The sequence below is a fragment of the Gluconacetobacter entanii genome, assembly GCF_003206495.1.
GTDB lineage: Bacteria > Pseudomonadota > Alphaproteobacteria > Acetobacterales > Acetobacteraceae > Novacetimonas > Novacetimonas entanii.
In genome coordinates, this window is the sequence record NZ_NKUF01000019.1 from 1 (window position 1) to 57,671 (window position 57,671).

The following is a 57,671-nucleotide window of genomic DNA, read 5'->3' on the forward strand; positions in this document are numbered from 1 at the left end:
GCGAATGGTATGCTGTCAGATGCCAGCTCGCCATCATGTTCGATGATCGTTTCCCAATGGCCTGAAAAAGTGCCACCGCACAAAATTCTACACAGTCTCGTGACCGCCACAGACGCTCGATGAAGACATTGTCCAGCCACCGGCCTCGGCCGTCCATGCTGATGCGGATCTGATGTTACTCCAATACTTCGCAGACGCAGGGCGTCATGAATTGCGAACCTTGGTCGGTATTAAAAATATCCGGTGAACCGTAGCGTGTCAGTGCTTCCTTGGGCGCCTCGATGCAGAACCTAGCGTCCATCATATTCGACAGACGCTAGGCCAGAACCCTGCGCGTTGCCCAGTCCATGATCGCCACGACATAGAGAAAACCTCATCTCATGGGGATGTAGGTAATATCAGAACACCAGACCGGTTAAGCTCCAGTACCATGCGTAGCTGCGCCACCGAAAACCGGGGCCGTTTCAGGTCGGATTATAGCTTAATCATCTGTCCAAAAATCCGGGACCACCTCTCTTGTACTTGGTAAACTCCTCAGTGCTGATGTCGGCGCACTTCATGCTGCCGTTGTCAACCATCCGGCCACGGATGATTTCGTTCATGCGGAAAATCTTGTAGCCAACGCCGCCGTCGTTCATGGCTTCGCTCAGACCGTACTGAATGTGGATGGCGAGTTTGCCGATTTCTAAATGTGCAACTGAAGATACATAAATGTTGGCGACTTCCACATCAATGCGGGCCAAGGCATTCTCAAACGTGTCGCGTGAAGAGTTGACCTCATCGTCAATCGACCCGCACTCAGAAACAATGTTCTTCAGTGTGGTCGGGTCAGGCTGTGGAATCTGTAGGGCCTCAAGATCCTTTGGATAAACATGAGGCTGCGCCGCACCACTCGAAGCCGCCTGAATTTCGCCTTGCCGACTTTTTAACACATGGTAGAGATATTTCGTATGCTCATAATCTGCTCCACGCACCGTAGTGCAATCGGATGCGAAAATTGGTTCATTCCAGAAGGCTACATAGCCCGCGCTGGCACCTGAGGCACTGACGGTGATCGTGTTAGCTGGGCGATTGAAAGTATTATGCGTGTAAGCATGCGTCATACCCCCAGCAATGACTTTATAGCTTCCGGGGACAGCCTTTTTCTGGGTAATTGATGTGCCCTTTCGTATTTCAGCCAAGGTACTCAATGGAGAAATTGGCCACTTGGATACGACTTTTGCACCTCCCTTGATCGCCAAGTTAATCTGCTTTTCGAAGAGGGCTCGAGAGAAATCCAGCATCTCCACCAAAGGAGCCATTCGCGCCACGTCCTGTAAAGTCGCCGGGATGGCCGCCAGCGTGCCATTGAAATTCGCCGCAATACTGAAATTGAGCTTCCCGGTGTTGTCCCGGCTGGTTTCGTCATACAACGGCGTGAGATGCCGTCCGCAGGCATCCTTGATGAGCTTGATGCCCTCGTCGCCCTTGGCGGAACTCCATTCATAGCCAAGGAATTGCTTGATGGCCTTGGTCTTGGTCGGGCTGCGAATGATCAGCACAGGGTTCGGCTGATCGCAAGCCATCACGAAGTGGTAGAGCTTGTCGCGCTCGATAGCCTGAACGAAGGCCAGATAGCGTTTTTCGACCTCGGCGGCCTGCTCTTCCGACTTCAATGCCTTGAACCACTTGGCCTTGTAGAGATTGGTGACCTCGGTGCTGCTGTTGAATTTTTCGAAGTAGACCGCCTCCAGGTGTGCAGTCCATGCGCCGTTTGGGTCGCCCTTGAGCAGGGTCTTGTAATCCTCCATAGGCACATTGATGTGTTCGGCGTAGCGGGCAATCAAGTGCTCATCCTTATAGATGACCTGCTTGCGCTTGCTGGCATCGCAGCCCTTGAACCATTCTTCCACACGCTCGCGGTAGTGCGCAGCGGTGTCCGGCGCGGTTTTCTTGCGGCGCAGAAACAGGGTGACGGTGTTGGTGCCCGTTTTGCCGAAAGTGCCGCTGCCGAATTCGGCAATGGCGACGATGTCGAAATACTGGATCAGGATTTCGCGGGTGCGGATGTAGGCGCTGCCGCCGTTAGACAGAATGCTGGATGGCAGGATGATCGCGGCCACGCCGTCGGCGCGCAGTAGTTGCTTGGCGCGCTCGATGAAAAAGGTTTCGATGCTGTTGGAAGTTTCGAGATCGTTGATGGTCTCGGTCAGGGTGTAGGCCTTGCGTTCTTCCTCGGGCAGGGTTTCTAGAAAGCCGCGCACGCTGTAAGGCGGATTGGCGACCAGCAGGTCAAAACTTTCGTCCTTGATATGCGGAAATGCCTCGTGCTTCTTGATCAGGCCGTCGCCATAGCAGATATTGATCCCCTGCTGCCCGTACATGAATGCCGATACCTTGGCGACCTTGGAGAGGCGATACTCCTTCTCGATGCCATACAGAGCCCTGTGATACGCGGCGAGGTCTGCTTCGGGCTGATGCGTTTCCACCAAGGGTTTGAGCTGCAAGGCCAGCTCGGTGAGAAAGTGGCCTGCTCCACATGCGTAGTCGATGGCCTTGGGCGGTACGGCGCTGCGCTGGACGAGTGAGGCCAGCGGCAGGCTCATCACGATAAAGCGGCAGATCGGCATGGGAGTGAAAAACTGCCCCTCGCTCTGCTTGATGCCCTGGTCGAGAAAACCCTCGAACATATCGCCCAGAAACTGGTTGTGGCCGTGCGGGTCGGTCAGGCGAATGTCCTGCCACATTTGCAGAATCTTCAGCAGCACCTCGGCATTCTGGTAGAACAACTTTTCGTTGTGAACATCGATCAGCGAGAAATCATTATTGGTAAAAAACTTCTGTTGAATGAACAGATTCCACACCGCCCGCTGCGTGGAATCCGGGTTTTGCTTGATAAATCGAAGTGCGTTGTTGACGTCGCCTTGGTTGATGTAGGTGATGTCTTCGCCGAGAAACTTACCCATACCCGCTTGATACAACTGCTGCAGACGGTCCATCAGATCGAAATGAGTGTCGTAGGCCACACCCTTCCAGTAAAACTTCAGGTCGGATGGGTTTTCAATTTCATCCACCAGCTTGCACAGAAACAAATTGACCAGCTTATCGAAGGCATTTTCACGGCCCTATACGTTGTGCTGGCGCAGGATGGTGGCGAACTCGTGGTACTTCTTCTGCTGATCGCTGGCCGAGATGGTGTGCAAATCGACCAACGAATATTTGTCTTTGCCAATATGATACGGCTGAATGTTTTCTTCGAAAATGCCCTTGGTTGTGTAATCGAACTTGTAGGTGTCACGCCAGACGGCATACCGTTCTTTCACATCGGTGACTGACTTGAAGCTTTTGAACAGCGGATTGTCAGCCAGGTATTTTTCGTTGTCGCGGTGCGCGATGATGTGACTGGTGTAACTGACCGCATCTGCATCCAAGTCCGAGGTATACAGGCACAGGAACTGGGTTTCGCTGATTTGCTGCGCGTAGCTAAACAACTGATCGCCGTCCTGTAGAGTTTTGTTCCAAGCACGCTTGAACTCGGTCCCAGCTGTCTTGCATTCGATGATTAGTAGGGGCCGGCCATCGTTGTCCTTGATCAGGATGTCGGCGCGTCCGCCGCTGGCACTGCGGCCCAGTTTCCACTTGGGCTCAAGTTCGATGTGCCTAGGCTTGTAGCCCTTTTCCAGCAGACGGTGTACGCATTCGAGCACAACAAAATTTTCGTTGGCGTCGAAGTTGCACGTTTGCCGTTCATTAATAATCAGACCCGCAGCTTCTGGATAAGTGATTTCCTTCTTGGCGAAATTCACCTCGAGGATAGCGGAACCAAACTGTTTTCGATGCACCCCACCTTTCTCTTTGAAACCGAGGGTATTGAGAAGGTCAGCCAAATTGGCCTGCGTCAGCATTAGTTTCTAGTCCTGTTTTATTCGTGGCCGGCTTTCAAAAGGCGGATGTATGTACAATTGATCGTCGTCTCCTTGTTGCCGAAGACCTCAAGGAAGACATAGCCGATCCGTTGATTCATTGACAGTTACCGGACGTTGAAAAATTGATGGGTATTTTAACAGATTAAGGTGCTTCTGGCAGTTCATTAGCATGCAGCCCAGCGACGTCCAGAAAACCACCGTTTAATGGACAGTTGCTGTATGCGTTCTAACGTCTGTAGCGCGCCAACAGGTTTGGAACTGCGGGACACAAGGAATGCCCTCCACAGTGACCATCCATAACACGCAGCCTTCTGGACCTGTCCCGTATTATGTCTGACAGGCTCACCAGTGCCGCTCCAGATGCGTGTCCTCAACAGTCTGCATGGACATCGCCTCGTCCCGATCCACTGGTTCGACAGGCGGAGCAGGATAGGACGGCAACGGTTCAAACTGCCGTGGCGGCCGTCCTTCATTGGCATCCAGTTCATGGACCAGCAGCCGGGCAGCGATCGCCTGCGCATAGACTTCCTGAATCACATCATCCCGCGCCCATATGCGCGACAGTTTACGGAATCTGTCCGGATGCTCTACTCAGTGTTCGTGGCCTTCGTCAAACGGATTGGCTGAGACAGTCACGATCGAAAGCGATCTGACTTCCTCTGACGTAAGATTAATAAGATCCCTCAGGCGCTGGACAACATTGTCCTTCTTTATGCCAAGTTTCTTAGCGAAATCACCTTCATCTTCAAGATTTGCCACTTGGTTGAAACTACCGATAACGAATACCGTCCGTGGCAACAGGTTCGGATCGCGGAATAACCAGTTTAGTTCTTCCTTATGACTTTCCTTTATGGGGTTGGAAGGATTGAGCACATACAGAAGAAGATCGGCCTCACTGACATATTTGCGTGTCATTTCCCGATAGGCTTCAGCCTTGCCGCTTTCGATGCCCTTTTCCTTGAAACCGAACAGACCCGGTGTATCGACTAGGGCCTGTTAGGCCTTGAATGACAACCCGGGCTGCATAGCTGTTTATGATGAGCATGATGCAGTCTGTCTTTTCTGATCAGGCTTGGTCTGTCAGGGAGCCTTTGATCGAGGAAGTCCTTCCGAAGGGCAAGACCCCACCGAAGAACCTTCGGCGGACGATATCCGTGATTTTCTGGCGTCATCAGAACGGTGCGAAATGGCGTGCCTTGCCACCTGAGTTTAGCCATGATGGATTGCAGCGCAGTTGTTCATTCGATGGTCGAAGCTCGGTGTATGGCAATGCCTCTTTGACAAAGTCAAAGATGGGGATCAGGCCCTGGGCATGGTCTTTCTTGATGGCACGACAATCCGTGCCCATCACAAGGCGGCCGGGGCAGCTAAAAAAGGGGGCTCAGAGAACGCCGAAAGGATCGTGAAGCTCTTGGCCGCTCACGTGGAGGATTTGGCACCAAGGTCTGCGTAGCTGCGGACAGTCATGGCAGGGCACTGTCCTTCACGCTGTCACCTGGACAGGCGCACGAATTACCGTGTGCCTACGCCCAGCTTGACGGTCTGCCATACCCACCGATCTATGTCGTCTGCGATCGCGGGTATGCCTCTCACAAATTCCGTGAATATCTCTGGAACCACGGAGCCCGTCCCGTTATCCCGCCAAGGAAAAAATGATCCAGAAGTCGTCTGTCCAAAATGGACATACAGGCACCGGCATCTGGTCGAAAATCTGTGGGCAAGGCTCAAGGAATGGCGGGCTATCGCAACCTGATACGAGAAGACCGCCGCATCTTTCTTCTCCATCATCCTCATCGCTGCTACTGCAGACTATATCAAGGTCTAACAGGCCCTAGTTTTGAGCATCGAGACCCAGTCCATTGTCCTCGACAGTTGCTCAAACCCCCTCCTTTTTTCGGTTAGTCGAAATTGCGACCACGACGCAACCTTGCTTTTGCAACGGTGTTACGGAAGCGCGTTTGCTCCGCTTTTAATCTATCAATCAATGTGGCTCGTAATGTCTTATAATAGGCGTAAGCGGACATCACGAACTTGGTTTTACCCTTCTGACACAGTATTCAATGGAAATTCCGCGCCTTCACAATAATATTTTCGGCAAAAAACATCTGTTTACAAAGTATTATTGTAAAAAAAATACCGTCACAGGCCCATCTGCCCATGACGGTATTCACACAATTCCCGACTGACAGGCCTGACGAGGTCCGTCACGCATACCGTCAAAACCAACCTGTGCACATCGATAGTCTGCAATAGCAGACGACGACATTAACTTTCTATTTCAGCACGTTAGGACAAGTTCTGGGAGGGAATTCAGGACCCCTTGGGAATCATTCCCACTCGATCGTCCCCGGCGGCTTGGAGGTGATGTCGTAGGTCACGCGGTTGATGCCCCGGATCTCGTTGACGATGCGGCCTGCAACACGGTTGAGGAAGCCCATGTCGAACGGATAGACGTCGGCCGTCATGCCATCCGTGCTGGTAACGGCACGCAGCGCGCAGGCGTAGTCATATGTGCGCCCATCGCCCATGACGCCGACGGTCCGCACCGGCAGCAGCACGGCAAAGGCCTGCCAGATGGCGTCATACAGCCCTGCCGCGCGGATCTCCTCAAGGAAGACCGTATCGACACGACGCAGCAGCGCAAGCTTTTCGCGCGTGATCGCACCGGGGATACGGATGGCCAGCCCCGGTCCGGGGAACGGGTGGCGTCCGACGATCGCCTCGGGGATGTCGAGTTCCAGGCCCAGGGCACGGACCTCGTCCTTGAACAGTTCGCGAAGTGGCTCGACCAGCTTCATCTTCATCCGTTCAGGCAGGCCACCGACATTGTGGTGCGACTTGATGGTGACGGACGGTCCACCGGTGAAGCTGACGCTTTCGATCACGTCGGGATACAGCGTGCCCTGCGCCAGGAACTCCGCCCCGCCCAGCTTGGCGGCTTCTTCCTCGAACACTTCGATGAACAGGCGTCCGATGGTCTTGCGCTTGATTTCCGGATCGCTCACCCCCTCCAGCGCGGACAGGAACAGGTCCGACGCATCGCGATGGATCAGGCGGATGTTGAAGCTGTCGCGGAAGGTCTTGATGACCTCGTCCGCCTCACCCGCGCGCAGGATGCCCGGATCAACGAAAATGCAGGTCAACTGATCGCCGATCGCCTGATGGATCAGCACTGCCGCGACCGAGGAATCCACGCCGCCCGACAGGCCGCAGATCACCCGGCCCTTGCCGACCTGTTCGCGGATGCGCGCGATTTCCATGTCGCGGAAACCGGCCATGGTCCATGTGCCACGGCATCCCGCGACATCATGGGTGAAATTACGCAGCAGCGCCGCGCCATGGGACGTATGGACCACCTCCGGATGGAACTGCACGCCATACAGGCGCCGTCCCTCGTCCGCGATGATGGCATAGGGCGCGCCCTCGCTTACGGCGACGGCCTGGAAACCGGGCGGCAGCTTTGTGACGCGGTCGCCATGGCTCATCCACACCTGCTCACGGCTGCCACGTGCCCATGTGCCGCGGAACAGGGCGCAGTCCTTGACGATCTCGATATGGGCGCGGCCGAATTCGCGATGTTCGTGATGCTCCACCTTACCGCCAAGCTGCAGGCACATCGCCTGCTGGCCATAGCAGATCCCCAGCACGGGCACATTGAGGGCAAAGACGACATCCGGGATCCGGGGCGCGCCTTCGTCAAGCACGCTTGCCGGGCTGCCGGACAGGATGATCCCCTTCGGGGCAAAGGCGCGTATTTTCGCCTCGTCACTGGAAAAGGGCCAGATTTCGCAGTACACGCCGCTTTCACGGACGCGGCGCGCGATCAGCTGGGTCACCTGGCTGCCGAAATCAAGGATCAGGATCCGGTCTTCGTGCAGGGCCTCTTCCAGGACCTCTCCTGCGCTGTCGATCTGGGATGCTTTCACACTCTCGCTCATTCTCACTCTTTCGGTCGCGGCATGACGCATGCAACGGGCACGGCCCCTGCCGGGCTGGCGTTACTGCTGTCGGATATGCGTTGCCAGACGACGTAGCACAACATCATTATGCATGTCGGCTGAATAAGTGGGCTTGCGGGCATATTGGGCCATCTTCGCACCTTGATTTTTTTTCGCGCGAAATCACATGGTTGCAACATGAAAACCTTGCATGCCGGTCTGTTTTTCCTGATGGCGGCCACGGGCGCCGCAATATTTTCGCCCGCGCCGGTGTACGCCGCGGATGCACGGCACGACCCGCTCGGGCTGTGGACCGGCACGCTGGTGGCCGATCAGGGCACGTGCGAGGAAACGCGCGCGCCCTCCACCTTCCAGGTGGATGAGAAACGCACGACCTTCACCCCTGCCGACGGCTCGATCGCGCTGCGTGGCAAGCCCGACCCCCAGCACGAGCATTACCACCTGCAGGCCCTCCTGACCCCGCCCGGCAGCAAGCCGTTCCCGATGGTGTTCGAGGCCCATCCGGAGGGTGACACGATCGTGGGCACCTATGGTACGCCACGCTGCCGCGCCCATATCGTGCTGACCCGCCCGCATTAGGGATCGCACAACACCCTCACGCAATAGGCATCACCCATACCCTGCCCGCGCATGGTCTTTTGCCCGTGCCGGACGCTATAATCCCCGCATGTCTGGGATTTCGACAATTTCCGGTGCGGTGCTCGCAATCGTGACGCGTGGCGAACGCCTGCTGCTGGTGCAACGGCGCAATCCCCCGGATCAGGGGCTGTGGGGCTTTCCCGGCGGCCGCATCAATGTCGGGGAAAGCTTCATGCACGCCGCCGAGCGCGAACTGCAGGAGGAGACGGGCTTCGTCACAACGGCGCAGGGGCCGCTGACGGCCTTTGACCTCATCGACCGTGATGCAGGTGGCGTCCTGCGCTTCCACTACCTGATCGTGGCGGTGAAATGCCTTGATACAGGTGGCGATACCCTGCGAGCGGGGGACGATGCGTGCGATGTGGGATGGTTCGACATGTCACAAGTGCGTGACAATCCCCCCCTCTTCAGCAAGGGACTGCTGGAACTGGGGGAACTTGCGCTGTCGCCGCGCGGGGTCATCGCGTGGCCCCATGCGACGCAGCATCGTGGAGACAGTCGGGTTCCGGCGACCGGAGGAACAGACACATGACACAGCACAGCCGCCGCGTCCTTGTCGTTGAAGACGAGGAAATGATCGCGAACCTGCTCCTGACCGTCATCGAGGCGTCGGGCCTTCAGGTAACCTCATGCCCCAGCGTGGCCAGCGCGATGGACACGCTGTCCCACGCCACGTTCGATGCAGCACTGGTGGACCTGACGCTGCCTGATGGCGCGCCGGACGGGGTGATCGCGGCCCTGCGGGAGAAGGATGTGCCGGTCATCGTCATCAGTGGCGATCCGGACCGCCTGGGCCGTCATCCGGACCTTCCGGGGCTGAGCAAGCCGTTCCGCATGAAGGCGCTGATGGCGCAGCTTGAGTCCTGCCTTGCGGCCCGGATGCCTGCGTCACCGCCGTAAGGTCGCGCGACAGGATGGCGATGTCCGGCAGCAGGTCCGGCGGCACGGGATCGTTCATGCGCACACGATAGATATCCAGCCTTTCGGCATCGCGGATACGTCCGTGGCGGGTTATGCTGCCCACGGGTTCGACGGTGGCGAAATACCGCCGGTCGAACGTGCGCCGGGGATTGCACAGCATCAGCCCCTCCCCCCTTATCCCATGCGGCAGGTTGAACAGCGCCCATCGCGGCTCCATCCCCACCACGGCACGGCGCGGCAGGTACAGCGCCAGTTCGGATGCCGTGCCATAATCGCAAGCGGTCACGAAATCCCCCGGCATGGCGCGTCCTTCCACCTCGTCCGCCAGTCCGGGCCATCCCCCCACCTGCCGCAGCATGACATCCGTATGCGCGGACAGGGACAGGGGTTCGAACGCGGCCTGGATGAATACCAGCGCGCACAGGACACCCCCCAGCGCCACGGCGGGCTTCCACCCCTTCCATGTCAGTTGCGCCGCCGCGACCGCCAGCAGCGGATAGAGGATGACGGGCCAGTTCGCCTGCACCCGGTCGCCAAGCGCGTGTGTCACGAACACGGCCGTGGGCACCACGATCATCCACAGCAGCACGCCCTGCGCCGGCACGCGCCGGGCATTGCGCGCCACCAGCATCACCCCCGCCAGGAACAGCACGAAGATCCCCGGCGTCGCCAGCCCCACCTGACCACCGACCAGTTCACCAAGGAAGCCGAGCGCGCGTCCCGCGTGCCAGTCCCCCACCCGTCCCCCCTGCCGCAGCAGGCTGGCCCAGTGATGGGTCGCGTTCCACCAGATCACGGGCGAGATGACGGCCACGGCCACCAGCGCGCCCGCCCATGGCGCGGGACGACGCAGCCATGCGCGTCCCGCACGATGCAGCAGCAGCCACGCCACAATGCCCGCGCCGGGCAGGACGGCGGTATATTTGCTGTCGAATGCCAGTCCCAGCATCGCCCCGCATACCGGCCACCAGCGCGCATGGCCCGTCGCCATCAACCGCCCGACCGCCCACAGCATCAGTGTCGTGAAAAACAGCAGCGGCGTGTCGGGGGTCATGACCACCGCATTGACCCCCATCGCCAGCGTCGCCTGCAGAAGAGCGACGCCACGGATCACGCCTGCCCGCGCCGCACCCCCCACGGCTTCGGGGGATGGCGCATGAAAGTCGCGGATCGCCTGCGCCAGAAAGGGAATCGCGGCCATGGCGGCCATCGTCCCGATCCAGCGGATGCCCGCGCCCCCATCCCCGAACAGCGCGCATCCGGCACGGATCCACAGGGCGACCATGGGCGGATGGTCCAGATATCCCGTCGCGGGCGCATGGGCCCAGACCCAGTAATAGGCCTCGTCCGGGGAAACGGGCAGGTACCAGCCAAGGACCAGTCGCAGGACCAGAGTCACCCCCAGCAGCCAGCCCCATGAACGCAGCGACGTCACCGGATTTTCCATATGAGGGTGGAGGACACGGCATAGTTCCAGACTGCGGCAATCGCCGCCCCGGCCACGCTGGCGCTGGTCCAGTGGCGCGGCCCGCTGCTGAGGATCATCTGCGCCACGCCGACATTCGCCAGCGCGCCGATCGAACAGATCAGCACGAACAGGCACAGCCCCCGCACCAGCGCCGCCCCCTTCAGGCGGAAGTCACGATAGGTCAGCCTGTTGTTCAGCCAGAAATTGACGATCATCGACACATAGGTCCCGACCACCTGCCCCAGTGAAAAATCCGCCCCGCATTCCAGAAGGACCGACAGCACCACAAGGTTGACGCCAATCCCCAGCAGCCCGACAAAGCAGAAGCTGATGAACCGCACCGGGAGATAGCCCCGGCACAGCCGGTCGAGCATCATGGCGGCGAACTGTATCAGGACGACCGAATCCAGCTTGCTTTCGCCCGCAGCACGGCTGCGGAAGACAAACGGGATCTCCGCCACGCGCATGGGCACCGGCGCCGACATGACGATATCGATCAGGATCTTGAACCCCGTCCCCGACAGGTGGGGCGCGGTCGCGGTGAACAGGGTGCGGCGGATCGCGAAAAAGCCGCTCATCGGGTCACTGACCTTGACGGGCATGAACCTGCGCGCCACCCGTATCCCCGCATCCGACAGCATCCGCCGCCAGCTGTTGGCAAGCCCTCCCGCATCGCCGCCCGCAACGTGGCGGCTGCCGATGGCGATGTCGTTCCCCCCCGTTTCAATGGCATCGAGCAGTTGGCCAAGGCAGCGTTCATCATGCTGCATGTCGCCATCCATGACCGCGACAATTCCCGCGGACGACGACAGGATTCCCTCGATCACGGCGGATGACAGCCCCCGCCGCCCCAGTCGCAGGATCCCGCGCACCCGCGCATCATGCGCCGCAAGGTCACGCACGACGTCAATCGTCCCGTCGGGGGAACTGTCATCGACGAAAATGACCTCCCACGCGCGCCCCGCCAGCGCATGGTCGAGCGCCTCCACCATCGGGCGGACATTGTCGCGTTCGTTATAACAGGGCACCACGATGCTGACCCGCGGCGGCCGGCAGGATTCCCGCCCGACGGCTTCCGGCCCGACTGACCCCTGACCGTCAGTCCTCAACACCAGCCCCCGACATAAATGCCCATCCTTCCGGCAGGCCATGACCCGTGCATGCGCCCGCCACGATGCGATCAGACCGGCACGCCCGGCCGTTCCAGGCTGCTGAGGATGGTCTGCAGCGTCTGGACCCGGACCACATGGGCCGCTTCGGTCAGGCGGCGCGTCAGCGTATTCTCATGCGTTGCATCGCGCGCCACCAGACGGACAAGGAAATCGCCCCCGCCACGGATCATGTGGCATTCGCGGACCTCGGGCCATGCCGAAATTTCCGCCTCGAACGCGGAAAGGATCGCCTCCTTCTGGCTGTCGAGGCCGATCAGGGCAAACAGCGTGATCGACCAGCCAAGGCTCGCCGCGTCGGTCTGCGCGTGATAGCCAAGGATGACCTTTTCCTCTTCCAGACGCCGGACACGACGCAGGCATGGCGGGGCGGAGATGCCCACCCGGCGGGCCAGTTCGACATTCGTCATGCGTCCATCGGCCTGAAGTTCGGCAACAATCCGCCGGTCAATCGCGTCGAGTTCCGTCATCCGTTCCGCCATGCACGTTTCAATCATATTTCCGCCGGGATCGTTATCCTGTCCCGATATGCGATGATGACGCCTCTCCTACCGCAACCCTTGCCTTCACGCCAGTGGACGATCATACCATTCCCATCATCGTTCCACCGTCACCACTGACCCAACCGGTTCTGATCGCATGCCCAACACATATACCACCGACCTGCTTGTCATCGGCGCAGGCCCCGCCGGATACACGGCCGCCATTTACGCCGCGCGCGCCAGCCTGTCCCCCATCCTCGTCGCGGGACTGCAACCGGGGGGGCAGTTGATGATCACGACGGATGTCGAGAACTATCCCGGTTTCGCCAAGGGCGTGCAGGGGCCCGACCTGATGATGCAGATGGCGGCGCAGGCCGAACATGTCGGCACGAAGCTGATGGATGACATCATCGTCTCATGCAGCCTGACGCGCGATGCGCAGACGGGCATGTTCCGGGCCGTGGGGGATTCGGAAGACATCTACCTCGCGCGCAGCATCGTCATCGCCACCGGCGCGCAGGCACGCTGGCTGGGCATCCCGGGGGAGCAGGAATACCAGGGCAGTGGCGTGTCCGCCTGCGCGACATGTGACGGCTTCTTCTATCGCGGCAAGCGTGTGGTCGTCATCGGCGGCGGCAACACGGCGGTGGAGGAAGCGCTCTACCTGACCCATCACGCAACCCATGTGACGCTGATCCACCGGCGCGACACGCTGCGCGCGGAAAAGATCCTGCAGGACCGCCTGTTTGCCAACCCGCGCATTTCGGTCATGTGGAACACGGCGGTCGACCGCATCATCGGATCGGGCACGCCGCCGGTCGTCACCAGCATCGAAGTTCACGATACCGTGACGAACGCCCCCTCCACCGTGGAGACGGACGGCGTGTTCGTCGCCATCGGCCACAGCCCGAACACCGACCTGTTCAAGGGGCAGATCGATATCGACGCAGATGGCTACATCACCACCACGCCGGGCAGTACCCGCACCTCTATCCCGGGCGTGTTCGCGGCGGGCGACGTGCAGGACAAGATCTTCCGCCAGGCCATCACGGCGGCGGGTACCGGATGCATGGCCGCGCTGGAAGCCGAACGGTTTTTAGCAGAAAATCCGTCACAAACTGGCCATAGTTCTTGACCTGCTCTGGTATTTCCTTCACCACAGCCAGAACGTCATAACAAATGGCAAATTTAGAATTAGGAACGGAGTCAACGCGTGGACTGGGATAAACTCCGGATATTTCATGCAGTAGCCGAGGCTGGGTCCTTCACCCATGCCGGCGACGTGCTTAACCTGAGCCAGTCTGCGGTGTCCCGACAGATCTCCGCTCTGGAAGAGGCGCTGCAGGTTCCCCTCTTCCATCGGCACGCACGTGGCCTGATCCTCACGGAACAGGGCGAAACCCTGAACCAGACGGTGCGTGAGGTCTTCTCCAAGCTGGCGATGACGCAGTCCCTGCTGACGGAAAGCAAGGAAAAGGCGGCAGGCCGCCTGCGGGTCACGACCACGACGGGGTTCGGCACCTGCTGGCTGACGCCACGCCTGCACCGTTTCATGGACACCAACCCCGATATCTCCATCACCCTGATCCTTGATGACAACGACCTCGATCTGGGCATGCGGGAGGCGGATGTCGCGGTGCGCATGCATCCGCCGCGCCAGCCTGACCTGATCCAGCGGCACCTGGCGGATTTCCCCCTGCCGATCTATGCCGCGCAGTCCTACCTCAACGAACACGGCACGCCCACCACGCTTGAGGAGCTTAATGCCCACAAGCTGGTGCTGTTCGGTGGCTATCACCCGCCGGTGCCGCACATCAACTGGCTGGCGGAAACCGGGGTGCCGTCGGATGAACGCCGTCAGGCGCGGCTGGAGGTCAACAGCCTTGCCGCCATGGCCGGGGCCATCGCCGCAGGCATCGGAATCGGGTCCATCCAGCTCTATGCCGCGAACCAGTACCCCAATCTGGTAAAGATCCTGCCCGAAGTGCCGCTTCCGACCGTGGATGCCTACTTCGTGTATCCGGAAGAGCTACGCACCTCCAAGCGTGTGGCCGTGTTCCGTGACTTCCTGCTGGCGGAAATCAACGCCCGCCACTGATCGCGTTCCCATCACGCGATAGACCAATGCAAAAAGGCCCCGCCATCACGGCAGGGCCTTTTTTCATTACGTGATGGCCACAACAGGACCAGCAGGCAGTCAGCCTTCCGCCCCGTCCTGATGATTGACCCGTTCACGCAGTTCCTTGCCTGCCTTGAAGAACGGGACGACCTTTTCCTCCACCGCGACGATTTCACCCGTGCGCGGGTTGCGGCCCGTGCGCGAATCCCGCTTCTTTACCGTAAATGCACCAAAACCACGCAATTCGACCCGGTCGCCCCGGGCCAGCGCCGCACTGATTTCATGAAATATGGTCTGAACAATCTGCTCTATGTCACGAGCGGGAAGATGTGGATTGGCTGCGGCAAGTTCGGCAATCAACTCCGATTTGGTCATCCTGCTTCCCTCTGTCTTATGTAAATTAAGGTTTCCAGATCGCAACGGCTCCGTCAAGATCGCCACCGGGCCTGAGCAGGCCATCCAGACGATCCGATTCCGTAACAATGCCCAAGACACTTCCCAGCAGATGCCGCATCCAGTCAAGACGAAATGATGAACGCGGTTTCATATCTTCAACATCAACATTGTTAGACAGATGCAGGGTGCGGATCAACCATTCCTTTGCCTCCTGCTCTCCCCCGATCTGGTCCACGAGGCCAAGCGACAATGCCTGCGTGCCAGTATAGGGCCGCCCGTCCGCGAGTTCGAGCACCCTTTCACGTGGCATATGCCGTCCCTGCGCCACCATGGTGACAAACATGTCATACAGGTCGGACACCACGCCCTGCAGCATCTGCCGTCCATGTGGCGAAAGGGGCTGCACGACGGATGGCTGCCCCTTCATCGGGCCGGAGACAAGCTGATCGACACGCACCCCCACCCTGTCGAGCAGGCCGGACACATCGGGCGACTGCATGATGACCCCGATGGACCCGGTCAGGGTGGAATGATGGGCGAACAGGCGCTGTGCGGGAACGGCGATCATGTACCCCGCCGAGGCGGCAAGACTTCCCATCGACACCGCGACAGGCTTTTGCCGTGCGAATTCCGCGACCGCATCGTGCAATGTCTCCCCGCCGGTGACGGCGCCGCCGGGGGTATTGATATCGAGCAGCATGCCCTTGACGGCAGGGTCGGTGCGGGCCTTGCGGATCAGGGCCAGCGTCTTTGCCGTATCGGCGCCGACCACGCCGTCGATATGCAGGCGCACGATATGCTCACGCGCGGGCATGTGCCCGTGCCACACGGCCCGGCCCGATATGGCCAGCAGGCCGCAGGCAAACGCGACGACCGCCCCGATGCGCCACAATAACAATCGCCGTCGCAGGGACTGGCGTTCCAGCGTCATATCTGCATCAAACGCCATGCGGTTCACGCAACTTCATGACTGCATCGACAAAAACCGGAACAGGACCCGGCCATGGGTTCGCATGGCCGGACATCATGATGACGTCCCGTTTCAGGACGCCTTGCGCCCACGGCGCTACTTGGCCGGGGTTTCGGCGCTGGCCTCGCTCGGCGCTGCGGTGATCTTGCGGCCCAGCCCGATTTCACGCGCCAGGGTCGAGCGGCGCTCGGCATAGTTGGGGGCGACCATCGGATAGTCGCTCGGCAGGCCCCAGCGCTCCCGGTACTGCTCGGGCGTCATGCCATACGCGCTCTGCAGGTGGCGCTTGAGCATCTTGAGCTTCTTGCCGTCTTCGAGGCAGACGATGTAGTCGGGAAAGACCGAACGCTTGATCGGCACGGCAGGCTGCAGCTTTTCATGTTCGACCTGTGGCTGATCCAGCGAAGTGAGGGCCTGATAGACCTGCTTGATGAGATCAGGAACAGTATCCGCCCCGACGGCGTTATTGGAGACATGAGCCGACACGATCTGCGTGGTCAGTTCAAGAAAAGAGAAATCCTGTTCAACGTCAGACATAATTCTGTTCCATTTCTTCAATCATGATGAATGCCGCCCTAAAACAGCCATCATCCGCGTCCTGAATAGGCACTACCCAATAAAACGCCCAAATACAATACTCGTCTCATCACGGTCCAGATTAAAATACGGAAAGAACCGACAATAAACACCCCTGCCCCATCACGAAACCATCATGCCAGACCGGCGCTGGACAATGGTTTTCATGATATACGGCCCGTTACTGGCAAAATCGGACCACACTAAAATTGTAAAACACGTGTTCAGATTGAAACTTGATGTAACATTTTTTAAATCTGAAAATAATGAGTATTCAACCCTGTCCCGTAGGGGTGAAAAGCCTGCATATCGCATTGTCATGACATGACGGCGACAGGAACAGCGACACTATTCCCCGCACGCAATGCGTGCAAAACGGGCGGCCGATATTTGTGCCGGGCGTGGGGTCGCCGTATTCGTTGCCTCCGCCGTGCCGTCCTGCACGCCGGGAACGGCATCACAGATATTGACCTCGGGGTCCATTATTGAAAACATGAGGCGAATACGTGTCGCTTCTTCGTCCGTAATGATCCGGTAGATGACCTGCCGCGCTTCCTTGCGGGTCACGACTATTTCCGCCCGCCGCAATTCTGCCAACTGCTGGCTCAGCGTAGGCTGGCCTATACTTGTGGCGCTTTCGATCTGACCGACACTCTTCTCCCCCTCCAGCAGGGTCGCCAGCACCAGCAGTCGCTGGGGCTGCGCAAAGAGGCGCAGACGATGGGCCAGGAGTTCAGCAGCCTCCCGCGTGCGGGGAAGCCTGTCCATTATCGCATTCATGATCAGTTACCGTAACATTGTCGAATTTGACGGACGAAAAATAAAAAAGAAGCCACTTCCTAATCCCACGGCGGGCATATGCAACCCTGCCATTATTATCGTGTTGGCAGACCCGGCGCGCCGACATGGATCTGCCCCTCCTGTTACCAATATGTCGATTACGCCACAGGAGTTTACATAAAATACGGTTTATTTTACATACATGAATATATTAACCATCTAACAATTTGCCATCCCCCGGCGGATGGGCGCATACCCGGACACTCAATGTCCCGTGCACCGGAGTCAGGATTCATACGATGCAACTCTATTCCCTCAGCCCCGATTTCACCGCCGCATCCCAGATTACGCCCGACGACCTGCCCACGATCGTCAGCCAGGGGTTCCGCAGCATCATCTGCATGCGCCCCGATGGGGAGGAATATGGCCAGCCAACGGCCGAAAGCCTGAAGGATGCCGCCGTGGCCGCCGGCCTGCAGTTCGCCTTCCTGCCCGTGGTGCCGGGCCATATCACCGAACATGAAGTCACACAGATGCGTCAGGCGCTGAAGGAAATGGACGGCCCGATTCTGGGTTACTGCCGTTCGGGCAACCGCGTCGGGCAGTTGTGGACCCTTGCCCACCAGGGCTGACCCCGCACCCCTCGCGACAGTTTTCAGAGTTCTTCACGTTTCAGGGATTGTACCATGCCCACGGTTGTCCTGGCCCACTGTCTGGATTTCGTGACATGGCGCAACGCCACGCGCACCCTGATCCTGCACGACATCGCGGCGGAGGAGATCACCTGGCGCGTCCGTGACCCCGCGGATGCGGCCACGCAGACCGGCATCCTCTCCCCGCTGCCTCCCGACACGCCGACACGATCCGCCTTTGGCGTTCCCCGCGCGGTGATGCGCCTGATCGAGGACGTGATGCAGACCGGGGCGCCCGACCGGTTCGCCCTCGCCTACCGACTGGTCCAGAGGCAGGTCACAGGCATCGCGCACCCCTCCGGCGATGATGACGCCGACTTCACGCGCGCGCGCCACCTTGCGCAGGAAGTGTGCGGGCAGACACGTGCGTTCCGGGCGCATATCGCCACATCGCACACACCTGCCGATGCCCTTTCGTGGGATGACCCTTCCGGCTTTGTTGCGCAATGCAACGCGCGCTTTGTCACCCTGCAGCTTTCGTTTCATCCGTGGCGGCTTGAAATGCCGGGCGGCACGATGCAGTGGGACGGCACGTCGCTGCAGCCCGGAGAGCCCCTGCACGACGCCGATCCCGCCTCCTTTCCCACCCCGGCCCTGCCGCTGGTGGAGGGAATGGACATCGACCGCATCACCGCCCTGCCGGCCGTTGCGGAAACCGCCCGCTCCTGCCTGGTCTGCGCCATGGCGCACCATGCGACCCAGACCGTCTTTGGTGAGGGCGAGGCGACCGCTCCCCTGATGTTCGTTGGTGAACAGCCCGGCGATCAGGAGGACCGGATCGGCCGCCCCTTCGTCGGTCCGGCGGGACAGTTGTTCGACCGCGCCCTGCAGGAGGCCGGCATCGCGCGCGATCATGTTTATGTGACCAACACGGTCAAGCATTTCAAATTCTTCAACCGCAATGGCCGACGCATCCACCAGAAAGCCGGAGTGGAGGAAATCCGCGCCTGCGCCCCGTGGCTGCATGCGGAACGCCGGCTGATCCGCCCCCGGCTGCTGGTGATGCTCGGCGCGACTGCGGCCAGCGCAATCCTGCAACGTCCTGTCGTTATAGGACGCGAAAGATCCCATCCGATCACACTCGACGACGGGACGTGCGGACTGGTGACGGTCCACCCTTCCTTCCTGCTGCGCCAGCCCACCGAGGAGGCGAGAACACGCGAATACCAGCGTTTTGTCGAGGATCTGCACCTTGCGGGCCGCCTGATTGCTGCATGATACGTATTCCATTCATCCACGAATGGAACAAATGACGCGCGGAAATCCTTTCCATGGCAGGCACTTCATCCCCTGCCACGAGGAAAGCCAATGACTGATATGCGCTCCCGACACCGTTACCTGTCGCATTCTTGGTTTATCAAGGGACCGCCCCCAGTACCGCCGGAAGCCACATATTGTGCCTGCTGACCTGAAGATCGTTCCCTCTTTCATCGCGCGTGTCTTTCGTGGACGAGATTTCTCGATTCTCTCGCCCCCCGGCTACAACCGCATGAGTCGCCTCAAGTGGCTCTATGCCCCGACACCAGAAGCCCTGGCCTTTGCGCTGCGCACGACATTCGCAGCCCTCATGGCGCTGACCATCGCGATGTGGATGGAACTCGACAGTCCCCCGTGGGCGGCCATGACGGTCTGGATCGTCGCACAGGGATCGCGTGGGGAAAGCCTGTCGAAGGCGCGATGGCGCCTGGTGGGCACGGCACTTGGCGCAACCAGCGCGGTGGTGATCGTCTGTTCGTTTCCACAGGCACCGTGGCTGTTCTTTCCGGCGCTGAGCATCTGGATCGGCATCTGCTGCGGCTGTGCGACGCTGGTGCGCAACTTCCGTTCCTATGCGCTGGTGCTGTCGGGCTATACGTGTGCGATCATCGCGCTTGCCGCCAGTCAGGATCCCGACAACATCTTCATGATCACCATGTCGCGCACGACCTATATCGTGCTCGGCATCTCGTGCGAGACGCTGGTCGCGGTGCTGTTCGCGCACAACCTCGCCACCGCCGCGAAGAAGAACATGCGGCAGAAGATCCAGACCGCGCTGAGCACCTCCACTGAAGCGGTGGCGAACCTGCTCGCGGGGGATGAGCAGGCATTCGTGCGTTCCCGCGCGCTGTTCGGCACGATCCTGTCGATCAATGACCAGATCGAATTCAGTGAAGTGGAGATGGGCCCCCACGGGCATGAGGGCGACCATGCCCGCGCGGCCCTTGCGGCGGTATCCGTCCTGCTGTCACGCGGGCTGGGGATGATGGCGCGCATCAAGGCGCTGGGCACGGTCAATCCCGTCTTTACCGAAACCAGCCTGCTGACGCGTACCTTCCTGCTCGGCCTGCCGGCGCGGCTGGAATCCGACACGCAGATCCCGCAGGTCATGTCGGACCTGCAGGACCTGCGCAGCGTCTGCCGCCAGCGCATCATCGACGCCCTGACCGAAGAACTGGCCGCGACGGAACCGCACGATACGGACACGATCGAACGGCTGCTCAACTGCCGCATCCTGCACAACGCGCTTGATGAACTCCTGGGCGAACTGGAACAGGCGGTCGCGGAATTCGACGCCAGCCAGCACGAGATCCGGGGCGATCATTTCCATTTCCGCCTGCAGGCCCACCGCGATTTCAAGGAGGCGCTATATAACGGTATCCGCGCGGCGGTGGCGATCGGCGCATCGGCGCTGATCTGGGAACTGACGGCGTGGCCGAACGGCATCGGCTTCATCACCATGGTCGCGGTGACATGCGGCCTGTTCGCCACGCGTGAAAACCCGGTCCTTGGCACGATGAACTTCCTGCGTGGCGCGTGCTGGGCGGTGTTCGTGTCGGCCTTCCTCGTGCTGCTGTTCGTCCCGCGCCCGGCGGAATTCGAAATGCTGGCTGCCGTCCTCGCCCTGCCGATGATCGCAGGCGGCCTTGCCGCGCGCAATCCGGCAACGGCGGGGGCCGCGGCGTCCTATTCCCTGTTCCTGCCCGCCCTTGTCGGTCCGGGCAACCAGACGCGCCTGAATGAAATCGCCTATTTCAACGCAGCCTTCGCCCTGCTGTGCAGTATCGGCTTCGCGGTGCTGATCTTCCGCGCCGTGCTGCCGTTCGACAGTGACGAGGAACGCTGGCGCATGCGCAACCGCACCCTGCATGACCTGCGGCACCTGGCGTCGGCCAACCCGCTGCCACAGCCCCGGGCGTGGATCGGGCGCAATACCGACCGCTTTTCCCGCCTGATCCGCCATGCCGGGCCGACCCCCTCCCCCACGATCGAGGCCTACCTGCAGGGCACGCTGTCGGCCATGACGATCGGGCTGAACATCATCCGCCTGCGCGTCGTGCTTGAACGCAGCAAGTTGCCGGAGTCCGCCAATCGCGCGATCACGCTGTTCCTGCACCGCATGGCGCAGTTCAGTGGCCGTTATGGCCGCACCGCCCGCGTGGCGCGGAGCGCGACACGGGTGCTGCGTGTCCTCGAAGGGAAGGAAACCAACATTACCGCCCGTGTGGAAATGACGCGCGCCATTGCCTATCTGCTGGTCATTTCCTATGAACTTGATGCAAACGCGGCGTTCCTTGACGCTTCGCAACCCTACCGTTCCAGCGAAATGATCAGCTAGGGACCACCATTTCCACCCCTCGCAGCAATCGGGGCCACATGACCGCAGCGCGCATGCACGACACCCTCGCCCTGCGGGGACGGATCGTCACCTTCCGCGACAACCCGTTTGTCACCGACCCGATCGCAGCCCTCCATCATGAGGAAGACGGACTGCTCATCATCCGCGACGGGCGGATCGAACGGGTGGGCGCGTATGCCGACACCCTGCCCCACCTGCCTGACGGCACGCAGGTGGCGCATTATCCCGGCTGCCTGATTTCCGCCGGTTTCGTGGACACCCATGTCCATTACCCGCAACTGCCGATGATCGCCGCCTATGGCGAGCAGTTGCTGGAATGGCTGGAACGCTACACCTTCCCTACCGAAAGCCGCTTTCGCGACCCGGCCTATGCACATGACATCGCGCGCAGGTTCCTAGCCGAACTGCTGCGATGCGGCACGACCACGGCGGCCGTTTTCTGCACCGTCCACCCGCAGTCGGTGGAGGCGTTCTTCACCGAATCAGAGCGCCTCAACACGCTGATGATCGCGGGCAAGGTGCTGATGGACCGCAACGCGCCGCCCGACCTGCGCGATACGGCACAAGGCGGGTATGACGACTCCCTCGCGCTGATGGAGCGCTGGCACGGGCGCGGGCGGCAGATGTATGCCGTCACCCCCCGCTTCGCCCCCACCAGCAGCGAGGAACAGCTTGAACTCGCCGGCGCACTGCTTGCACGCGATGACAGCGTGTTCATGCAGACCCACCTTGCCGAAAACGTGGACGAGGTCGCGTGGGTGCGCGAACTGTTTCCCGCGCGGCGTTCCTATCTGGATGTCTATGCGCATGCGGGGCTGGTGCGTCCGCGCGCCATCCTTGGCCATGCCATCCATGTCGATGAACCCGACCTTGCGACCTGCCATGACAGTGGCTGCACGCTGGCCCACTGCCCGACTTCCAACCTGTTCCTTGGCAGCGGCAGCTTCCGCCTGTTCGATGCGATGGACCCGCGCCGCCCTGTGCGCGTCGGGCTGGGAACGGATATCGGCGCGGGCACCAGCCTGTCGCAGTTGCAGAGCCTGAACGAAGCCTACAAGATCGCGCAGGGCACGGGCCATCGCCTGCATCCCGCGCAGGCCTTCTGGCTGGCGACGGCGGGCGGTGCGCGGGCGCTGCACCTCGATCACCGGATCGGGACGATCGCACCGGGGATGGAGGCCGACCTGTGCATCCTCGACCCGGCGGCGACACCGCTGCAGGCCCTGCGCGCGCAGTCGTGCGATTCGATCAGCGACCTGCTGTTTTCCCTGATGATGCTGGGCGATGACCGCAGCATCCGCGCAACCTATGTCGCGGGACGGCTGGTGCATGAACGGGCCTGATACGGGATATGGGCTGCTTTTCACAAAGGAAGCTCCCCTCGAAGCTTTCTGAAAAAAGCCTCGCCAGAAACTTCTTTGTGTTTTTGGGGATTTTTCCAAGGGTGCCCGGTCCTGCATGACCGTGGCCAGCCCCTGATGCGACACTGGCGGAGAGGGTGGGATTCGAACCCACGGTACGCTTGCACGCACAACGGTTTTCGAGACCGCCCCGTTCGACCGCTCCGGCACCTCTCCAATGTCAGCGGCGTTGGTGCGGGCTTATACGGTGCGCCCGCACCACGCGCAAGGGGGCGGCGGATGTTTTTTGCCATCCCCTTCCCCGCCATGGCGGGAATCGCCGCCAAGGGCGGGATTAGCGATTGACGGGGCGGGAATTGCCCGATAGAAGCCAGCCCTCAATCCCTGCGCAGAACAGGGGGCGCCGCGCGTGGTTTCGCGGCCAATGTCAAAAAGCGACCGGGCCATGCCGCCTGCACCTCCATCCCGATGGTGCCGCGCTGACCCAGAGATCGGAAAGATAGAGAATTATGTTCGCAGTTATCCGCACGGGCGGAAAGCAGTACCGCGTTTCCAAGGACACCGTCCTGAAGATCGAGAAGCTGGAAGCCGAAGCCGGCGCCACCATCACGTTCGACCAGGTCCTCGCCGTTGGTGGCGAAGGCGAAGCGAAGATCGGCAGCCCCACCGTTGCCGGTGCGACCGTCACCGCGACCGTGATCGCGCAGGACCGCCTGGCGAAGGTGATCATCTTCAAGAAGCGCCGTCGGCAGAACAGCCGCCGCAAGAACGGCCACCGTCAGCCCGTGACCGTGGTGCGTATCGCCGCAATCAACGCTGCCTGATCCCCGGACCGTCAGGCGGCGCTAACGCCCGGCGGTTCAGGTCAAGATCAGTCAACAAGTTTCAGGAGTTCAGGCAATGGCACAAAAAAAGGCAGGCGGTTCCTCCCGCAACGGGCGCGATAGCGCCGGCCGCCGTCTCGGCGTCAAGAAGTTCGGTGGCGAAAGCGTCATCGCAGGCAACATCATCGTCCGCCAGCGCGGCACGAAGATGAAGCCGGGCCAGAATGTCGGCCTTGGCCGTGACCACACGATCTTCTCGCTCGTCGATGGGCATGTGAAGTTCGAACGTCGCGCCGAAGGCCGCGTGCACGTTTCGGTCGAAGCCCTGCCCGCAGCAGCGGAATAAGAACTGCTCCCACCCGGGAGACAGTTTCGACCAGAGGGGACGGTCACGTGGGGCCGTCCCCTTTTTCGTATCGATACCACGGCGTGTTTCTGGTATCAGACACGTCCATGGGGCTGCCACCGGCCCAGATCGGACCCGTGAGCGATGAAGTTTCTTGATCAGGCCAAAATTTTCGTGAAATCCGGCGATGGCGGTGACGGCGTCATTGCGTTCCGGCGCGAAAAATATATCGAATTCGGTGGCCCCGATGGCGGCAATGGCGGACGGGGTGGCGACATCATCTTCGTGGCCGTGCCCAATCTCAATACACTGATCGATTTCCGCTATACGCAGCATTTCCGCGCGCGCAAGGGCGGCAATGGCGCGGGATCGGACCGTACGGGGGCGGCCGCCGCACCTGTGGTCATACAGGTGCCCGTGGGCACGCAGATCTTTGATGACGACCGCGAAACGCTGCTTGGCGACCTTGATGAGGCAGGCAAGCGCCTGCTGCTGTGCCGTGGCGGTGATGGCGGCCGGGGCAATGCGCATTACAAGACCAGCACCAACCGCGCCCCGCGCCGGGCCGATCCCGGATGGCCGGGGGAGGAACGCTGGGTCTGGCTGCGGCTGAAGCTGATTGCCGATGCGGGCCTTGTCGGCCTGCCAAATGCGGGCAAGTCCACCTTCCTGTCGGTCGTCTCCGCCGCGCGGCCCAAGATTGCCGATTATCCCTTCACCACCCTGCATCCGCAACTTGGCGTCGTGCACCTGTCGGTGACGGAGGAATTCGTCATCGCCGACATCCCCGGCCTGATCGAGGGCGCGCATGAGGGCACGGGCCTTGGCGACCGTTTCCTTGGCCATGTCGAACGCTGCGCCGTGCTGGTGCACCTGATCGACGGCACGCAGGATGACGTGGTCGAAGCCTGGCGCACCATCCGCCATGAACTGCACGAATATGGTGGCGGCCTGTCGGAAAAACCGGAAATCATCGTCCTGAACAAGATTGATGCGATGTCGGACGAGGAAATCGCCGAACGCCGCGCCCAGCTTGAACAGGCCAGCGGCGCACCGGTCATGACCATGTCCGGTGTTTCGCGCCAGGGCGTGGACAGGGTGCTGCGCCTTGTGCAGGACCAGATCACCCGCACCCGCGCGGAAGAAGCCGACACCACAGCCTGAAACGCAGATAGAGACGACCGTGACAGCCCTCCCCCCCGTGCCCAGCCTGAAGAACGGACAGCGCATCGTCGTCAAGATCGGCAGCGCGCTGGTGGTCGATGCCGAGACCGCCTCCCCCCGGCAGGCATGGCTGGAAAGCGTCGCGGCCGATATCGCAGCGTTGCGGGCGCAGGGTGCCGAGGTCATTGTCGTGTCATCCGGCGCGATCGCCCTGGCCCGCCACCAGCTTGGCCTGACGCGCCGGGTGCTGCGCCTTGATGAAAAGCAGGCCGCCGCCTCCGTGGGGCAGATCCGCCTGGCGCAGGCCTGGACCAACGCCCTGTCGCGCCACGACCTGAACGCGGCGCAACTGCTGCTGACGCCGGACGATACGGAACATCGCCGCCGGTACCTCAATGCGCGCGCCTCGCTCAACACGCTGCTGACGCTGGGCTGCGTGCCGATCATCAATGAAAATGACGCCATCGCGACAACGGAAATCCGCTTTGGCGACAATGATCGGCTGGCCGCGCGTGTGGCGGAAATGACCACGTCGGACCAGCTTGTGCTGCTGTCGGACATCGACGGGCTGTATACCGCCGACCCGCGCACCGATCCCGACGCCCGGCACCTGCCGGTGGTCGAAAGCCTGACGGACGAGATCGAATCCATGGGGGGCGCGCCGCCGCCGGGCTATTCCTCCGGCGGGATGCGCACCAAGCTGATGGCTGCGCGGATCGCGACGCAGGCGGGATGCGCCATGGTCATCGCGCAGGGCAAGCCGCTGCATCCGCTGCGCGCATTATGGAATGGCGGGCGCTGCACATGGTTCCTGCCGTCGCCGGATGCACGTTCGGCGCGCAAGAAATGGATTGGCGGCAGCCTGACGCCGGCAGGCACCCTTGTGATCGACGATGGCGCGGTCCGCGCGCTGCTGGGCGGGTCCTCCCTGCTGCCTGCCGGGGTGCGCTCGATCTCGGGCACGTTTGACCGGGGCGACCTTGTCAGCGTGACCGACATGCACGGCCAGCGCATCGCCCATGGCCTGTCATCCTATGGCGCGGCGGATGCGCTGCGCATCATGGGCCGCCAGTCCGACGAGATCGAGGACATCCTTGGATGGCATGGCGGCGATGAACTCATCCATCGCGACGATCTCGTCATGAGCGACCGGGCCTGCATACCCGCCACCTGACACCCCGCCACAAGGCGAGATTTACGGCCGGGGGGGCCAGCGCAGGGTCGGTTCCGAACGCTGCCGCCGTTCCGCCCATCGCATCGTGCGGGGAAAGCCCTTGCGCGCCATCGCGGCACGCTCGCCCGTCCTGTCGGCCTCCGCCGCGGGCGGGACGGGTGTGCGCAGGGGCGCGCGCACCGGACCCGAAGCCGGTGGCGCGGATGGCCGGGGCGCCTGCTGCTGCGGCGGCGGGGGCGCCGTCGGGGGCGCAGGGGGCGCATCCTCCGGCATGTCATCAGGATGGACGGGCGGCGCCTGCACCGTGACGGGCGGGACCGCGCGGCGTTCATAGGCCGGGATGTCGCATTCCTGGTCGTCGGGGTCCAGCAGGCGGGCGGCGCGGGCCCGCGACACCTGCCCTTCGCCGGACATGTCCGGGTCGTCGCGGTCCTGCGCGCGCAGAACTTCGGACAGGGGTTCGCCCGACGTGACCTCCGCCTCCTCGCGCGCCGGGGCGGAGGTGCTGGACATCGCCATGACACGCAGTTCGGCCTGCAGGTCATCAATCTGCACCGCAAGGGCGTCAAGCCGCCCCTTCACCCCGATCACGGCGAACGGGACCAGCATCCACAGGACGGCGAACAGCAACCCGGCGATCAGGACCAGCGCCTGCGCCCACTGGGGCAGCCATTCGGGCCAAGGTAGCGTCATGGGTATCTCCTGACCTTGTGCATGACAGGAAACATACCCTTACGCCGGGCAGTCAGCCATATGGCCATCATCCCTGCGGGGCATCACATGCCCAGCGCGCGGCGATAGATGTCGAGCAGGGTTTCCTGTTCCTCCACCTCGGCCGGTTCCTGCTTGCGCAGGCGGATGATCTGGCGGATCACCTTCGTGTCGAAACCTGCGGACTTCGCCTCGGTATAGATGTCCTTGATATCGCCCGCGAGGGCCTTGCGCTCTTCCTCAAGCCGTTCAATACGCTCGATGATGCTGCGCAACCGGTCGGCCGCGATACCGCCAACGGCCGCGCTGCTTTCGTCGGTTTCTAAATTATCGGCACTCATTGTCAGCTGCCTCCGGATATGGTGATGGGGCCGTCGTACGCGCCACCACGCCTTCCATCGGCGGGGCGACATGCATGACGCTTTTGAACGGCTGGCTTATCGCGATGATGGGCGCGGGTCAATGCCAGCTTGACATGCTCCGAAAGGGGGTCCTAATCGGTCCCTGACCGTTGGTACCGGCGTGTCCGCGTTCCCGATATGCTGTGCATGGCGGAAATACGGGGCTGGAAACAGAACATCAGGCAGGAGGCCGATTTTCATGGCACATCTTCCCCCCGTCGATACGTTCGACTACATCGTCTTCGGTGGAACGGGCGACCTGACCATGCGCAAGCTGCTGCCCGCGCTGTATTACCGTTTCCGCGACGGGCAGGTGCCCGCGGATGCCCGCATCATCGCCACCGCGCGCTCCCCCCTCTCGCGCGAGGAATACCAGGCCAGCGCGCAGCAGGCGCTGCAGGAGCACATCCCCGCCGCCTCGCTGGAGGCGGACACGGTCTCGCGCTTCATCAACCTGCTCTATTATGTCAGCCTCAACGGTGCGGAGGCGCAGAGCCACTGGGCCGACCTGCGCACGCTGCTCGACAGGGAGCCTGCGACCCGCATCCGTGTCTATTACCTTGCGACATCGCCTGCGCTGTACGGGCAGATCTGCGAAAACCTGAGCAAGCAGGGACTGGTCACGGAACAGTCGCGCGTCGTGCTGGAAAAGCCGATCGGCACGGACCTGGAAAGCGCCAACGCCATCAATGACAGCGTCGGGCGGCATTTCCCCGAAAACCACATCTTCCGCATCGATCATTACCTGGGCAAGGAAACGGTCCAGAACCTGATCGCGCTGCGCTTCGCCAACCCCGTGTTCGAACGGCTGTGGACCAGCGATGCGATCGATTACGTGCAGATCACCGCTGCCGAGACCGTGGGCGTCGAGGGACGCGGCGCGTATTATGACAAGTCCGGCTGCCTGCGCGACATGATCCAGAACCACCTGCTGCAGGTGCTGTGCCTTGTGGCGATGGACCCGCCGGTGTCGCTGTATGCGGACAGCGTGCGCAACGAGAAGCTCAAGGTGCTGCATGCGCTCAAGCCGATCAAGCCGTCGGAGGTCGCGATCTACACCTCCCGCGGGCAGTACATGCGCGGCCATGTCAACGGGCAGACGGTGGGCAGCTACCTCGAGGACCTTGGCGAAGGCGTCACGAGCGAGACCGAAACCTTTGTCGCGCTCAAAGCCGAGATCCTGTCCTGGCGATGGGGCAACGTCCCGTTCTACCTGCGTTCGGGCAAGCGCATGGCGGAGAAATGCAGCGAGGTCGTGATCCAGTTCAAGTCCGCGCCGTGGACCATCTTTTCCAACAGGCCTGCCGCCAACCGCCTGATCATCCGCATCCAGCCCGACGAGGGCGTGATGCTGTCGGTCTCCACCAAGGACCCGACCCCCACCGACAGCCTGACGCTGCGTGAGGCCGACATCAATATCGAGTTCGAAAAGGCGTTCAACATCCGCTATCCCGATTCCTATGAACGGCTGCTGCTTGATGTCGTGCGCGGCGACCCGATCCTGTTCATCCGCCGTGACGAGGTGGAGGCCGCATGGAAATGGATCGACCCCATCCTGCAGGGATGGAGCAAGAACGAAGCCCCGCTCGAACCCTATCCCGCCGGGACATGGGGGCCGGAGGGCGCGCGCAACCTGCTGGCGCAGTCGGGACATCTGTGGCACGAGGACATGAAATAACGCATGGCAGCCCCTCCCCGCCTTTCGGGCCGGAACCGCGCGCCCATGACGATCCGCCAGCGGATCATCCGGCGCGTGCTGATGATCATTCCCATGGCGCTGCTGACCTTTGTCGTCATGCGCATTGGGTGGCTGGACCAGGCCGCGGACAAGCTGACCTTCTCCAAGGTCAGCTGGTTCGACAACACCGCACTGGTGGAGCATTTCCGCACGGTCGTGACGCATAACGGCATGACGCACGACCGCAAGGACTGCCTGCTGTTCGTCCTCAATGGCAATGACCCGCCCGACGCCACCAACCTTGAGGTGATGGAGCGGCATTCAGGCTCCTGCCCGGGGGATCGCAACACGCTGCCGCGCCTGTTCACGCTGCGGGTGGACCGCCTGTCGCAGAGCGTGCAGACCGACTGGCAGACGCCCGGCGTATTCCACGCCATGCCGCAGTAAACAGGATACAAAGACGCCGCCTTTTTTAAAAAAGGCGGCGCCCGGTTTTTTTCAAATACCTGTTCAGGACCGCGCGAACGCCTCGCGCAGTTTGCGCGCGCCATAATGGATTGCGGATTTGCCACCCGGCAGGAACGAATAGAAATTCAGGAAGCCATGGACCGTCCCCGGCCATGTGCGCGTACAGGCCTGTGATCCCGCCTTCTCCATCGCGGCGGCATACCCCGTCCCCTCGTCGTGCAAGGGATCGCACTGCGCCAGGGCAATGACGGCAGGTGGCAGGTTGGCAAGCGATGATGCGAAGATCGGGGCAAAGCGCGGGTCGCACAGGTCCTTCGGGTCGCGGACATATTCCTGCGCATACCATTCCATCACCCGGGTGCTCAGGACATACCCGTTGGCATAGACCTCGCGCGAGGGAACCGGACGCTCCCCATACAGCGAGGGATAATAGAGCAGTTGCAGGGCAAGGGGCGGATGCTTCCATCCCCTGCTCATCTGGCTGAGCACGGCGGCGAGCGTGCCGCCCGCGCTGTCGCCCGCGACCGCAACCTTCCCGCCCCAGCGCCATGCCTCCGCCGCCACCCACTGCAGCGCGGCCCAGCAGTCATCCACGGCGGCAGGAAATTTGTTTTCCGGCGCAAGGCGGTAATCGAACGACACGACCGCCGCCCCCGACTGCCGCGCCAGGCGGCAGCAGATCCCGTGGTGGGAGTTCAGGCCGCAATGGACATACCCGACCCCATGCATGAACAGCACGACGCCGCGCACCCTGCCATAGGGAACATAAAGCCGTGCGGGACGCAGTTCGGTCGCACCGGGCACACGGATGTCGATCACGCGCCGGACCTGCAGGCTCGACAGGCGTTTGGGAAAACATGGGCGGTCGAAGCGCCTGCGGATATCCTCCAGCGAATGGGGGACATGGTTGTGATGGGCGGAATGGGCCTTCGCGCCGAGCAGGAACAGACGGGTGAGAAAACCCGGAAGCCGCCCGCGCACGGGGGCCGCGGACGTCGCGGCATCGGAAACAGACAACAGCACGCCTTTCGTGATCGGTCATGAGTTTTCGCGTCCCAAGGCTTTAGCCCTTGACGCGCGGCGCATGCACCGCCAGTTTCCGCATGCCAGACGGTCGGACGGCCGCTGTTGGTGCGCATATGCGCAGTGATGGAGGAAAGTCCGGGCTCCACGGAAGAACGGTGCCGGCTAACGGCCGGCGGGGGCGACCCCAGGGACAGTGCCACAGAAAACAGACCGCCCCCACGGCAGAGGGCCCGGTTTCACGACCGGACCGGATGTTGGGGGCAAGGGTGAAACGGTGCGGCAAGAGCGCACCGCGCGCATGGTAACATGGGCGGCAGGGCAAACCCCACCGGGAGCAAGACCGAATAGGAACGGCAGGCGGGCGGATTCCGGTCCGCGCCGCCAGGGGCCTTCCGCCCCGTCGTTCGGGTTGGTCGCGTGAGGCGTGCCGCAAGGCGCGTCCCAGAGGAATGGCCGTCCCATCCCCACGGGGATGGACAGAACCCGGCTTACAGACCGTCTGGCATCTTTATCCCCCGTCCCTGCCATCATTACGTCACTTCACCTGCCTGAATCGCGCGGGTACGGCGGTAACAAAGTATTCACCAAAAGAACAAACCATAAACATATCTGGAACAGAAATGAGCACGGGCAGAACATGGGGGATATATTCCTCTTTACCTGTCATTACAGGCCCCACCGCCGAACAATAGCAGTCTGCCGCCATTTCTTGCATATCTTTAATTGACCGCCCATGAAATCCCATGATATCCCACATAGACCCAGTGAAGTTGAGTGAAGGAAGTACCTTCACCCGCGCCGGGGACAGCGTCTCAGACCTCTGTAATCCATGCCAGGGAGGGCATCGCGCAGCGTGAGTGTATTCCTTGGCACGCATCAGAACCGGCTGGATGCCAAGGGGCGGGTCTCCATCCCGTCGGCTTTCCGCGCGACGCTCCGCACCCTTTCGCGTGCGGGCGAACCGCTGGTCATCATGCGCCCCTCGCACCTGCATCCCTGCCTGGAGGCCTGGCCAAGCGCCTCGTTCTCCGCGCTGGCGCGCCCGCTGGACGAGGTGGACATCTTTTCCGAGGATCACGACGACCTCGCCACCGCGCTCTATGCTGATGCCTATCCCCTCGACGCGGACAAGGAAGGACGCATCCTGCTCCCCGAAACCCTGCGCGCGCATGCCAACCTGAGCGAACAGGTCACCTTCATGGGGCTTGGCCGTATCTTCCAGGTCTGGGATCCCGACGCCGCGAACCAGCGTCGCGCCGAGGCGCGTGCACGTGCGCGGGCGATGACATCCGGCAGGAAAACGGTGGCATCCCCGCCGGAAGGATCGGCATGACCACGATGACATCCCTTCCCCCGGCATCGCTGCCGTGTGCCGACGGCGGCCATGTCCCGGTCATGCTGGACGAGGTACTGTGCGACCTCGCGCCGCGTGATGGTGCGACATACCTCGACGGGACATTTGGCGGCGGCGGATATGCGCGCGCGATCCTGTCTGCGGCCGACTGCACGCTGTGGGCCATCGACCGCGACCCTGCCGCCATCGCACGCGGGGAGGTTCTGGCCACGTCCTTCCCCGACGGGCATGGGCAGTCGCGCCTGCGCCTCATCAAGGGCGGGTTCGGGGACATGGCCGCCCTGCTCGCCGCGCGCGGGGTGGGGGCGCTGGACGGCGTGACGCTCGACCTCGGGGTGTCGTCCTATCAGATCGACCAGCCGGAACGTGGCTTTTCCTTCCGCATGGACGGGCCGCTCGACATGCGCATGGGTGATGAGGGCACAACCGCCGCCGATGTCGTCAACCGCTATCAGGAAAGCGAACTTGCCGACATCATCTACACCTATGGCGAGGAACGGATGTCCCGCCGGGTGGCGCGCGCCATTGTCGCGGCACGGGCGGAGGCGCCGATCACCACCACGGCGCGCCTGGCGGATGTCGTGCGTTCGGTCGTGCGCGCGGACCGGTCGGGCATCGACCCCGCCACCCGCACCTTCCAGGGGCTGCGCATCTACGTGAATGATGAACTGGGGCAGATCGAACGCGGGCTGGAACAGGCGCTCGGCCTGCTCGCACCGGGCGGGCGCCTGGTGGTGGTGTCCTTCCACTCGCTTGAAGACCGTCTTGTGAAGCTTGCGATGAACCGTGCGTCAGGCCGCATGCCCGGCCCGTCGCGCCACGATCCGGGGGCCGCCGTACAGCGTACGCAGCGCCCGGCCTTCCGCCTTGTCAGGAACAAGGCCATCCGTCCGTCGGGCGCCGAATGCCACCGCAACCCGCGTGCGCGCAGCGCGCGGCTGCGCACGGTCGAACGCGTCGCGACATTCCCCTCCACCGAGTCCGCCACACACATGGGACAGCAGCAATGATCCGGATCATCACGCTTTTATGCGCCATCATGACGGCGGGGTCCGGGCTGTTCCTGTATACGAAGAAGCAGCAGACCTCCGCACTGGACCAGAAGATCGCGCAGATCGTGATGCAGACCGAACGCACGCGCGACCAGACGGCCATGCTGCGTGCGGAATGGACGATGCTGAACCAGCCCGACCGGCTGCACAAGCTGGCCGAACGCTATGACCCGACGCTGCGCCCCGTAGCGCCCACGCAGTTCGTACAGGTCGCCAGCCTGAGCGCGCACCTGCCCGCACCGGGATCCACCGCCCCCATCGCACCGCCCAACCCGCGTGCGAACATGGGTGTCGCCCTTGCTGCCGACCATATGCCCATTGCGACGGCAGACCCTGTCGCACGTCCGCATGCCCCCATGGTGATGCCTGCGGCAACGCTGGAACAGGCCAGCGTGCCGCATCCGGTGGCGCAGTCCGCGCCCCTCCCGCCAGTGGTGACGCACCATGCGCCACCCGCCCATGTGGAAGCGGCCGCCGTGCATCCCGAACATCCGGAGCATGATGGCATAAGGGCCACGCCGGAACACGCCGCCCCCCGTCCGGTGGAGCATGCCGCCCCGATGATGGCGCAGAACGAAGCCCCGGCAGCCCATCCGCCGGTGCATGTGGCCCATGCCGCCACCACCCCCGCGCCCGCCCATGACGTCATGCTGGCCAGTACCCGTGTCGCGCCCTATCACTACCATCCCGCGCATGAAGTGTCGGAGGCCGCATGGCATCCGGCCGAAGCCCTTCCCTCCGTCCGGGGTGGTGGCAGTTCGCTGGCCAACTCCCGCACGTCCGCCCTTCCCCCGCCCGTACCCGTCAGCAACTGACGACGGTCGCTTCCGCTGCCGGATACCGTCGGTGACATGAACGATACGCCCCGCCCATCAGACCAGGATACGCAAACGGACAGTTCCCGCCCCACAGGCGGGACTTTGCGCATGACCCAGGTACGCTACAGGACGGACACCCGCCTGCTGGTGGTCGCCGGGGTGTTCTGCGTGCTGTTCGGCGCGGTGGGCGTAAAGCTTGCCATCGCGACGATCATCATGCCGCTCGCCCCGCAGCAGCACCAGATCGCGCCGCAGGTCCCCCCCATCCCCAAGAGCGACCCCAAGGGCATGGTGGCCAACGACATCGTCCTGCCGCAGGTGCACCGCGCCTCCATCGTGGACCGCAACGGGCAGGCGCTGGCCATCTCCCTGCCGGTGGCGCAGGTCTATGCCAACCCGCAGGAAATGATCGACCCGCAGGACGCGACGCACAAGCTCAAGCACGTCCTGCCCCACCTTGACGAGGCGGAGACCCTGCGCCGCCTGTCATCGGCGCGGCAGTTCGTCTATCTGGCGCGCGACATCTCGCCGTCGGAGGAGCTGGCGATCAACAACCTCGGCATCCCCGGCATCTACTTCGAGCCCGGTGAGCGCCGCCGCTATCCCATGGGGCGTGTCGCGGCCCAGATCATGGGGGGCGTGGATATCGACGACCACGGCGTTGCAGGCGTGGAGCGTTTCTTTGACAAGCGCCTCGACAGCAACCGCGCGCCGCTGACGCTCTCGCTCGACGTGCGGGTGCAGAACGTGGTCCATGACGAACTGCAGTCGGCCATGGACACGTTCCAGGCGATCGGGGCCTGCGCGATCGTGATGGACGTGCGCAACGGGGAAATCATCGCCATGGTCAGCCTGCCTGACTATGACGCCAATGATTTCGGCCATGCCCCGGCCGACGCCCGCTTCAACCGCGCCGTCACGGGGATGTACGAACCCGGCTCCACCTTCAAGCTGCAGACGACGGCCATGGCGCTGCAGGACGGGGTCGCGCATATATGGGACCGTTTTTCCAGCGTGCCGATCAAGGTTGGCCGCTTCACCATTTCGGATATGAAGAACGACCATTTCGACCCCTGGCTCTCCCTGCCCGAAGTGATGGCCCATTCCTCCAACCCGGCGGCGGCGCATATCGCGCTGGATGCGGGAGCCGCGCGCCAGCAGGACTGGCTGCGCAACATGGGTTTTTTCGCGCGCGTACCCATCGAACTGCCCGAGGCCGGGCGTCCCATCGTCCCGTCCACGCACAACTGGGGCGTGTCCACCGTCATGACCGTGGCCTTTGGCCATGGTGTCGCCGAACCGCCGCTTGCGATCGTGCGCGGCACGGCGGCGACGGCCAACGGCGGCTTCCTGCTCAGACCCACGCTTTTGCTGCATGACCAGGACAGGACACCGGGGGGCACCCCTGTTCCCGATACCGACATGGCAGGACAGGTGCCCGATGCGCAGCGCCTGATCTCGGCGGAGAATTCGAACATCCTTCGCAAGATCCTGCGTCTTGACGTGACCAAGGGGACGGGCGACCGCGCGGAATCCCCGGGCTATTACGTGGGGGGCAAGACCGGCACGGCGGAGAAGATCGGCGCGCATGGCGGCTACCTCAAGCATGTCAACGTGTCGGCCTTTACCGGCATATTCCCGATGAACGCGCCGCGTTACGCGGTGTATGTCATGCTCGACAGCCCGAAGCCCACGGCGCAGACACATGGATGGACCACGGCGGGGTGGAACGCGGCGCCCACGGCCTCGCACATCATCACGCGCATCGCGCCGATGATGGGCCTGTTCCCCGACACCACGCATCAGGAAGCGATCGAGAATTCGCTCTACATCCCGATGCGCCCGTCTGTCCCGCATGGATATCGCGCGCTGGGCCCGGGAAATGATCCCGGCACGCAGCGCCTGCAGGAAGGCGAAGGCAGGCACCATGCCGGCCGCCACGGGACGGGGGAGATGACCTCCGAAGAGGGGCACGTGGCGCGCATGCACGCCGCACGGGATGAACGCGAAGACGCCCTGCCATTAAAGAAGCGGCAGGAACGGGGATAGACATGAAACTGACGACTGTACTGCACCGCGCAGGTCTTGCGGCGGATGGCTGCGGCCATGACCCGGAGGTCAGCGGCATTACCGCCGACAGCCGGCAGGTGCGCCCGCGCATGATCTTCGCCGCCATCGCGGGCAGCCGTGCCGATGGCCGCGCCTATATCGAACAGGCGCTGCAGCACGGGGCCTGCGCCATCGTCTCGACCCCGGATGCCTGCACTGCGGTGCGGCAGGCGCGCCCTGACATCGCCACCGTCGCCACCGACGATCCGCGCCATGCGCTGGCGGTGATCGCATCGGCGCTGATGCCCGCCCTGCCCGGCCATGTCGTCGCGGTCACCGGCACGAACGGCAAGACCAGCACGGTCGAGTTCCTGCGCCAGATCTGGCAGCAGCAGGGCCATGCCGCCGCCAGCATCGGCACGCTTGGCATCATCGCGCCCACTGTCCCCGCCCTGTCGGGGCCGTCGCTGACGACACCCGACAGCGTGACGATGGCGCTCACGCTCGGGACGCTGCACGAACACGGGGTCGATGACATCGCGATCGAGGCGTCCTCCCACGGGCTGGCGCAGCGCCGCCTTGACGGGGTGCCGATCGCCGCCGCCGGGTTCAGCAACCTGACGCGCGATCACCTTGACTACCACGACGACATGGACAGCTATCGCGCGGCGAAACTGCGGCTGTTCGACATGCTGCTGCCGGCGGGTGGCCTTGCGGTGGCCAATGCGGACATGGACGGCGCGACGCTGGACGCGCTGCGCACGATTGCCATGAACCGTGCGCTGGACCTGCGTCTGGTTGGCGAAGGGGGTGATGCCATCCGCCTGCTGCGCGCGACGCCCCGCCCTGACGGGCAGGTGCTGGAACTGGAGTGTGACGGCACACGCCGCGAGGTCGAAATACGCCTGCCCGGACGTTATCAGGTGGACAACATGCTGCTGGCCGCGGGACTGTCGGCGGCGGACATGGACGGGGTGCGCGCGGCCATCGACTGCCTCCCCGCCCTTGTGGGGGTGCGCGGGCGCATGGAACTTGCCGCCACCCTGCCCAACGGGGCGGCGGTGTATGTCGATTTCGCCCACACGCCCGATGCGCTGGAACGCCTGCTGCAATCGCTGCGGCCACATGCGTCGGGGCGGCTTGTGGTGGTCTTCGGCGCGGGCGGCGACCGTGACCGGGGCAAGCGGCCATTGATGGGCGAGGTTGCCACGCGCCTTGCCGACATGGCCATCGTCACCGACGACAACCCCCGGACCGAGGACGCGGCCGCCATCCGGCGCGAGGTCATGGCGGGCGCGCCGGGTGCTGCGGATATCGGCGGGCGCCGCAACGCCATTGCAGAGGGACTGTCCCGACTGAAGACCGGCGACGTGATGGTCGTAGCGGGCAAGGGCCACGAACAGGGACAGACGATCGGCACGACGGTCCTGCCCTTTGACGACGTTTCCACCATTCGCGAACTGGTGGGCCAGTCATGACCGTCCTGTGGACCCGCCCCGACCTGATCGCGGCGACAGGCGGGCATTTCCTTGCGCCTGCCACGCCCGGCGATGCGATACGCGCCACGGATGTTTCCATTGACACGCGCACGCTGGCGGCGGGTGACATCTTCGTAGCACTGGTGGGGGAAAATTCGGACGGGCATGCGCACATCCCACGCGCGCTGGAGGCCGGGGCGGCCGTCGTGATCGCCCATCGCGACACTGGCGTAAAGGATCCGCGCATCCTGCTGGTGGAAGACACGCTGGCAGCCCTCAACGCCATGGCGGCCTTCGCGCGTGACCGCTTTTCCGGCCGGATGATCGCGGTGACCGGCAGCGTGGGCAAGACCACGACAAAGGACATGCTGCGCCATGCGCTGGGCGCGTGCGGGCCGACACACTGGGCCGTCGCGTCGTACAACAACCATTGTGGCGTGCCGCTGACACTGGCGCGCCTGCCCGCATCGGCCATGTTCTGCGTGTGCGAGGTGGGGATGAACAACCCCGGCGAAATCGCGCCACTGGCCCGGATGGTGCGGCCCGATGTCGCGGTCATCACCACCATCACCGGGGCGCATCTGGGCCATATGGGAAGTCTGGAGGCCATCGCGCGGGAAAAGTCGGACCTGATCGCGGCCCTGCCCCATGATGGCGTGGCGATCGTGCCCGATGACGTGACGGGCATGGCGGCGTTCACCACACAGGCCCGCAGGCATGGCGCGCACCTGTGGACGGCAGGCACCCTGCCCGCCAGCACGGCGCGGATGGAGGATTACAGGCCCCATCCCGGTGGCGGCACGTTCCGCGCCCTGATCGATGGATGGTCGGGCACGGTCGAACTGCATGCGCCGGGCCGTCACATGGCGGCCAACGCGCTGCTGGCGCTGGCGGCGGCACGGGCGGTCGGGGCCGACATGGCGCGCGCGGTGCGGGGTCTTGCGGATTTCCGGCCCGGGGCCGGGCGTGGGGCGATCACGCCCATCCTCGACGGGCAGGCCAGCCTGCTTGATGAAAGCTACAACGCATCGGTCGCCTCCATCTGCGCGACGCTCGATGTGCTGGGGCAGGTCCCGGCACGACGGCGCATCGCCGTGCTGGGCGACATGCTCGAACTCGGCACGTTCGCGCGCGACCAGCACGAATCCCTCCTTCCAGCCGTCCGCAAGCATGCGGACCTTGTTTTTTGTTGCGGCCCGAACATGAAATATCTCTTTGACCTCCTGCCTTCCTCCCAGCGCGGTGCGTGGACGCCCGATGCCGCGACACTTGCGCCGATGGTGCGCGCGCAGGCACGGGCGGGTGACGCGATCCTTGTAAAAGGAAGCCTCGGGCTGAAGATGCGCCAGGTGGTCGATGCCCTGCGTGCCCCCACCGTGGATGATGACGCGCGGGGGCGCGCCTGATGCTCTATGACCTGTTCCAGCGGCATGCAGCGGGCCATGTTTCCGTCCTCAACCTGTTTCACTACATCACCTTTCGCGCGGGCGCCGCGTGCCTGACGGCGCTGGTGCTCAGCCTCATGCTGGGCAACCCGCTGATCGCGCGCCTGCGCCGCATCCAGCGCGGCGGACAGCCGATCCGCGCGCTGGGGCCGGAACGCCATATCGTGGAAAAGGCCGGAACGCCGACGATGGGCGGCGTGCTGATCCTTGTCTCCCTGCTGGGATCGACGCTTTTGTGGGCGGACCTGACCAACGGGTTCGTCTGGGCGGTGATGACGATCACGCTGGCGTTCGGCGCGGTCGGGTTCGCGGATGATTACCTCAAGCTGTCGCGGCGCAACACCGATGGCGTGTCGATGCGCATGCGGCTGGGCTGTGAATTCGCGGTCTCCCTGCTGGGCGGGATCTGGATCGAAAGCCTGATGCCACCCGACCTTGCGAACCACCTCGCCTTCCCCTTCGTCAAGGACCTGCTGCTGCCGCTGGGCTATGCCTTTCCCGTGTTCGCGATGATCACGATCACCGGGTTTGGCAACGCGGTCAATTTCACCGACGGGCTGGATGGACTGGCGATCGTGCCAGTGACCATCGCCGCCCTGGTGTTCGCGCTGATTTCCTACCTCGTGGGCAACCATATCTTTGCCGACTACCTGCAACTGCATGCGGTGCCGGGCACCGGGGAACTGGGCATCTTCTGCTCCGCACTGGTGGGGGCGGGCCTGGGATTCCTGTGGTTCAACGCGCCGCCCGCGGCCGTGTTCATGGGCGATACGGGCTCGCTCGCGCTTGGCGGCGCGCTGGGGGCGGTGGCCGTGTCGGTCAAGCATGAACTGGTGCTGTGCATTGTCGGCGGCCTGTTCGTGATCGAGACGCTGTCGGTCATCATCCAGGTCTTCTGGTACAAGCGTACCGGGCGGCGGGTTTTCCTGATGGCGCCGCTGCACCATCACTTTGAGAAAAAGGGATGGCCGGAATCCAAAATCGTCATACGCTTCTGGATCGTTTCCATTGTGCTGGGACTGTGTGGCCTTGCCACGCTGAAACTGAGATGAGCGCATTTCCCACCAACCTGTTCACCGGACAGCGCATCGCCGTGCTGGGCCTTGGCCGCAACGGTCTGGCCGCCGCCCGCGCGCTTGGCGCGATGGGCGCACGGGTGCAGGCGTGGGATGACACGCTGGACAAGGCCCCCATCCCCGCCACTGCGGGCGTGGAGTTCGCCCCGTTTGCGGACCTGTCAGGGTTCGATGCGCTGGTGATGTCGCCGGGCATCCCCCACACCCTGCCCGCCCCCCATCCGGTGGCGGCCATGGCGCGCGCGGCGGGGGTGCCGATCGTGTCGGATGCGGAATTCCTGTTCCGCGCCGTCCGCCGTGCGGGATCGCGCGCGCGGTTCGTGGGCGTGACCGGGACCAATGGCAAATCCACCACCACGGTCCTGCTGGCGCACCTGCTGCATCATGCGGGCATTCCTGCCATCGCGGGCGGGAACCTTGGCCCGGCCGCCCTGTCGCTGCCATTATTGCCGGATAATGGTATTTATGTGCTTGAAATGTCTTCCTACATGCTTGAACGGCTCGACAGCCTGCATTTCGACGCGGCCTGCCTGCTGAACCTGACGCCCGACCATCTGGACCGGCATGGCGACATGGCGGGCTATACGCGTGCAAAGCTGCATGTCTTCGACCGTCAGGGCGCGGGGGACCTCGCCGTTCTGGGCGACACCGTGCCGGACTGCGCGCACCTTGCCACAGGTCTGCGTTCGCGCGGCATCGACGTCAAGGTGGTCGGCGGTGATGCGGATGCGCCGGACATGTGGGTGCGCGACGGGATGCTGCGTGACGGCGCCGGCGTGATTGCCGACCTTGCGCACGCCACCTCCCTGCCCGGCACGCACAATGCGGAAAACGCCGCCACCGCCACGGCCATCGCGCTGTGGCTGGGCTGTCCGCGCGACATGATCGACACGGCACTGGCATCATTCGACGGGCTTGCCCACCGGCAGAAGACCATCGGCACGATCGACGGCATCCGCTTCATCGACGACAGCAAGGCCACGAACGCCGACTCCGCCGCGCGTGCGATGGCGTGCCATGACCGCATGATCTGGATCGCGGGCGGGATCGCCAAGGCGGGCGGGATTGCGGACCTCGCCCCCCTGTTCGGGCGGGTGGCGCATGCGTTCCTGATCGGGCGTGACGCCCCTGAACTGGCGCGGACGCTGCAGGCGCACAATGTCGCCCATACCATTGTCGGCACGATGGAGCATGCGGTGCCCGCCGCACTGGCGGCTGCGCGGACGCAGGGCGTGCCGGTGGTACTCCTGTCGCCCGCCTGCGCCAGTTTCGACCAGTTCACCGGGTTCGAGTCGCGCGGCCTGCGCTTTGCCGAACTTGTCGCCACGCTGGACACACCATAATGGCAAGCCTGTCACGCATCAACACATCGCCCATGGCGCGATGGTGGCGCAACGTGGATCGCGTCACCCTCATCTGCGTGGGGATCCTGATCGGGTTCGGCTATATCCTGATGCTGGCGGCAAGCCCGGCGGTGGCGGTACGTATCGGCGCGTCGCGCGACATGTTCATCTTCAAGCAGGTGTGCTTCCTGATGCTGGCGGCGCTGATCGTGGTCGGCACGTCGCTGCTGTCGGTGCGCGCGGTCAGGATCCTGGCCGCCGTGGGGTTCGTGCTGGGCATCATGGCCACCGCGCTGACGCTGGTCCACGGGATCGAGATCAAGGGCGCGCGGCGCTGGATCGCGCTGCCGATGATGTCGGTACAGCCGTCCGAGTTCCTCAAGCCCTGTTTCGCCGTGGTGACGGCGTGGCTGCTGACGGAGCGTCAGAAACGCAGGTATTTCCCCGGTATGCTGATCTCGCTCGGCCTATTCGGGGTCGTGCTGCTGCTGCTGAAATCACAGCCCGACATCGGGATGCTCAGCGTGATTACGACCGTCTTCATCACGCAGCTTTTCGTCGATGGGCTCAGCCTGTTCCTCGTGGCGGGGGGCGTGGGGTGCATGATCGCGGCCTTCATCGGGGCCTATGCCGTCTTCCCGCATGTCCGCTCCCGCGTGGAGCGTTTCCTCCACCCCGAAGTGGGCGACCATTACCAGATCGACACCGCCCTGCGCGCCTTTGGCAATGGGGGGCTGCTGGGGCGCGGACCGGGCGAAGGGCGGGTGAAGGACCTGCTGCCCGATGCGCATGCCGACTTCGTCTTTGCCGTCGCGGGGGAGGAATTCGGCATGATCGTCTGCCTGTTCATCATCGGGGTGTTCGGCGTGATCGTCATTCGCGCGCTGCTCAAGCTGCTGCGTGAAAACGATCCCTTCATCGTCGTGGCCACGACCGGGCTTGTGACCGGGTTCGGGCTGCAGGCGTTCGTGAACATGGGATCGACCCTGCACCTGATCCCGACCAAGGGCATGACGCTGCCCTTCATTTCGTATGGCGGGTCCTCCGCCATGTCCGTGGCGCTGACGATCGGCATGGTCCTTGCGCTGACCCGCACGCGCGTCAACACCGCCGACAGCCAGTTCGGGCAGTCCACGCCCGCGTTCCTGAACCGGAGACCCCGCCCATGACCCCGCGCCCCATCATCATCGCCGCCGGTGGCACGGGGGGACATTTCTTCCCGGCGGAAGCGCTGGCCAGTGAACTCGTCCATCGCGGGCACGAGGTCGCGCTGATGACCGACCGCCGCGCCGGGATCCGTGAAAAGGGTATTTTCGCCGGACGGCAGCAGTTCGTCCTGCCCGGCGCGGGGATTGCGGGACGCGGCATCATGCGCGCCGCACGCGCCGCACTCGCCCTCGCGCACGGGACATGGCGCGCGCGCGCGATCCTGCGCGGACTGCATCCGGCAGCCGTCGTGGGGTTTGGCGGCTACCCGTCCGTCCCGCCACTGCTGGGCGCGCACCTGATGGGAAAGGGCCGGCCGCCGGTCTTCATCCATGAAGGCAACGCGGTGATGGGGCGGGCCAACGCGTTCCTGTCACGCTGGGCCAGTGCGATCGCGACCTCCTTTCCCACCGTGGCGGGCCTGCCGCCGGGTGTTCCCGTCACCGAGACGGGCATGCCGGTACGCCCCGACATCGCGGCGGTGCATGACGTGCCCTACCAGCCATCCAGCTGGGTGATCCGGCTTCTGGTCTGGGGCGGGTCGCTTGGCGCGCGCATCTTCAGCGATGTCGTGCCCGCGGCACTTGAAAGCCTGCCCCCGCCGCTGCGCGCACGCATCGAGGTCACGCAGCAGGCGCGGGCCGAGGACGTGGAGCGCGTGCGCGCGGCCTATGCCACGGCCGGGATTCCCGCGCGTGTCGCACCGTTCCTCGACAACGTGCCCGACCTGCTGCGTGACGCGCACCTGGTGATCGGCCGTGCGGGCGGATCATCCGTGGCGGAGGTGACGGTTGCGGGACGGCCCGCGATTCTCGTGCCGCTGCCGATCGCCGCAAGTGACGAGCAGAGCGCCAATGCCCGCGCACTGGTCGCGGCCGGGGCGGCGTGGATGATCACGCAGGCCGACCTGACGCCCGGCAGGCTGTCCGCGATGCTGGTGGAACTGCTGGGCGATCGCGACGCGCTGGCGCGGGCGGCGGCCCGTGCACGGACGATCGGACGCCCCGATGCCGCCGCGCGTCTGGCGGACATGATAGAAGGATGCTTGCATCCCATGGCCAGTGCCGCCTAATCCGGCAGAGCGAAGATGGAGACTGAGACATAATGAGAGCCCTGCCCCTTTCCATTGGCACCATCCACTTTGTCGGCATAGGCGGCATCGGCATGTCCGGCATCGCCGAAGTGCTGCACATGCTGGGCTATGCGGTACAGGGGTCCGATATCGCCGAAAGCGCCAATGTCGCGCGCCTGCGCGCATCGGGCATTCCCGTAACCATCGGCCATGACGCGGCCAACCTTGGCGCGGCACAGGTAGTCGTGACCTCCACCGCCGTGCAGCGCGACAATCCCGAAGTCGTGGCCGCGCGTGCGCGCCTGATCCCCGTTGTCCGCCGGGCGGAGATGCTGGCCGAACTGATGCGCCTGCGCTGGTCGGTTGCCGTTGGCGGCACGCATGGCAAGACCACGACCACCAGCCTTGTCGCCGCCGTGCTGGAGGCCGCCAAGCTGGACCCCACCGTCATCAATGGCGGCATCATCGAGGCCTATGGCACCAACACCCGCATGGGTTCGGGCGACTGGATGGTGGTGGAGGCGGATGAAAGCGACGGGTCCTTCCTGCGCCTGCCCTCCGTCATCACGGTGGTCACCAACATGGACCCCGAACACCTCGACCACTGGGGCACGGAGGAGGCGATGCAGGCGGCGTATGACCAGTTCGTCTCCAACATCCCGTTCTACGGCTTTGCCGTGCTGTGCATCGACCATCCCGCCGTGCAGCAGATGATCCCGCGCCTGTCGGACCACCGGATCATCACCTATGGCTTCTCCCCGCAGGCCGACATCCGCGCGGAAAAGGTCATTACCGACAAGCTTGGCGCCACGTTCGAGGTGGTCGTCACCAGCCGCAACCGCAACCGTTCGCGCCGCGCGGGTCCGTTCCGCCTGCCGATGCTGGGCCATCACAATGTCCAGAACGCGCTTGCGGCCATCGCGGTGGGTATCGAGATGGAAATCGACGACGCGACGATCCGCTCCGCCTTCGCCGCGTTCAAGGGGGTCAAGCGCCGCTTCACCCGCACGGGGGAGACCGGGGGCATCACCGTGATCGACGATTACGGCCACCACCCGGTGGAGATCGCCGCCGTGCTGAAGGCCGCGCGCCAGGCGGGGGCGAACAATGTCATCGCGGTGATGCAGCCACACCGTTATTCGCGCCTGCAGAGCCTGTTTAACGAATTCTGCACCTGCATGAACGACGCTGGCACCGTCATCATCGCCGACGTCTATGCCGCGGGCGAAAAACCGATAGAGGGGATTGACCGCGATGCCCTGGTCGAAGGACTGCGTGAACGCGGGCACCGTTCCGTCGTACCCCTGCCGGGGCCGGAGCACCTGGCGGAAATGATCAACGCGATCGCACGTCCCGGTGATTTCGTGGTCTGCCTTGGCGCGGGATCCATCACGCAATGGGCGCAGGCCCTGCCGGAACAACTGGCGGAACTGCAGGCCGCCCCCACCACCCCGGCGGCACACAAGGGAGAAGACGCGGCGTGATGACACAGGCTGCGACAGACATGCCAGCCGGCGACACGCCCGATGGTCCCGTGACCGTGCAGTGGCGCGAGGACCTGATACGCGCGCTGGCGGATTTCCGGGGACGCCTGACGCCTGACGCCCCGCTGGGCGCGCGGACGTGGTTCCGCGTGGGCGGGGCCGCGGAACTGCTGGTGCAGCCTGCCGACGCGCGCGACCTGGCGCTTGCGCTGCGCCATATCCCGCTGGAGGTGCCGGTGCGCGTGCTGGGCGCGTGTTCCAACACCATCATCCGCGACGGCGGCATCGATGGCGTGGTCATCCGGCTGGGACGTGGCTTTGCCGAAATCGCGCATGACGGCAATGGCCTCATCGCCGGGGCGGCGTGCCTCGACATGACGGTGGCGGAGCATGCCGCGACATGTGGCCTCGCGGGGATGGAATTCCTCGCCGGCATCCCCGGCGCGCTGGGGGGTGCGGTGTCAATGAACGCAGGGGCGTATGGTTCGGACATTTCCACCATCCTCGACTGGGTGGAGATCATCACCCGCGACGGGGAGGCCCTGCGCCTGCCGGGTGGCGCGCTGAAGTTCAGCTACCGCCATGCCCTCGTGCCGCAGGGCGCGGTGGTGGTGCGCACGCGCCTGTGCGGGCAGCCGTCGAACACGCTGGCCATCCGCGAACGCATCGCGCAGATCCGCGCGGCGCGCGAGGCGGCACAGCCTGTACGCGCACGTACCGGCGGGTCCACCTTCCGCAATCCCGCGCCGGACATCTCGGACCGCAAGGCATGGGAACTGATTGACGCGGCGGGTTGCCGTGGACTGACGCTCGGCGGCGCGCAGGTCAGCGAGAAGCACTGCAATTTCCTGCTCAACACCGGGAACGCCACGGCGGCGGAGCTTGAGGAACTGGGCGAAATGGTGCGCCTGCGCGTGCGCGAACATACCGGCGTGACCCTCGAGTGGGAAATCCGGCGCATCGGACGTCCCCTCGGGCGGGCGGCAGCCACCCCCCTGTGCAAGGAAACGACAGCATGACACGGCCAAGCATCTCCGTCCTGATGGGCGGCATGTCGGCGGAACGCGAAGTCAGCCTGAAAAGCGGCGCGGGCGTGACCGAGGCCCTGCGCTCGCTCGGGTATGACGTGCGGCAGATCATCGCGGGGGAGGACCTTGGCGCGATCGTATCCGACCTGCAGGCCCACCGCCCCGATGTCGTCTTCAACGCGCTGCATGGCCGTTTCGGGGAGGACGGGTGCATCCAGGGCGTGCTGGACTGGATGGGCATCAGCTATACCCATTCCGGGGTCCGGGCCTCCGCCGTGGCGATGGACAAGGCGGCGGCGCGCACCATCTTTGCGGCGGCGGGCCTGCCGGTGGCGCATGGCCGCGTGGTCGCGATGGCGGAGCTTGAGGCTGCCGATCCCCTGCCCGCCCCCTATGTCATAAAGCCGCTCAACGAAGGCTCCTCCGTCGGGGTGCAGATCATCCGCGCGGGTGCGAACACGCGCGCCAGCATCGCACGGTCATGGCAGTTCGGAACTTCCGCCCTTGTCGAGGAGTTCATTCCCGGACGCGAACTGACAGTGGGTGTGATGGGTGACCGGGCGCTGACCGTAACGGATATCACCCCGCAGGAATCCGGCGGGAACGGTTTTTACGATTACGCCGCGAAATACCAGCAGGGCGGTTCATCGCATGTGCTGCCCGCGCGCATCCATCCCGACGCGTTCGAGCGCGCGCGTGAACTGGCACTTGCCGCGCACCGGGTGCTGGGGTGCCGGGGGGCGTCGCGCACCGATTTCCGTTATGACGACACGCGCGACCCGGATGGTCCCGGACGGCTGGTGATCCTGGAGACCAATACCCAGCCCGGCATGACCGAGACCTCCCTGCTGCCGGAACAGGCGGCGGCCTGCGGCGTGTCCTATCCACATCTGTGCCAGTGGCTGGTGGAACAGGCGACCTGTCGTACATGAAGCGGTCCGCCGACAACCTGAACGACCGCCCGTCGAAGCTGTCCATCTTCCTGCGTCGGCAGAAGCGGCTGATCCGTCCTGCGCTGATTACCCTCGTGCTGTGTGCGGTGGGCGCGGGATGTGTGGCGTTCGTCCACCGCGTGGGGTCGGACGAACGCTTCGCCCCCTTCCGCGCGCGCATGGTCAACATGCTGCCGCTGCGCATCACGAACATCACGGTCACGGGCAATGAACTGACCGGCGATGACGCCCTGCAGGAGGCGCTGGGCGTGCGCAAGGGGGATTTCATCCTCGGCTTCTCGCTTAACGCCGCGCGGCAGCGGATCGACGCGCTGCCGTTCGTGGACCATTCCGTGGTCGAACGCCGCCTGCCCGATACGATCATCATACACCTGATCGAACGCCGCCCCTTTGCGGTGTGGCAGAACCACGGGCATTTCATGCTGATCGACCGCGAAGGCAACCAGGTGCGCGACCAGGGCATGACCGGAAAGGATGCGCAGGCCTTCATGCAGCTTCCGCTGGTGGTTGGCCCGGACGCCAATGTCGCCGCGGCCTCGCTGATGGATGAACTCTCGGCCCAGCCCGAAGTACGCACCAATGTCACGGCGGCCGTGCGCGTGGGGCAGCGGCGGTGGAACCTGACGCTGCGTGATGGCACGATCGTCATGCTTCCCGAGGGGGAGGAAGTCCCCGCGCTCAAGCGCCTTGCGCAGATGCAGCAGGACATGCGCCTGCTGGACCGCCCTGTCCTTTCCATTGACATGCGGCTGCCAGATCGCCTGATCATCCGTGAGGCGCCCCATCCGGCCAGCAATGACAACACGACACCCCCTGCGGCAGCGCCGAGCGGATTGCCCGCCCCGGACATGCCCTGGACGCGTCCAGACATGGCCAACCTGCGGAGACGTGCATGAGTAACCTGACCATCCGCCCCGAGAGGCCCGCCACCGCGCAGCGTTCGCCCGCGGCACCTGCCGCCGTGCCCGCCACGACCACGCCCGCCCTGCGCCGCGCCACCGCCGTGCCCGCACTGCCGAACACCGCGCGGCGCGACCGGCGCGCGATCACGAACATCATCCCGATGGCGGAGGACCGCCCCCAGCGCAAGCTGCGTTCCGGCCCGTTCAGCGTGCTCGACATCGGTTCGACCAAGATCGTGTGCCTGATCGGCAAGGGGGAGCCGGACGGGTCGCTGCGGGTGCTGGGCCATGGCTGGCGCCGTTCGCATGGCGTGCGCTGTGGCGGGATCGTGGACCTGCGCGAGGCCGAGGCCGCGATCCGCGCCGCCGTGGGGCAGGCCGAGGACATGGCGACCGTGCGCAAGGACGAGATTTTCATCAACCTGTCGTGCGGCCATCCCGAAAGCCGTCACCTCAACATCCGCTGGCCGATCGGCGGACGCGAGATCGGCGATGCCGACATGCGCCGGATCACGACCGAAGGCCGCATGCGCGCCCTGACAGAGGGACGTTCGGCCATCCATACGCTGCCACTCGATTACGCGGTGGATGAAACGCAGGGCGTGCCGGACCCGCGCGGGCACCTGTGCGACCATCTTTCGGCGCGCATGCATGTCATCGACGCGAACACCACCGCACTGCGCAATGTGGAGGCCGTCCTGTCGCGCGTGGACCTGACGATCGCGGGCATGGTGTCGGCCCCGCTGGCGTCTGGCCTTGCCGTCCTGAACGAGGAGGAGCGCGACCTTGGCGTCACGGTGGTGGACATGGGCGGGGGCACCACCTCGATCGCCGTATTCAGCGAAGGGCGGCTTGTCCATACCGCGAGCATCCCCATCGGCGGGCAGCACATCACGCGCGACATCGCGCATGGCCTGTCCACCTCCATCGACAATGCGGAACGACTGAAGACCATGCACGGGTCAGCAGAACTTTCCGCTGGCGATGACCAGGAAATGGTGCTGGTGCAGCTTATTGGCGACAACGACCATCATTATGTCAGAATTCCCCGCTCTAGGATCGTTTCCATCATTCATCCGCGCGTGGAGGAAACACTCGAAATGGTCAATGACAGGCTGGAAATGGCGGCCCTCGGCCCTGCGGCCGACGGGCGTGTCGTGCTGACGGGGGGGGGATCGCTGCTCGAAGGAATCGGCCCCATGGCCGCGCGCATGCTCAACCGCCGCGTCCGCCTGGGCCATCCGCGCCATATCCATGGCCTGCCTGAAAATCCGGCGACCTGGCCGATGTTCGCGACATCGGCGGGCCTGCTGGCATGGGCCGCGGGCGTAGGTGACACGCTCAATGATACCGGAATCAGTGATGTGCGTCCGGGCGGCCTGTTCAGACGTTTCGTCGATTTCATCCGCGACAGGGTATGATATTAACGATAAAGTCTTTATTTAATACCCGATAAGCAAGCGCACAACGCGCGCCCCCATCCACCCATCCCTCGCCTTCGGGAGCCGACCATGACCCTGAATCTGACCATCCCGCAGCAGAACCATTCTGACTTCACCCCACGCATAACAGTATTCGGGGTGGGCGGCGGTGGCACCAATGCCGTTGACAACATGATCAACTCGCAGCTGCAGGGCGTGGAATTCGTGGTGGCCAACACCGATGCGCAGCAGTTGTCCCACAGCAAGGCCGACCGCCGCATCCAGCTTGGCCCCCACCTGACGCAGGGGCTTGGCGCGGGCGCAAAGCCCGAGATCGGGCGCGCCGCGGCGGAAGAGGCCTGCGATGAACTGTCGCGTCACCTCGACGGCGCGCACATGATCTTCATCACCGCGGGCATGGGTGGTGGCACGGGCACCGGGGCGGCGCCGGTCATCGCGCGCATGGCGCGTGAACGCGGCATCCTGACCGTGGGCGTGGTGACGAAGCCCTTTACCTTCGAAGGTGGCCGCCGCGCCAAGTCGGCGGATGCGGGGATTGCCGAACTGCAGCAGTTTGTCGATACCCTCATCGTCATTCCCAACCAGAACCTCTTCCGGCTGGCCAATGAACGCACCAGTTGGCAGGACGCGTTCAAGATGGCGGACAACGTCCTGTACATGGGCGTGCGTGGCGTGACCGACCTGATGATGGCGCCGGGTCTGGTCAACCTCGATTTCGCCGACATCCGCACGGTCATGGCGGAAATGGGCAAGGCCATGATGGGCACGGGCGAGGCCGAGGGCGAAAACCGCGCCATCGCCGCCGCCGAGGGTGCGATTTCCAACCCGCTGCTCGAAGACACGTCGATGGGTGGCGCACAGGGCCTGCTGATCAACATCACTGGTGGCGAGGATCTGACCCTGTTCGAGGTGGACCAGGCCGCCAACCGCATCCGCGAGGAAGTGGCCGAGGATGCGAACATCATCTTCGGTTCCGCGATCGACCCGAACCTGAACGGCCGCATCCGCGTCTCCGTCGTGGCGACCGGCATCGAAAGCGCCGCCGAACGCGCGGCCGCCGCATCGACGGCGACCGCGCCCCAGTCGCAGCCGCAACCGCAGCCCACGGCGGAAACCGCGCCGCCGGCGGCTGCCGCACAGCCAGCGACGCCGACGGCCGCGCCTGCGGGACAGCCGCCCTCCCCCTCGGCCCCGCCGGCGGCAGGTCCGGGCACGCCCCATGTGCCGGCCGGCGCGACACCGCTGCGCCAGCCCAACATGCCGCCTTCGGCCCCTTCGCCGCATACGGTGCCGCCGCAGGTGGCGCAGGCGCAGCGCGGGTCGCCGCGTTCCTCCCTGTTTTCAGACTGGGGCAAGGCGGCGGAACAGCCGCAGCCACCGCAGTCGCGCAGCCTGTTCGGCGTCGTCACCGGTGCGCTGCGCCGCCGTTCGGCCGCCCCGCAGCAGCAGGTGCCGCAGTCCGCACCCTACGCCGCCCCGCAGGGCGCGCCGGAACGGGCCGAACCGTCCCTCCAGCAGCCGCCGCAGGGCCGTCCGCCACAGACCCCGCCGCAGGGTGGTGGCACGCCCGATGACAACGGCCTCGACATTCCCGCGTTCCTGCGTCGCGGATAAGCCCGAAGGTCTGGCCGGGCATGGCGTTGCGGAATGTAACGCCATGCCCGGCCCTGTTTTTTTCAGGTGCGCAGGCATGGTAACGGTTGGCAATAATCATTGACTGGTTAAACAGGACAGGTCCGGCCTAGTATCCCCTGACCCGCTCCGTAGCCAACACATTCACCTGTATCGAGGGATGCGCACAATGGATGGCATGTCGATAGGTCCGCGTGAACTTGCCGATGCGTGCGTTACCGAAACGGTCATGCCCACAGCCGATGCGCCCGACGCCGTGTGGCAGCACACGCTGCGCCGTCCCATCAGCAGCATCGGCACGGGACTGCATACGGGACGACGCATTTCGCTGTCACTGTCCCCCGCCCCGGCCAATACGGGCATCATCTTCCGCCGCACCGACCTTGATAACCGTATCATTCCCGCAACGTACGACCATGTGGTCGATACACGGCTGAGCACGGTCATCGGCGATCCCTCCCCCGCTTCGCCCCTGCGGGTGGCGACCATCGAACACCTGATGTCCGCCCTGTGTGGCTGTGGCATCGACAATGCGTATATCGACCTCGACGGACCGGAAGTGCCGGTGTTCGATGGCTCGGCGTCCGAATTCATGTTCCTGCTGGATTGCGCGGGGCGGGAACGCCAGCCTGCCGGTCGCCCCACGCTGGAGATCCTGCGCACCGTGCGGGTGGAGGACGCGGACGCCTTCGCCGAACTTTCCCCCCCATCCACCGACGGCCTGAACATCAGCATGTCGATCGATTTCGCGGCGCAGGCGATCGGACGGCAGATATTTTCCGCACGGATCTGCGCCACGTCCTTCCGGCGCGACCTTGAAAACTGCCGCACCTTTACCCTGCGTCAGGAAATCGACGCGCTGCATGCGGCGGGCCTGGCGCGCGGCGGGTCGCTTGAAAACGCCATCGTTGTCGATGACGACCGCATCCTCAACCCCACCGGCCTGCGCAGGCCCGACGAGTTCGTGCGGCACAAGGTCGTCGATGTGATCGGGGACCTGTACCTGTCCGGTGCGGTCATCCATGGGGATTTCCACGGGCACAAATCCGGCCATACCCTGAACAACCGCCTGCTGCGGACGCTGATGGCCGATACGACAGCATGGCGCCTGCATGGCGTGCCGATGCACAAGGGGCAGATCGGCCGCGCCGCCGCATGAAGCGCATGAAAACGGAACGACGCTCTTCACCCCGCTTGCGCACATGATATAAAGCACGCGCAACTGGAAGAGCCGGCATGTCACGACGCAGAACCCGACACATCCCCCTTCTCCGCCGACATGGTGGCATTCTGCCACGTCTGCTTGCCCTCCCCGCGCTTGGCCTGCTTGTAGCGTGTAACGGCAACAGCGCCATTGTGGAGCACGCCCCCCGCGTGGGTTCAGCAGAAACCCTGTATAATCATGGCGTTGATGCCCTGCGCAGCAACCGTTACGTCCTTGCGACCATCCAGTTCGACGTCCTGCAGCGTAACTATCCCTATTCCCAGTACACCGCCAACGCGCAGTTGATGGAGGGATATTCCGACTACCTGCAGAGCAAGTATCCCGAGGCCGTGCAGCAGCTTGACCGATTCCTTGAACTGCATCCCACCAGTTCGGACGCCGCCTACGCCTTCTACCTGCGTGCGCTATGTTATTACGAGCAGATCGCCGACGTGCAGCGTGACCAGCAGGGCACGGTCGAATCGATGGATGCGCTTGAGGAAGTCATCACCCGCTTTCCCCAGACCCCCTATGCCCGTGATGCGCAGTTGAAGATCGACCTGTGCCGCGACCATCTGGCGGGCAAGGAAATGCTGGTCGGGCGTTTCTATCAGGAGCAGCGCAATTACCAGGCGGCGGTCAACCGCTACCAGCGCGTGGTGCAGGATTTCCAGACGACCAACCATGTCCCCGAGGCGCTGGAGCGCCTGGTGGAAGTGTATCTGGACCTTGGCCTGCTGGAGCAGGCGCGCAAGACGGGCGCGGTGCTGGCCTATAACTACCCCGACAGCAAATGGTATCGTGACGCCTATGACCATCTGCGTGACCATCACCTCATCAAGGGCGTCCCGCCCCGCGCCAGAAAGCAGGGACGCAACGCATTTTCACGGGCATGGCATTCGATCTTCTAGGTCCCGCCCCTTCTGCCTGACCTGTTGATCGGATCATCCGCATGCTGACACATCTCTCGATTCGCGATGTCGTCCTGATCGAGAAGCTCGACCTTTCCTTCATCGCAGGCCTTACAGTGCTCACGGGGGAAACGGGGGCCGGCAAATCCATCCTCCTCGACAGCCTTGGCCTGGCGCTGGGCGAACGCGCCAGCGCGTCGCTCGTGCGGGCGGGCGCGGAACAGGCCAGCGTCAGCGCCAGCTTCGACATCGCCGCCGACCATCCCGTGCATGAACTGCTGGCGGAACAGGGCATCGCGATAGAGGAACCGCGCGAGCCGATCCTGCTGCGCCGGATCGTGACGGTCGATGGGCGTTCGCGCGCCTATATCAATGACCAGCCGGTCGGTGTGACGCTGCTGCGCCGGGCGGCGTCGCTGCTGGTGGAAATCCAGGGGCAGCATGAACAGATGGGGCTGGCGGACCAAGGCACCCACCTCGACCTGCTCGACGCATTTGGCGTGGCCGCGACCCTGCGCACGAACACCGCGCGCGCCTATCGCGCCTGGATCGAGGCGACGGCGGAACTCGCCGCCGCGCGCGCGGAGATGGAAAGTGCCGCGCGGGAGGAAGACTGGCTGCGCCAGGCGGCCGACGACCTGTCCACCCTCGCCCCGCTGGAGGACGAGGAAACGCAGCTTGCGGGCCTGCGCCAGTCGCTGCAGCAGGGCGAACGCCGGGCGGAGGCGATTGCCGCAGCATTGAGCGACCTGTCCCCGCGCGACCGCCGTGGCGTCAACCCGGCCTCCGCCCTGCGCAATGCCAGCCGTGCGCTGCAACGCCTGCTGCCCGCGCCGACCGACCTCAATCCCGGTGCGATCGGGGCGGAGGAACAGGCCGCGGCGCAGGAGGCGCTGAACGCGCTGGAACGTGCCGAAGAAGCCCTTGCCGAAGCGGAAAGCCTGCTCTCGCGCCTCGCCTCCGACGCGCAGGCCGACCCGCGCCTTCTGGAACAGACCGAGGAGCGGCTGTTCGCCCTGCGCGCCGAGGCCCGCAAGCACGGGGTGTCGGTGCCGGAACTGCCGGGCCTGCTGAGTGCCTTCAACGAACGGCTCAGCGCACTGGATTCGGGAAATGCCCGCATCGAGGTGCTGGAGGCGGCGGTGGCCGAAACCCGCGCAAAGTTCGAGGAGGCGGCGCAGAAACTGACCGCCGCACGTGAGAAGGCGGCCCGCAAGCTGGAGACGGCGGTGATGGCGGAACTGCGCCCGCTGCGGCTGGAGCGCGCGCGTTTCATTGTCGAACTCCTCCCCCTGCCGCCGGAGGCATGGAACCTGCGCGGCAAGGAGCAGGCGTCCTTCCTGATCGCCGCCAATCCGGGACAGCCGCCGGGACCGCTGGCGAAGGTGGCGTCGGGCGGCGAGCTTTCGCGGCTGATGCTCGCGCTCAAAGTCGTGCTGGCGGGGCGTTCGGCGATTCCCACGCTGGTGTTCGACGAGGTCGATTCGGGCGTCGGCGGCGCCACGGCGTCGGCCATCGGGGAGCGGCTGTACATGGTCGGGCGCGATGTACAGGTACTGGTCGTCACCCACAGCCCGCAGGTCGCAGCACGGGGGGATGCGCACCTTCGCATCAGCAAGAAGGTGACGCGCGACCGGACGGAAACGCATGCGGCCCCCCTCGACAGCGAAACACGGCTGGAGGAAATCGCCCGCATGCTATCGGGTGACACGATCACGCCCGCCGCACGCGCCGCCGCCGACAGCCTTCTGAAAGGGGAATGACATGACGGATTCGGCCGGGGACCTGGCACGCTCCTGTCAGGACATCCTTGAACGCGCGCAGGGGCCGGAACTTTCCGGCCCGCAGGCGGCAGCGGAACTCGCGCTGCTGGCCGATGTGATCGCACGCCTGGATCATGCCTATCACCATGATGACGCACCGGTTGTCACGGATGCGGTGTATGACGCGCTGCGCCGGCGCAATGCCGAACTGGAACAGGCCCACCCAGAGGCACGCCGGGCCGACAGCCCCGAAACCCGTGTGGGCGCGGCCCCTGCCGGTGTGTTCCGTCGCCACCGGCACCTGACGCCGATGCTCTCGCTCGACAATGTGTTCAGCCGGGAGGAATTCGAGGGATTCATCAGCCGTGCCGCGCGCTTCCTCGGGCTGGATGACGCGCAGGCCATGGAGCTTGACTTCGTGGCCGAACCCAAGATCGACGGGCTTTCGATCAGCCTGACCTATGAAAACGGGCATTTCGTGCGCGGCACCACCCGCGGCGACGGGACCGAGGGGGAGGACGTCACCGCCAACCTGCGCACGCTGCGCGACCTGCCGCAGCAGTTGCATGGCCCCGCCCCCGACCTGATCGAGATCCGGGGCGAGGTGTTCCTGGCCAAGTCGGACTTCCTGACGCTCAACGCGGCGCAGGTTGCCGCGGGGCAGAAACCCTTTGCCAACCCGCGCAACGCGGCCGCCGGGTCGCTGCGCCAGCTTGATCCCGACATCACGCGCCAGCGTCCCCTGTCGCTGTTTGCCTATGCGCTGGGATATTCCAGCGCCCCGGTGGCGGACACGCACGCCCAGTACCTGCACCAGCTTTCGCAATGGGGGTTCGCGGTCAGTCCGCTATGTTCGCAGGTCGCGAATGTGGCGGAAGCGGAAGCGTTCATGGAACGGATTACACGCGAACGCTCCGCCCTTGATTACGATATCGACGGGGTGGTGTACAAGATCAACGAACGCGCGCTTCAGGAACGGCTCGGCTTTGCCGGGCGGGCGCCGCGCTGGGCCGTGGCGTGGAAGTTCGCCGCCGAACAGGCCGTCACGCGCCTGACGAAGATCGACATACAGGTCGGCCGCACCGGCGCGCTGACACCCGTTGCCATCCTGGAGCCGGTAAATGTCGGCGGGGTGATCGTCACGCGCGCCAGCCTGCACAACGAGGACGAGATCGCGCGCAAGGACGTGCAGGAAGGCGACCTTGTGCGCATCCAGCGCGCGGGCGATGTCATCCCGCAGGTGCTCGACGTCGTGCTGCCGCGCGACCATCCCCCCCACCCGTTCGTCTTCCCGCATGTCTGCCCCGTCTGCCATGCCCGCGCCGAACGGCCAGAGGGCGAGGTCGTATGGCGCTGCTCCGGCGGGTTGACGTGCCCGGCGCAACTGGTGGAACGGCTGATCCATTTCGTCTCCCGCGATGCGTTCGATATCGAGGGACTGGGTGATCGCACGATTGCGGAGTTCCATGAGGATGGGCTTCTGGCCACGCCGGGCGACATCTTCCGCCTGCCCGCGCATGAGGAGACGATTGCAGTACGCCCCGGATGGGGCGTCGTCTCCGCGCGCAACCTGGTCAACGCGATCGCGGCGCGGCGGACGATCTCCCTGTCGCGCTTCATCTATGCGCTGGGCATCCGCCGGATCGGGATCAACACGGCGCGCCTGCTGGCGCGGCATTACGGGTCGTATGAAAACTGGCACCGGCAGATGCTGCGCGCAACCACCGTGGGATCGGACGAACGGCTGGAACTGGGCAGCATCACCGGGATCGGCAGCGCCATCGCCGATGAACTGGTGGCTTTTTTCATCGAGGAGCACAACCGCCAGACGCTGGATGACCTGACCCATGTGCTGGAGGCCATCACGGACGAGGAAATGCTGGCGACGGGTGAACTGTCGGGCAAGGTCATCGTCTTTACCGGCACGCTGACGACCATGAGCAGGCCCGAGGCCCGCGCCATTGCCGAACGCATGGGCGCGCGCGTGTCCGACAGCGTCTCGAAAAAAACGGATATCGTCGTGCTGGGCGAAAAGGCGGGGTCGAAGGCGCGCAAGGCAGCGGAACTGGGCCTTCAGACCGTGGACGAGGCAGGCTGGCGCGCGCTGGCGGGACTTGCGCCGGTATCATGAACACCGTCCCTGCCATTGATGGTCGCGACGCGCTGCTGATTGTCGATGTGCAGAACGATTTCCTGCCCGGCGGCGCGCTGGCCGTGGCGCAGGGCGCGCGGATCATCCCGGCCATCAACCGCCTGCAGGACCTGCCGTTCGGCCGTATCGTCGCGACGCAGGACTGGCATCCGCGCGGGCATGTCTCCTTCATGACGGATGGCGCGCCCGCACCGGATCGGTGGCCAGAACACTGCGTCGCCGCGACATGGGGGGCGGCCATTGCCGACACGCTGGCGCAGGAACATGTCGGACTGGTCCTGCGCAAGGGGATGCAGCCCGGCATCGACAGTTATTCCGCATTCCGCGACAATGACGGGCATGACAGCGGGCTTTCCCCGTGGCTTGTTGCCTGTGGCATCCGGCGTGTCTTCGTCTGCGGCATCGCGCTGGAATACTGCGTGCGGGCCAGCGCGCTGGACGCGGCGGCGGCGGGGTTTGACA

At 64.0% G+C, this 57,671-nt stretch carries 51 protein-coding genes, 1 tRNA gene, 1 other RNA gene and 3 pseudogenes (1 of these 56 running past the window's edge); 38 read left to right on the forward strand and 18 right to left on the reverse strand.

The features are described 5' to 3' along the window. Positions 1–100 precede the first annotated feature (100 nt). The 5 genes and pseudogenes from CFR72_RS09590 to CFR72_RS09605 form a co-directional block, all read right to left on the reverse strand. Positions 101–412 (reverse strand): annotated as a pseudogene (locus CFR72_RS09590) (transposase); the annotation flags it as partial. Between the two features lie 73 nt (positions 413–485). Next, positions 486–3,053 (reverse strand): N-6 DNA methylase, encoded by a 2,568-nt coding sequence (locus tag CFR72_RS09595; RefSeq protein WP_208630000.1) that lies wholly within the window; start codon positions 3,051–3,053, stop codon positions 486–488. Between the two features lie 51 nt (positions 3,054–3,104). Continuing rightward, positions 3,105–3,884 (reverse strand): type I restriction enzyme HsdR N-terminal domain-containing protein, encoded by a 780-nt coding sequence (locus CFR72_RS17810; protein ID WP_208630001.1) that lies wholly within the window; start codon positions 3,882–3,884, stop codon positions 3,105–3,107. A 363-nt stretch (positions 3,885–4,247) separates the two neighbouring features. Next, the gene (locus tag CFR72_RS09600) at positions 4,248–4,442 is read right to left on the reverse strand and encodes a hypothetical protein (protein ID WP_110913746.1); all 195 of its coding nucleotides are present in this window, start codon (positions 4,440–4,442) and stop codon (positions 4,248–4,250) included. 54 nt (positions 4,443–4,496) lie between these two features. Then, the gene (locus tag CFR72_RS09605) at positions 4,497–4,820 is read right to left on the reverse strand and encodes a P-loop NTPase family protein (RefSeq protein ID WP_167400347.1); all 324 of its coding nucleotides are present in this window, start codon (positions 4,818–4,820) and stop codon (positions 4,497–4,499) included. 131 nt (positions 4,821–4,951) lie between these two features. Here CFR72_RS09605 and CFR72_RS09610 point away from each other — a divergent pair. After that, positions 4,952–5,730 (forward strand): annotated as a pseudogene (locus CFR72_RS09610) (IS5 family transposase). A 502-nt stretch (positions 5,731–6,232) separates the two neighbouring features. Here CFR72_RS09610 and guaA read toward each other — a convergent pair. Then, positions 6,233–7,843, reverse strand: coding sequence for a glutamine-hydrolyzing GMP synthase (guaA, locus tag CFR72_RS09615; protein WP_110913748.1), 1,611 nt, complete (start codon positions 7,841–7,843; stop codon positions 6,233–6,235). Positions 7,844–8,041: 198 nt separating this feature from the next. Here guaA and CFR72_RS09620 point away from each other — a divergent pair, with 198 nt between their 5' ends. The 3 genes and pseudogenes from CFR72_RS09620 to CFR72_RS18045 all read left to right on the forward strand — a co-directional run. Then, entirely contained in the window at positions 8,042–8,443 is a 402-nt protein-coding gene (locus CFR72_RS09620) for a hypothetical protein (RefSeq protein ID WP_244182241.1), read from the forward strand. Between the two features lie 88 nt (positions 8,444–8,531). Further along, positions 8,532–9,035, forward strand: a complete 504-nt coding sequence (locus tag CFR72_RS09625) for an NUDIX hydrolase (RefSeq protein ID WP_110913749.1) — start codon at positions 8,532–8,534, stop codon at positions 9,033–9,035. A gap of 41 nt (positions 9,036–9,076) precedes the next feature. Next, positions 9,077–9,226 (forward strand): annotated as a pseudogene (locus CFR72_RS18045) (response regulator); the annotation flags it as partial. A 46-nt stretch (positions 9,227–9,272) separates the two neighbouring features. Here the strand turns inward: CFR72_RS18045 and CFR72_RS09635 are convergent. The 3 genes from CFR72_RS09635 to CFR72_RS09645 all read right to left on the reverse strand — a co-directional run bounded on the left by CFR72_RS09635 (position 9,273) and on the right by CFR72_RS09645 (position 12,543). Then, on the reverse strand, positions 9,273–10,859 hold the full coding sequence (locus CFR72_RS09635; protein ID WP_341865263.1) for an ArnT family glycosyltransferase: 1,587 nt from the start codon (positions 10,857–10,859) through the stop codon (positions 9,273–9,275). Continuing rightward, complete coding sequence (locus tag CFR72_RS09640) at positions 10,856–11,926, reverse strand: glycosyltransferase family 2 protein (RefSeq protein ID WP_244182244.1); 1,071 nt, start codon at positions 11,924–11,926, stop codon at positions 10,856–10,858. Before CFR72_RS09640 ends, CFR72_RS09635 begins: the two co-directional genes overlap by 4 nt. Positions 11,927–12,072: 146 nt before the next feature. Next, positions 12,073–12,543, reverse strand: coding sequence for an Lrp/AsnC family transcriptional regulator (locus CFR72_RS09645; protein WP_110913791.1), 471 nt, complete (start codon positions 12,541–12,543; stop codon positions 12,073–12,075). Positions 12,544–12,700: 157 nt separating this feature from the next. Here CFR72_RS09645 and trxB point away from each other — a divergent pair, with 157 nt between their 5' ends. Further along, positions 12,701–13,678 carry a thioredoxin-disulfide reductase gene (gene trxB, locus CFR72_RS09650; protein WP_110913753.1) on the forward strand — a complete coding sequence of 326 codons (978 nt, stop codon included), beginning with the start codon at positions 12,701–12,703 and terminating at the stop codon, positions 13,676–13,678. 78 nt (positions 13,679–13,756) lie between these two features. Then, on the forward strand, positions 13,757–14,641 hold the full coding sequence (locus CFR72_RS09655) for a LysR family transcriptional regulator (RefSeq protein ID WP_110913754.1): 885 nt from the start codon (positions 13,757–13,759) through the stop codon (positions 14,639–14,641). A 99-nt stretch (positions 14,642–14,740) separates the two neighbouring features. Here CFR72_RS09655 and ihfB read toward each other — a convergent pair whose 3' ends face one another. The 4 genes from ihfB to CFR72_RS09675 form a co-directional block, all read right to left on the reverse strand. Next, on the reverse strand, positions 14,741–15,037 hold the full coding sequence (gene ihfB, locus CFR72_RS09660; RefSeq protein ID WP_110913755.1) for an integration host factor subunit beta: 297 nt from the start codon (positions 15,035–15,037) through the stop codon (positions 14,741–14,743). Between the two features lie 25 nt (positions 15,038–15,062). After that, positions 15,063–16,007: a signal peptide peptidase SppA gene (gene sppA, locus CFR72_RS09665; RefSeq protein ID WP_110913756.1), complete on the reverse strand. Its 945-nt coding sequence runs from the start codon at positions 16,005–16,007 to the stop codon at positions 15,063–15,065. A gap of 117 nt (positions 16,008–16,124) precedes the next feature. Continuing rightward, positions 16,125–16,565, reverse strand: coding sequence for a MucR family transcriptional regulator (locus tag CFR72_RS09670; protein WP_110913757.1), 441 nt, complete (start codon positions 16,563–16,565; stop codon positions 16,125–16,127). Between the two features lie 387 nt (positions 16,566–16,952). Next, positions 16,953–17,372, reverse strand: coding sequence for an ArsR/SmtB family transcription factor (locus CFR72_RS09675; RefSeq protein WP_110913758.1), 420 nt, complete (start codon positions 17,370–17,372; stop codon positions 16,953–16,955). 311 nt (positions 17,373–17,683) lie between these two features. On the opposite strand from CFR72_RS09675, the gene CFR72_RS09680 reads away from it, so the two are divergent. From CFR72_RS09680 to guaD, 4 genes are all read left to right on the forward strand, one after another. After that, a complete protein-coding gene (locus tag CFR72_RS09680; protein WP_110913759.1) occupies positions 17,684–18,016 on the forward strand; it encodes a TIGR01244 family sulfur transferase in 333 nt (110 codons plus the stop codon). A 54-nt stretch (positions 18,017–18,070) separates the two neighbouring features. Further along, complete coding sequence (locus tag CFR72_RS09685) at positions 18,071–19,294, forward strand: UdgX family uracil-DNA binding protein (RefSeq protein WP_110913760.1); 1,224 nt, start codon at positions 18,071–18,073, stop codon at positions 19,292–19,294. A gap of 178 nt (positions 19,295–19,472) precedes the next feature. After that, complete coding sequence (locus CFR72_RS09690) at positions 19,473–21,671, forward strand: FUSC family protein (protein ID WP_110913761.1); 2,199 nt, start codon at positions 19,473–19,475, stop codon at positions 21,669–21,671. Positions 21,672–21,709: 38 nt separating this feature from the next. Next, positions 21,710–23,035 (forward strand): guanine deaminase, encoded by a 1,326-nt coding sequence (gene guaD / locus CFR72_RS09695; RefSeq protein WP_110913762.1) that lies wholly within the window; start codon positions 21,710–21,712, stop codon positions 23,033–23,035. Between the two features lie 144 nt (positions 23,036–23,179). On the opposite strand, the gene CFR72_RS09700 is transcribed toward guaD, so the two are convergent. Then, positions 23,180–23,269, reverse strand: a tRNA-Ser gene (locus tag CFR72_RS09700). A 293-nt stretch (positions 23,270–23,562) separates the two neighbouring features. Between CFR72_RS09700 and rplU the strand changes: the two genes are divergently transcribed. The 4 genes from rplU to proB all read left to right on the forward strand — a co-directional run bounded on the left by rplU (position 23,563) and on the right by proB (position 26,561). After that, complete coding sequence (rplU, locus tag CFR72_RS09705; RefSeq protein ID WP_110095072.1) at positions 23,563–23,877, forward strand: 50S ribosomal protein L21; 315 nt, start codon at positions 23,563–23,565, stop codon at positions 23,875–23,877. A gap of 76 nt (positions 23,878–23,953) precedes the next feature. Beyond that, positions 23,954–24,223: a 50S ribosomal protein L27 gene (gene rpmA, locus CFR72_RS09710; RefSeq protein WP_003620528.1), complete on the forward strand. Its 270-nt coding sequence runs from the start codon at positions 23,954–23,956 to the stop codon at positions 24,221–24,223. 144 nt (positions 24,224–24,367) lie between these two features. Beyond that, positions 24,368–25,387: a GTPase ObgE gene (gene obgE / locus CFR72_RS09715; RefSeq protein ID WP_110913763.1), complete on the forward strand. Its 1,020-nt coding sequence runs from the start codon at positions 24,368–24,370 to the stop codon at positions 25,385–25,387. Positions 25,388–25,406: 19 nt separating this feature from the next. Next, complete coding sequence (gene proB / locus CFR72_RS09720) at positions 25,407–26,561, forward strand: glutamate 5-kinase (RefSeq protein WP_110913764.1); 1,155 nt, start codon at positions 25,407–25,409, stop codon at positions 26,559–26,561. Positions 26,562–26,582: 21 nt separating this feature from the next. Here proB and CFR72_RS09725 read toward each other — a convergent pair whose 3' ends face one another. Both CFR72_RS09725 and CFR72_RS09730 read right to left on the reverse strand, forming a co-directional pair. Beyond that, positions 26,583–27,254 (reverse strand): hypothetical protein, encoded by a 672-nt coding sequence (locus CFR72_RS09725; RefSeq protein WP_110913765.1) that lies wholly within the window; start codon positions 27,252–27,254, stop codon positions 26,583–26,585. A gap of 83 nt (positions 27,255–27,337) precedes the next feature. Then, positions 27,338–27,613 carry a DUF2312 domain-containing protein gene (locus CFR72_RS09730; protein ID WP_110913766.1) on the reverse strand — a complete coding sequence of 92 codons (276 nt, stop codon included), beginning with the start codon at positions 27,611–27,613 and terminating at the stop codon, positions 27,338–27,340. A gap of 259 nt (positions 27,614–27,872) precedes the next feature. Here CFR72_RS09730 and zwf point away from each other — a divergent pair, with 259 nt between their 5' ends. Further along, positions 27,873–29,351 (forward strand): glucose-6-phosphate dehydrogenase, encoded by a 1,479-nt coding sequence (zwf, locus tag CFR72_RS09735; RefSeq protein ID WP_110913767.1) that lies wholly within the window; start codon positions 27,873–27,875, stop codon positions 29,349–29,351. Between the two features lie 3 nt (positions 29,352–29,354). Next, a complete protein-coding gene (locus CFR72_RS09740) occupies positions 29,355–29,798 on the forward strand; it encodes a hypothetical protein (RefSeq protein ID WP_110913768.1) in 444 nt (147 codons plus the stop codon). Positions 29,799–29,861: 63 nt separating this feature from the next. Here CFR72_RS09740 and CFR72_RS09745 read toward each other — a convergent pair whose 3' ends face one another. Next, the gene (locus CFR72_RS09745) at positions 29,862–30,842 is read right to left on the reverse strand and encodes an alpha/beta hydrolase (protein ID WP_208630003.1); all 981 of its coding nucleotides are present in this window, start codon (positions 30,840–30,842) and stop codon (positions 29,862–29,864) included. Positions 30,843–30,925: 83 nt separating this feature from the next. Here CFR72_RS09745 and rnpB point away from each other — a divergent pair. Then, positions 30,926–31,352: RNase P RNA component class A (gene rnpB / locus CFR72_RS09750), an RNA gene on the forward strand. A gap of 28 nt (positions 31,353–31,380) precedes the next feature. Here the strand turns inward: rnpB and CFR72_RS17220 are convergent. Continuing rightward, positions 31,381–31,638 (reverse strand): hypothetical protein, encoded by a 258-nt coding sequence (locus tag CFR72_RS17220; protein ID WP_146220703.1) that lies wholly within the window; start codon positions 31,636–31,638, stop codon positions 31,381–31,383. Between the two features lie 60 nt (positions 31,639–31,698). Between CFR72_RS17220 and mraZ the strand changes: the two genes are divergently transcribed. The 21 genes from mraZ to CFR72_RS09855 form a co-directional block, all read left to right on the forward strand. Beyond that, on the forward strand, positions 31,699–32,178 hold the full coding sequence (mraZ, locus tag CFR72_RS09755; RefSeq protein WP_110913769.1) for a division/cell wall cluster transcriptional repressor MraZ: 480 nt from the start codon (positions 31,699–31,701) through the stop codon (positions 32,176–32,178). Between the two features lie 5 nt (positions 32,179–32,183). Next, positions 32,184–33,209, forward strand: a complete 1,026-nt coding sequence (gene rsmH / locus CFR72_RS09760; protein ID WP_110913793.1) for a 16S rRNA (cytosine(1402)-N(4))-methyltransferase RsmH — start codon at positions 32,184–32,186, stop codon at positions 33,207–33,209. Further along, the gene (ftsL, locus tag CFR72_RS09765) at positions 33,206–34,066 is read left to right on the forward strand and encodes a cell division protein FtsL (RefSeq protein WP_110913770.1); all 861 of its coding nucleotides are present in this window, start codon (positions 33,206–33,208) and stop codon (positions 34,064–34,066) included. Before rsmH ends, ftsL begins: the two co-directional genes overlap by 4 nt. A gap of 36 nt (positions 34,067–34,102) precedes the next feature. Continuing rightward, a complete protein-coding gene (locus tag CFR72_RS09770) occupies positions 34,103–36,118 on the forward strand; it encodes a peptidoglycan D,D-transpeptidase FtsI family protein (protein WP_110913771.1) in 2,016 nt (671 codons plus the stop codon). A gap of 2 nt (positions 36,119–36,120) precedes the next feature. After that, a complete protein-coding gene (locus tag CFR72_RS09775) occupies positions 36,121–37,596 on the forward strand; it encodes a UDP-N-acetylmuramoyl-L-alanyl-D-glutamate--2,6-diaminopimelate ligase (protein ID WP_110913772.1) in 1,476 nt (491 codons plus the stop codon). Next, complete coding sequence (locus tag CFR72_RS09780) at positions 37,593–39,002, forward strand: UDP-N-acetylmuramoyl-tripeptide--D-alanyl-D-alanine ligase (protein WP_110913773.1); 1,410 nt, start codon at positions 37,593–37,595, stop codon at positions 39,000–39,002. Before CFR72_RS09775 ends, CFR72_RS09780 begins: the two co-directional genes overlap by 4 nt. Further along, positions 39,002–40,093, forward strand: coding sequence for a phospho-N-acetylmuramoyl-pentapeptide-transferase (gene mraY / locus CFR72_RS09785; RefSeq protein WP_110913774.1), 1,092 nt, complete (start codon positions 39,002–39,004; stop codon positions 40,091–40,093). The genes CFR72_RS09780 and mraY overlap by 1 nt, the downstream gene beginning before the upstream one ends. Then, positions 40,090–41,460, forward strand: a complete 1,371-nt coding sequence (gene murD, locus CFR72_RS09790) for a UDP-N-acetylmuramoyl-L-alanine--D-glutamate ligase (RefSeq protein ID WP_110913775.1) — start codon at positions 40,090–40,092, stop codon at positions 41,458–41,460. The genes mraY and murD overlap by 4 nt, the downstream gene beginning before the upstream one ends. Then, complete coding sequence (locus tag CFR72_RS09795; protein ID WP_110913776.1) at positions 41,460–42,629, forward strand: FtsW/RodA/SpoVE family cell cycle protein; 1,170 nt, start codon at positions 41,460–41,462, stop codon at positions 42,627–42,629. The genes murD and CFR72_RS09795 overlap by 1 nt, the downstream gene beginning before the upstream one ends. After that, the gene (gene murG, locus CFR72_RS09800) at positions 42,626–43,738 is read left to right on the forward strand and encodes an undecaprenyldiphospho-muramoylpentapeptide beta-N-acetylglucosaminyltransferase (protein WP_110913777.1); all 1,113 of its coding nucleotides are present in this window, start codon (positions 42,626–42,628) and stop codon (positions 43,736–43,738) included. The genes CFR72_RS09795 and murG overlap by 4 nt, the downstream gene beginning before the upstream one ends. 32 nt (positions 43,739–43,770) lie before the next feature. After that, a complete protein-coding gene (murC, locus tag CFR72_RS09805; RefSeq protein ID WP_110913778.1) occupies positions 43,771–45,222 on the forward strand; it encodes a UDP-N-acetylmuramate--L-alanine ligase in 1,452 nt (483 codons plus the stop codon). 20 nt (positions 45,223–45,242) lie between these two features. Next, a complete protein-coding gene (gene murB / locus CFR72_RS09810; RefSeq protein WP_244182242.1) occupies positions 45,243–46,241 on the forward strand; it encodes a UDP-N-acetylmuramate dehydrogenase in 999 nt (332 codons plus the stop codon). After that, on the forward strand, positions 46,238–47,182 hold the full coding sequence (locus CFR72_RS09815; RefSeq protein ID WP_110913780.1) for a D-alanine--D-alanine ligase: 945 nt from the start codon (positions 46,238–46,240) through the stop codon (positions 47,180–47,182). The genes murB and CFR72_RS09815 overlap by 4 nt, the downstream gene beginning before the upstream one ends. Next, a complete protein-coding gene (locus CFR72_RS09820; RefSeq protein ID WP_110913781.1) occupies positions 47,179–48,099 on the forward strand; it encodes a cell division protein FtsQ/DivIB in 921 nt (306 codons plus the stop codon). The genes CFR72_RS09815 and CFR72_RS09820 overlap by 4 nt, the downstream gene beginning before the upstream one ends. Continuing rightward, positions 48,096–49,526, forward strand: coding sequence for a cell division protein FtsA (gene ftsA / locus CFR72_RS09825; RefSeq protein ID WP_390669567.1), 1,431 nt, complete (start codon positions 48,096–48,098; stop codon positions 49,524–49,526). Before CFR72_RS09820 ends, ftsA begins: the two co-directional genes overlap by 4 nt. A 90-nt stretch (positions 49,527–49,616) precedes the next feature. Continuing rightward, the gene (gene ftsZ, locus CFR72_RS09830; RefSeq protein WP_110913782.1) at positions 49,617–51,161 is read left to right on the forward strand and encodes a cell division protein FtsZ; all 1,545 of its coding nucleotides are present in this window, start codon (positions 49,617–49,619) and stop codon (positions 51,159–51,161) included. A 187-nt stretch (positions 51,162–51,348) separates the two neighbouring features. Continuing rightward, positions 51,349–52,338: a UDP-3-O-acyl-N-acetylglucosamine deacetylase gene (gene lpxC / locus CFR72_RS09835; RefSeq protein ID WP_110913795.1), complete on the forward strand. Its 990-nt coding sequence runs from the start codon at positions 51,349–51,351 to the stop codon at positions 52,336–52,338. 77 nt (positions 52,339–52,415) lie between these two features. Then, positions 52,416–53,294, forward strand: coding sequence for an outer membrane protein assembly factor BamD (locus tag CFR72_RS09840; protein WP_110913783.1), 879 nt, complete (start codon positions 52,416–52,418; stop codon positions 53,292–53,294). Positions 53,295–53,335: 41 nt separating this feature from the next. Further along, positions 53,336–55,057 carry a DNA repair protein RecN gene (gene recN, locus CFR72_RS09845; protein WP_110913784.1) on the forward strand — a complete coding sequence of 574 codons (1,722 nt, stop codon included), beginning with the start codon at positions 53,336–53,338 and terminating at the stop codon, positions 55,055–55,057. A gap of 1 nt (position 55,058) precedes the next feature. Beyond that, a complete protein-coding gene (ligA, locus tag CFR72_RS09850) occupies positions 55,059–57,188 on the forward strand; it encodes an NAD-dependent DNA ligase LigA (protein WP_244182243.1) in 2,130 nt (709 codons plus the stop codon). Continuing rightward, a protein-coding gene (locus tag CFR72_RS09855; protein WP_110913785.1) for an isochorismatase family protein crosses the window boundary here: on the forward strand, positions 57,185–57,671 show its 5' portion. The gene runs 128 nt beyond the window's last position; only the first 487 of its 615 coding nucleotides appear in the window; the start codon lies at positions 57,185–57,187; its stop codon lies beyond the right edge, outside the window. Before ligA ends, CFR72_RS09855 begins: the two co-directional genes overlap by 4 nt.

Bases quoted from the DNA above. Each gene is read 5' to 3' on its own strand.
- CFR72_RS17810 (WP_208630001.1), bottom strand. From the start codon at position 3,884: ATGCTGACGCAGGCCAATTTGGCTGACCTTCTCAATACCCTCGGTTTC.
- CFR72_RS09605 (WP_167400347.1), bottom strand. From the start codon at position 4,820: ATGACACGCAAATATGTCAGTGAGGCCGATCTTCTTCTGTATGTGCTC.
- guaA (WP_110913748.1), bottom strand. From the start codon at position 7,843: ATGAGCGAGAGTGTGAAAGCATCCCAGATCGACAGCGCAGGAGAGGTC.
- CFR72_RS09620 (WP_244182241.1), top strand. From the start codon at position 8,042: ATGAAAACCTTGCATGCCGGTCTGTTTTTCCTGATGGCGGCCACGGGC.
- CFR72_RS09625 (WP_110913749.1), top strand. From the start codon at position 8,532: ATGTCTGGGATTTCGACAATTTCCGGTGCGGTGCTCGCAATCGTGACG.
- CFR72_RS09645 (WP_110913791.1), bottom strand. From the start codon at position 12,543: ATGGCGGAACGGATGACGGAACTCGACGCGATTGACCGGCGGATTGTT.
- trxB (WP_110913753.1), top strand. From the start codon at position 12,701: ATGCCCAACACATATACCACCGACCTGCTTGTCATCGGCGCAGGCCCC.
- ihfB (WP_110913755.1), bottom strand. From the start codon at position 15,037: ATGACCAAATCGGAGTTGATTGCCGAACTTGCCGCAGCCAATCCACAT.
- sppA (WP_110913756.1), bottom strand. From the start codon at position 16,007: ATGGCGTTTGATGCAGATATGACGCTGGAACGCCAGTCCCTGCGACGG.
- CFR72_RS09670 (WP_110913757.1), bottom strand. From the start codon at position 16,565: ATGTCTGACGTTGAACAGGATTTCTCTTTTCTTGAACTGACCACGCAG.
- CFR72_RS09675 (WP_110913758.1), bottom strand. From the start codon at position 17,372: ATGGACAGGCTTCCCCGCACGCGGGAGGCTGCTGAACTCCTGGCCCAT.
- CFR72_RS09680 (WP_110913759.1), top strand. From the start codon at position 17,684: ATGCAACTCTATTCCCTCAGCCCCGATTTCACCGCCGCATCCCAGATT.
- CFR72_RS09685 (WP_110913760.1), top strand. From the start codon at position 18,071: ATGCCCACGGTTGTCCTGGCCCACTGTCTGGATTTCGTGACATGGCGC.
- guaD (WP_110913762.1), top strand. From the start codon at position 21,710: ATGACCGCAGCGCGCATGCACGACACCCTCGCCCTGCGGGGACGGATC.
- rplU (WP_110095072.1), top strand. From the start codon at position 23,563: ATGTTCGCAGTTATCCGCACGGGCGGAAAGCAGTACCGCGTTTCCAAG.
- rpmA (WP_003620528.1), top strand. From the start codon at position 23,954: ATGGCACAAAAAAAGGCAGGCGGTTCCTCCCGCAACGGGCGCGATAGC.
- obgE (WP_110913763.1), top strand. From the start codon at position 24,368: ATGAAGTTTCTTGATCAGGCCAAAATTTTCGTGAAATCCGGCGATGGC.
- CFR72_RS09725 (WP_110913765.1), bottom strand. From the start codon at position 27,254: ATGACGCTACCTTGGCCCGAATGGCTGCCCCAGTGGGCGCAGGCGCTG.
- CFR72_RS09730 (WP_110913766.1), bottom strand. From the start codon at position 27,613: ATGAGTGCCGATAATTTAGAAACCGACGAAAGCAGCGCGGCCGTTGGC.
- zwf (WP_110913767.1), top strand. From the start codon at position 27,873: ATGGCACATCTTCCCCCCGTCGATACGTTCGACTACATCGTCTTCGGT.
- CFR72_RS09740 (WP_110913768.1), top strand. From the start codon at position 29,355: ATGGCAGCCCCTCCCCGCCTTTCGGGCCGGAACCGCGCGCCCATGACG.
- rsmH (WP_110913793.1), top strand. From the start codon at position 32,184: ATGACATCCCTTCCCCCGGCATCGCTGCCGTGTGCCGACGGCGGCCAT.
- ftsL (WP_110913770.1), top strand. From the start codon at position 33,206: ATGATCCGGATCATCACGCTTTTATGCGCCATCATGACGGCGGGGTCC.
- CFR72_RS09770 (WP_110913771.1), top strand. From the start codon at position 34,103: ATGAACGATACGCCCCGCCCATCAGACCAGGATACGCAAACGGACAGT.
- CFR72_RS09775 (WP_110913772.1), top strand. From the start codon at position 36,121: ATGAAACTGACGACTGTACTGCACCGCGCAGGTCTTGCGGCGGATGGC.
- CFR72_RS09780 (WP_110913773.1), top strand. From the start codon at position 37,593: ATGACCGTCCTGTGGACCCGCCCCGACCTGATCGCGGCGACAGGCGGG.
- mraY (WP_110913774.1), top strand. From the start codon at position 39,002: ATGCTCTATGACCTGTTCCAGCGGCATGCAGCGGGCCATGTTTCCGTC.
- murD (WP_110913775.1), top strand. From the start codon at position 40,090: ATGAGCGCATTTCCCACCAACCTGTTCACCGGACAGCGCATCGCCGTG.
- CFR72_RS09795 (WP_110913776.1), top strand. From the start codon at position 41,460: ATGGCAAGCCTGTCACGCATCAACACATCGCCCATGGCGCGATGGTGG.
- murG (WP_110913777.1), top strand. From the start codon at position 42,626: ATGACCCCGCGCCCCATCATCATCGCCGCCGGTGGCACGGGGGGACAT.
- murC (WP_110913778.1), top strand. From the start codon at position 43,771: ATGAGAGCCCTGCCCCTTTCCATTGGCACCATCCACTTTGTCGGCATA.
- murB (WP_244182242.1), top strand. From the start codon at position 45,243: ATGCCAGCCGGCGACACGCCCGATGGTCCCGTGACCGTGCAGTGGCGC.
- CFR72_RS09815 (WP_110913780.1), top strand. From the start codon at position 46,238: ATGACACGGCCAAGCATCTCCGTCCTGATGGGCGGCATGTCGGCGGAA.
- CFR72_RS09820 (WP_110913781.1), top strand. From the start codon at position 47,179: ATGAAGCGGTCCGCCGACAACCTGAACGACCGCCCGTCGAAGCTGTCC.
- ftsA (WP_390669567.1), top strand. From the start codon at position 48,096: ATGAGTAACCTGACCATCCGCCCCGAGAGGCCCGCCACCGCGCAGCGT.
- ftsZ (WP_110913782.1), top strand. From the start codon at position 49,617: ATGACCCTGAATCTGACCATCCCGCAGCAGAACCATTCTGACTTCACC.
- lpxC (WP_110913795.1), top strand. From the start codon at position 51,349: ATGGATGGCATGTCGATAGGTCCGCGTGAACTTGCCGATGCGTGCGTT.
- CFR72_RS09840 (WP_110913783.1), top strand. From the start codon at position 52,416: ATGTCACGACGCAGAACCCGACACATCCCCCTTCTCCGCCGACATGGT.
- recN (WP_110913784.1), top strand. From the start codon at position 53,336: ATGCTGACACATCTCTCGATTCGCGATGTCGTCCTGATCGAGAAGCTC.
- ligA (WP_244182243.1), top strand. From the start codon at position 55,059: ATGACGGATTCGGCCGGGGACCTGGCACGCTCCTGTCAGGACATCCTT.